General features: G+C 71.5%; 52 protein-coding genes (1 of these 52 cut by a window edge). 32 read left to right on the forward strand and 20 right to left on the reverse strand.

Annotated features, from left to right (window positions below; genetic code table 11):
• A partial coding sequence (locus ACFY8O_RS27105) for a type I polyketide synthase (RefSeq protein ID WP_387906707.1) occupies window positions 1-1,828 on the reverse strand: 1,828 nt, incomplete at its 3' end.
• Window positions 1,829-2,411: 583 nt separating this feature from the next.
• Here ACFY8O_RS27105 and ACFY8O_RS27110 point away from each other — a divergent pair.
• The 6 genes from ACFY8O_RS27110 to ACFY8O_RS27135 all read left to right on the forward strand — a co-directional run bounded on the left by ACFY8O_RS27110 (window position 2,412) and on the right by ACFY8O_RS27135 (window position 9,721).
• Window positions 2,412-3,917 (forward strand): NDP-hexose 2,3-dehydratase family protein, encoded by a 1,506-nt coding sequence (locus tag ACFY8O_RS27110; protein ID WP_387906710.1) that lies wholly within the window; start codon window positions 2,412-2,414, stop codon window positions 3,915-3,917.
• Window positions 3,914-4,939: a Gfo/Idh/MocA family protein gene (locus ACFY8O_RS27115; protein WP_387906713.1), complete on the forward strand. Its 1,026-nt coding sequence runs from the start codon at window positions 3,914-3,916 to the stop codon at window positions 4,937-4,939. Before ACFY8O_RS27110 ends, ACFY8O_RS27115 begins: the two co-directional genes overlap by 4 nt.
• Window positions 4,939-5,676, forward strand: a complete 738-nt coding sequence (locus ACFY8O_RS27120) for an NAD-dependent epimerase/dehydratase family protein (RefSeq protein WP_387906716.1) — start codon at window positions 4,939-4,941, stop codon at window positions 5,674-5,676. The genes ACFY8O_RS27115 and ACFY8O_RS27120 overlap by 1 nt, the downstream gene beginning before the upstream one ends.
• A gap of 58 nt (window positions 5,677-5,734) precedes the next feature.
• Window positions 5,735-6,988 (forward strand): glycosyltransferase, encoded by a 1,254-nt coding sequence (locus tag ACFY8O_RS27125; RefSeq protein WP_387906718.1) that lies wholly within the window; start codon window positions 5,735-5,737, stop codon window positions 6,986-6,988.
• Window positions 6,989-7,040: 52 nt separating this feature from the next.
• Entirely contained in the window at window positions 7,041-7,787 is a 747-nt protein-coding gene (locus tag ACFY8O_RS27130) for a thioesterase II family protein (RefSeq protein ID WP_387906721.1), read from the forward strand.
• 545 nt (window positions 7,788-8,332) lie between these two features.
• A complete protein-coding gene (locus ACFY8O_RS27135) occupies window positions 8,333-9,721 on the forward strand; it encodes an MFS transporter (RefSeq protein WP_387906723.1) in 1,389 nt (462 codons plus the stop codon).
• 109 nt (window positions 9,722-9,830) lie between these two features.
• Here ACFY8O_RS27135 and ACFY8O_RS27140 read toward each other — a convergent pair whose 3' ends face one another.
• Genes ACFY8O_RS27140 through ACFY8O_RS27150 form a run of 3 tightly spaced genes read right to left on the reverse strand, consistent with a single transcriptional unit; the run spans window position 9,831 to window position 12,317 of the window.
• A complete protein-coding gene (locus tag ACFY8O_RS27140) occupies window positions 9,831-10,310 on the reverse strand; it encodes an NUDIX hydrolase (protein ID WP_145810060.1) in 480 nt (159 codons plus the stop codon).
• A 9-nt stretch (window positions 10,311-10,319) separates the two neighbouring features.
• Window positions 10,320-11,243: an LLM class flavin-dependent oxidoreductase gene (locus ACFY8O_RS27145; RefSeq protein WP_387906726.1), complete on the reverse strand. Its 924-nt coding sequence runs from the start codon at window positions 11,241-11,243 to the stop codon at window positions 10,320-10,322.
• Between the two features lie 54 nt (window positions 11,244-11,297).
• A complete protein-coding gene (locus tag ACFY8O_RS27150; protein WP_387906729.1) occupies window positions 11,298-12,317 on the reverse strand; it encodes an aldo/keto reductase in 1,020 nt (339 codons plus the stop codon).
• Window positions 12,318-12,501: 184 nt separating this feature from the next.
• On the opposite strand from ACFY8O_RS27150, the gene ACFY8O_RS27155 reads away from it, so the two are divergent.
• Window positions 12,502-13,092, forward strand: a complete 591-nt coding sequence (locus ACFY8O_RS27155) for a TetR/AcrR family transcriptional regulator (protein WP_387906732.1) — start codon at window positions 12,502-12,504, stop codon at window positions 13,090-13,092.
• Between the two features lie 86 nt (window positions 13,093-13,178).
• On the opposite strand, the gene lnt is transcribed toward ACFY8O_RS27155, so the two are convergent.
• The 3 genes from lnt to ACFY8O_RS27170 form a co-directional block, all read right to left on the reverse strand.
• On the reverse strand, window positions 13,179-14,774 hold the full coding sequence (gene lnt / locus ACFY8O_RS27160) for an apolipoprotein N-acyltransferase (RefSeq protein ID WP_387906734.1): 1,596 nt from the start codon (window positions 14,772-14,774) through the stop codon (window positions 13,179-13,181).
• A 67-nt stretch (window positions 14,775-14,841) separates the two neighbouring features.
• On the reverse strand, window positions 14,842-15,414 hold the full coding sequence (locus ACFY8O_RS27165; RefSeq protein WP_145810067.1) for a hypothetical protein: 573 nt from the start codon (window positions 15,412-15,414) through the stop codon (window positions 14,842-14,844).
• Window positions 15,415-15,466: 52 nt separating this feature from the next.
• Window positions 15,467-16,279 (reverse strand): glutamate racemase, encoded by an 813-nt coding sequence (locus ACFY8O_RS27170; RefSeq protein ID WP_387906737.1) that lies wholly within the window; start codon window positions 16,277-16,279, stop codon window positions 15,467-15,469.
• A gap of 58 nt (window positions 16,280-16,337) precedes the next feature.
• Between ACFY8O_RS27170 and ACFY8O_RS27175 the strand changes: the two genes are divergently transcribed.
• Window positions 16,338-17,525, forward strand: a complete 1,188-nt coding sequence (locus ACFY8O_RS27175; protein ID WP_387906740.1) for a glycosyltransferase — start codon at window positions 16,338-16,340, stop codon at window positions 17,523-17,525.
• 36 nt (window positions 17,526-17,561) lie between these two features.
• Here the strand turns inward: ACFY8O_RS27175 and ACFY8O_RS27180 are convergent, their stop codons facing one another.
• Together ACFY8O_RS27180 and ACFY8O_RS27185 are read right to left on the reverse strand one after the other, a co-directional pair.
• Entirely contained in the window at window positions 17,562-18,854 is a 1,293-nt protein-coding gene (locus ACFY8O_RS27180) for a TerD family protein (protein WP_387906743.1), read from the reverse strand.
• Window positions 18,855-19,539: 685 nt separating this feature from the next.
• A complete protein-coding gene (locus tag ACFY8O_RS27185; protein WP_387906746.1) occupies window positions 19,540-20,406 on the reverse strand; it encodes a SigB/SigF/SigG family RNA polymerase sigma factor in 867 nt (288 codons plus the stop codon).
• A gap of 294 nt (window positions 20,407-20,700) precedes the next feature.
• Between ACFY8O_RS27185 and ACFY8O_RS27190 the strand changes: the two genes are divergently transcribed.
• The 6 genes from ACFY8O_RS27190 to ACFY8O_RS27215 all read left to right on the forward strand — a co-directional run bounded on the left by ACFY8O_RS27190 (window position 20,701) and on the right by ACFY8O_RS27215 (window position 26,324).
• Window positions 20,701-21,681: a TIGR03557 family F420-dependent LLM class oxidoreductase gene (locus tag ACFY8O_RS27190; RefSeq protein WP_387906749.1), complete on the forward strand. Its 981-nt coding sequence runs from the start codon at window positions 20,701-20,703 to the stop codon at window positions 21,679-21,681.
• 234 nt (window positions 21,682-21,915) lie between these two features.
• Window positions 21,916-22,962, forward strand: a complete 1,047-nt coding sequence (locus tag ACFY8O_RS27195) for an acyl-CoA dehydrogenase (RefSeq protein ID WP_387906751.1) — start codon at window positions 21,916-21,918, stop codon at window positions 22,960-22,962.
• Entirely contained in the window at window positions 22,959-23,729 is a 771-nt protein-coding gene (locus tag ACFY8O_RS27200) for a PIG-L deacetylase family protein (protein ID WP_387906754.1), read from the forward strand. Before ACFY8O_RS27195 ends, ACFY8O_RS27200 begins: the two co-directional genes overlap by 4 nt.
• Window positions 23,726-24,343, forward strand: a complete 618-nt coding sequence (locus ACFY8O_RS27205; protein WP_145810081.1) for an SAM-dependent methyltransferase — start codon at window positions 23,726-23,728, stop codon at window positions 24,341-24,343. Before ACFY8O_RS27200 ends, ACFY8O_RS27205 begins: the two co-directional genes overlap by 4 nt.
• Window positions 24,340-25,068 carry a glycosyltransferase gene (locus ACFY8O_RS27210; RefSeq protein ID WP_387906758.1) on the forward strand — a complete coding sequence of 243 codons (729 nt, stop codon included), beginning with the start codon at window positions 24,340-24,342 and terminating at the stop codon, window positions 25,066-25,068. The genes ACFY8O_RS27205 and ACFY8O_RS27210 overlap by 4 nt, the downstream gene beginning before the upstream one ends.
• 62 nt (window positions 25,069-25,130) lie before the next feature.
• Window positions 25,131-26,324: an FUSC family protein gene (locus ACFY8O_RS27215; protein WP_387906760.1), complete on the forward strand. Its 1,194-nt coding sequence runs from the start codon at window positions 25,131-25,133 to the stop codon at window positions 26,322-26,324.
• A 231-nt stretch (window positions 26,325-26,555) separates the two neighbouring features.
• Here ACFY8O_RS27215 and ACFY8O_RS27220 read toward each other — a convergent pair whose 3' ends face one another.
• From ACFY8O_RS27220 to ACFY8O_RS27230, 3 genes are read right to left on the reverse strand one after another with little or no spacing between them, the layout of a single operon-like run.
• Complete coding sequence (locus tag ACFY8O_RS27220) at window positions 26,556-27,671, reverse strand: NADAR family protein (RefSeq protein ID WP_387906763.1); 1,116 nt, start codon at window positions 27,669-27,671, stop codon at window positions 26,556-26,558.
• Window positions 27,672-27,695: 24 nt separating this feature from the next.
• Complete coding sequence (locus ACFY8O_RS27225; RefSeq protein WP_449341831.1) at window positions 27,696-28,970, reverse strand: PP2C family protein-serine/threonine phosphatase; 1,275 nt, start codon at window positions 28,968-28,970, stop codon at window positions 27,696-27,698.
• 2 nt (window positions 28,971-28,972) lie between these two features.
• Window positions 28,973-29,773, reverse strand: a complete 801-nt coding sequence (locus ACFY8O_RS27230; protein ID WP_387906768.1) for an alpha/beta fold hydrolase — start codon at window positions 29,771-29,773, stop codon at window positions 28,973-28,975.
• A 242-nt stretch (window positions 29,774-30,015) separates the two neighbouring features.
• On the opposite strand from ACFY8O_RS27230, the gene ACFY8O_RS27235 reads away from it, so the two are divergent.
• Window positions 30,016-31,128 carry an ABC transporter substrate-binding protein gene (locus ACFY8O_RS27235; protein WP_387906771.1) on the forward strand — a complete coding sequence of 371 codons (1,113 nt, stop codon included), beginning with the start codon at window positions 30,016-30,018 and terminating at the stop codon, window positions 31,126-31,128.
• 191 nt (window positions 31,129-31,319) lie between these two features.
• On the opposite strand, the gene ACFY8O_RS27240 is transcribed toward ACFY8O_RS27235, so the two are convergent.
• Window positions 31,320-32,060 (reverse strand): SDR family NAD(P)-dependent oxidoreductase, encoded by a 741-nt coding sequence (locus ACFY8O_RS27240; RefSeq protein ID WP_387906774.1) that lies wholly within the window; start codon window positions 32,058-32,060, stop codon window positions 31,320-31,322.
• A gap of 177 nt (window positions 32,061-32,237) precedes the next feature.
• A complete protein-coding gene (locus ACFY8O_RS27245) occupies window positions 32,238-32,831 on the reverse strand; it encodes a TetR/AcrR family transcriptional regulator (protein WP_387906777.1) in 594 nt (197 codons plus the stop codon).
• A gap of 217 nt (window positions 32,832-33,048) precedes the next feature.
• On the opposite strand from ACFY8O_RS27245, the gene ACFY8O_RS27250 reads away from it, so the two are divergent.
• The 6 genes from ACFY8O_RS27250 (at window position 33,049) to ACFY8O_RS27275 (ending at window position 39,729) form a co-directional block, all read left to right on the forward strand.
• Window positions 33,049-33,564 carry a DUF3592 domain-containing protein gene (locus ACFY8O_RS27250; RefSeq protein WP_387906779.1) on the forward strand — a complete coding sequence of 172 codons (516 nt, stop codon included), beginning with the start codon at window positions 33,049-33,051 and terminating at the stop codon, window positions 33,562-33,564.
• A 278-nt stretch (window positions 33,565-33,842) separates the two neighbouring features.
• On the forward strand, window positions 33,843-34,547 hold the full coding sequence (locus ACFY8O_RS27255; RefSeq protein ID WP_387906781.1) for a hypothetical protein: 705 nt from the start codon (window positions 33,843-33,845) through the stop codon (window positions 34,545-34,547).
• Between the two features lie 415 nt (window positions 34,548-34,962).
• Window positions 34,963-35,460, forward strand: a complete 498-nt coding sequence (locus ACFY8O_RS27260; protein WP_387906783.1) for a DUF6643 family protein — start codon at window positions 34,963-34,965, stop codon at window positions 35,458-35,460.
• Window positions 35,461-35,504: 44 nt separating this feature from the next.
• On the forward strand, window positions 35,505-36,329 hold the full coding sequence (locus tag ACFY8O_RS27265) for an MOSC domain-containing protein (RefSeq protein WP_387906786.1): 825 nt from the start codon (window positions 35,505-35,507) through the stop codon (window positions 36,327-36,329).
• A 133-nt stretch (window positions 36,330-36,462) separates the two neighbouring features.
• The gene (locus ACFY8O_RS27270; protein WP_387906788.1) at window positions 36,463-37,080 is read left to right on the forward strand and encodes an Rv1733c family protein; all 618 of its coding nucleotides are present in this window, start codon (window positions 36,463-36,465) and stop codon (window positions 37,078-37,080) included.
• Window positions 37,081-37,293: 213 nt separating this feature from the next.
• A complete protein-coding gene (locus ACFY8O_RS27275; RefSeq protein ID WP_387906791.1) occupies window positions 37,294-39,729 on the forward strand; it encodes a right-handed parallel beta-helix repeat-containing protein in 2,436 nt (811 codons plus the stop codon).
• Here ACFY8O_RS27275 and ACFY8O_RS27280 read toward each other — a convergent pair.
• Window positions 39,699-42,008, reverse strand: a complete 2,310-nt coding sequence (locus ACFY8O_RS27280) for a hypothetical protein (RefSeq protein ID WP_387907331.1) — start codon at window positions 42,006-42,008, stop codon at window positions 39,699-39,701. The two genes, ACFY8O_RS27275 and ACFY8O_RS27280, sit on opposite strands and share 31 nt — an antisense overlap.
• Window positions 42,009-42,320: 312 nt before the next feature.
• Here ACFY8O_RS27280 and ACFY8O_RS27285 point away from each other — a divergent pair, with 312 nt between their 5' ends.
• Window positions 42,321-43,151, forward strand: a complete 831-nt coding sequence (locus tag ACFY8O_RS27285; protein WP_387906794.1) for a DeoR/GlpR family DNA-binding transcription regulator — start codon at window positions 42,321-42,323, stop codon at window positions 43,149-43,151.
• A 126-nt stretch (window positions 43,152-43,277) separates the two neighbouring features.
• On the opposite strand, the gene ACFY8O_RS27290 is transcribed toward ACFY8O_RS27285, so the two are convergent.
• Window positions 43,278-43,712, reverse strand: a complete 435-nt coding sequence (locus ACFY8O_RS27290; RefSeq protein WP_387907334.1) for a VOC family protein — start codon at window positions 43,710-43,712, stop codon at window positions 43,278-43,280.
• Between the two features lie 209 nt (window positions 43,713-43,921).
• Here ACFY8O_RS27290 and ACFY8O_RS27295 point away from each other — a divergent pair, with 209 nt between their 5' ends.
• Window positions 43,922-44,350, forward strand: coding sequence for a hypothetical protein (locus tag ACFY8O_RS27295; protein WP_387906797.1), 429 nt, complete (start codon window positions 43,922-43,924; stop codon window positions 44,348-44,350).
• Between the two features lie 159 nt (window positions 44,351-44,509).
• Window positions 44,510-44,944, forward strand: a complete 435-nt coding sequence (locus ACFY8O_RS27300; protein WP_387906800.1) for an SRPBCC family protein — start codon at window positions 44,510-44,512, stop codon at window positions 44,942-44,944.
• 735 nt (window positions 44,945-45,679) lie between these two features.
• Here the strand turns inward: ACFY8O_RS27300 and ACFY8O_RS27305 are convergent.
• Complete coding sequence (locus ACFY8O_RS27305) at window positions 45,680-46,810, reverse strand: PLP-dependent cysteine synthase family protein (protein WP_387906802.1); 1,131 nt, start codon at window positions 46,808-46,810, stop codon at window positions 45,680-45,682.
• Between the two features lie 226 nt (window positions 46,811-47,036).
• On the opposite strand from ACFY8O_RS27305, the gene ACFY8O_RS27310 reads away from it, so the two are divergent.
• Window positions 47,037-47,384, forward strand: coding sequence for a hypothetical protein (locus ACFY8O_RS27310; protein ID WP_387906805.1), 348 nt, complete (start codon window positions 47,037-47,039; stop codon window positions 47,382-47,384).
• A 213-nt stretch (window positions 47,385-47,597) separates the two neighbouring features.
• Entirely contained in the window at window positions 47,598-48,122 is a 525-nt protein-coding gene (locus ACFY8O_RS27315) for an ATP-binding protein (protein WP_145810118.1), read from the forward strand.
• Window positions 48,123-48,270: 148 nt separating this feature from the next.
• Here ACFY8O_RS27315 and ACFY8O_RS27320 read toward each other — a convergent pair whose 3' ends face one another.
• Window positions 48,271-48,570, reverse strand: a complete 300-nt coding sequence (locus ACFY8O_RS27320) for an SHOCT domain-containing protein (protein WP_387906808.1) — start codon at window positions 48,568-48,570, stop codon at window positions 48,271-48,273.
• A 192-nt stretch (window positions 48,571-48,762) separates the two neighbouring features.
• On the opposite strand from ACFY8O_RS27320, the gene ACFY8O_RS27325 reads away from it, so the two are divergent.
• The 3 genes from ACFY8O_RS27325 (at window position 48,763) to ACFY8O_RS27335 (ending at window position 50,892) form a co-directional block, all read left to right on the forward strand.
• A complete protein-coding gene (locus ACFY8O_RS27325) occupies window positions 48,763-49,332 on the forward strand; it encodes a TetR/AcrR family transcriptional regulator (protein ID WP_387906810.1) in 570 nt (189 codons plus the stop codon).
• A 91-nt stretch (window positions 49,333-49,423) separates the two neighbouring features.
• The gene (locus ACFY8O_RS27330; protein ID WP_387906813.1) at window positions 49,424-50,005 is read left to right on the forward strand and encodes a DUF4865 family protein; all 582 of its coding nucleotides are present in this window, start codon (window positions 49,424-49,426) and stop codon (window positions 50,003-50,005) included.
• Window positions 49,999-50,892, forward strand: a complete 894-nt coding sequence (locus ACFY8O_RS27335) for a phosphotriesterase family protein (protein ID WP_387906816.1) — start codon at window positions 49,999-50,001, stop codon at window positions 50,890-50,892. Before ACFY8O_RS27330 ends, ACFY8O_RS27335 begins: the two co-directional genes overlap by 7 nt.
• Before the next feature lie 115 nt (window positions 50,893-51,007).
• Here the strand turns inward: ACFY8O_RS27335 and ACFY8O_RS27340 are convergent, their stop codons facing one another.
• The gene (locus ACFY8O_RS27340) at window positions 51,008-52,222 is read right to left on the reverse strand and encodes an ROK family protein (RefSeq protein ID WP_387906819.1); all 1,215 of its coding nucleotides are present in this window, start codon (window positions 52,220-52,222) and stop codon (window positions 51,008-51,010) included.
• Between the two features lie 121 nt (window positions 52,223-52,343).
• On the opposite strand from ACFY8O_RS27340, the gene ACFY8O_RS27345 reads away from it, so the two are divergent.
• Window positions 52,344-53,567, forward strand: coding sequence for an MFS transporter (locus tag ACFY8O_RS27345; protein WP_387906822.1), 1,224 nt, complete (start codon window positions 52,344-52,346; stop codon window positions 53,565-53,567).
• A 109-nt stretch (window positions 53,568-53,676) separates the two neighbouring features.
• Window positions 53,677-54,420 (forward strand): maleylpyruvate isomerase family mycothiol-dependent enzyme, encoded by a 744-nt coding sequence (locus ACFY8O_RS27350; RefSeq protein WP_387906826.1) that lies wholly within the window; start codon window positions 53,677-53,679, stop codon window positions 54,418-54,420.
• A gap of 273 nt (window positions 54,421-54,693) precedes the next feature.
• Here ACFY8O_RS27350 and ACFY8O_RS27355 read toward each other — a convergent pair whose 3' ends face one another.
• The gene (locus ACFY8O_RS27355; RefSeq protein WP_387906828.1) at window positions 54,694-55,236 is read right to left on the reverse strand and encodes a GNAT family N-acetyltransferase; all 543 of its coding nucleotides are present in this window, start codon (window positions 55,234-55,236) and stop codon (window positions 54,694-54,696) included.
• A gap of 382 nt (window positions 55,237-55,618) precedes the next feature.
• Here ACFY8O_RS27355 and ACFY8O_RS27360 point away from each other — a divergent pair, with 382 nt between their 5' ends.
• Window positions 55,619-56,197, forward strand: partial view of a dihydrofolate reductase family protein gene (locus tag ACFY8O_RS27360; protein WP_387906830.1) — the 5' portion only. The gene runs 27 nt beyond the window's last position; the window shows 579 of its 606 coding nt (coding positions 1-579); its start codon is at window positions 55,619-55,621; the stop codon falls past the right edge of the window.

Raw genomic sequence — 56,197 nt, forward strand, 5'->3', positions numbered from 1 at the left:
TCACACCCGACGCACGCCACACCTCAGCAAGCGACACCATCACCGCCCACAACAACGGCTGGACCACATCCACCCGATCCAACGACGGCGCACCCCCACACCCCCGCAACACATCCTCAGGCACCCAGTCGATGTGCGGAGCCAGAGCCGCCGCACACTCACCGAACCGCCCCGCGAACACCGGCGAAGAATCCAGCAACCCCACCGCCATACCGGCCCACTGCGAACCCTGACCCGGGAACACGAACACCACGTCCGAAGCGCCGTCCGACGCCACACCCGTGACCACACCAGCCGCCGGCTCACCGTCCTCCAAGGACCGCAGAGCAGTCAGCAGCTCCTCCCTGTCAGCGCCGAGCAGCACAGCCCGATGCCCGAGACCCGCACGCGAAGACGCCAGCGACCACCCGAGATCGGCAACCGAAGCCTCCGAGGAAGCCACGAACTCCCGCAACCGCCCCGCCTGCCCACGCAACCCCGCAGCAGACCGGCCCGAAACCACCCACGGCACCACACCAGAACCGGCCACCACACCGACCAGACCCGGCTCGCCATCCGCGACCGAAGCGGGCCCCGCCACGGGAGCCTGCTCCACAATGACGTGCGCGTTCGTCCCGCCCAGACCGAACGACGACACGCCGGCCACCAGCGATACGTCCGGACGCGGCCAGGGCGAGCGCTCGGACTGAACCTGGAGGTGCCAGTCAGCCAGGGGGATGGCCGGGTTGGGCATGTCGAAGTTGAGGCTGGCGGGGAGCTCCCCCGCTTCCAGGGAGAGCAGGACCTTGAGCAGTCCGACGATGCCCGCGGCGCCCTCCAGGTGGCCGACGTTCGTCTTGATCGAGCCGACCATCAAGGGTGCGTCCGCCGGGCGGGCGGAGCCGAGGACCGCAGCGAGCGCCGCGGCTTCGATGGGGTCGCCGACGGCTGTGCCGGTGCCGTGGAGTTCGACGTACTGGATGTCCTCGGGGCGTACGCCCGCCGCCGTGTACGCGCTGCGGAGTACGTCCTCCTGGGCTTGCCGGCTGGGGGTGGTGAGGCTGTCACCGCCGCCGTTGTTCACGGCGCTGCCGCGCAGCACCCCGTGGATGTGGTCGCCGTCCCGCAGCGCCTGCGCCAGGGGTTTGAGGAGGACGAAGCCGCCGCCCTCGCCGCGTACGTATCCGTTGGCGCGGGAGTCGAAGGTGTAGCAGCGGCCGTCAGGGGAGAGCCCGCCGAACCGGGAGACGCTCAGGGTGCCGTCAAAGCTGAGGTTGAGGTTCACTCCGCCGGCGAGGGCGACCTCGCACTCTCCGGCGCGGAGGCTCTGGCACGCCATGTGGACAGCGACCAGGGAGGACGACTGGCCCGAATCGACGGTGAGGCTCGGGCCGTTCGCGCCGAGGAGGTAGGAGAGCCGGTTGGCGATCATGCTTCGCTGCAGACCGGCGAGAGTGTGGTGCGAGACCGCTTGCGAACTGCGCTGTCGGGTGAGGGTCGCGTAGTCGTCGTTCATCGTGCCGACGAAGACCCCGGCGCGTAAGGCAGCCAGGCGTTGGGGGGTGATGCCGCCGTTCTCCAGCAGCTCCCAGCCGAGTTCGAGCGCGAGGCGCTGCTGGGGGTCCATGGCCGCTGCTTCGCGCGGCGAGATGCCGAAGAAGTCGGCGTCGAACTGATCCACCCGGTCGAGGAATCCACCTCGCTCGGAGACTAACTCCGCATCCTCCGTGGGGCGTTGCTTCCACCGCCCCGGGGGCAGTGGGGTGATGGCATCGACCCCGTCACGTAAGAGTTCCCATAATCGCACCGCCGAGTCGGCTTGCGGCAGGCGGCAGGAGAGCCCGATCACAGCAATCTGATCGCCATCGTCATCGTGCCGTACCGAACAAGCACTCCGTGACAAAGTGAACCCCCGTGAATCATCGAAGTTCGCCGAAGCGGCCGCGAGTAATCTCCGGGCCAGCTCCCGACCCCATCTGCGAATACACAATGACGACCGGTGCTGGTTCCCCGCTGCACAGCACTTATAAAACAGTTGGCAAACGCAAGATCGACCCTGCCATACCCCACAAGACCGAGGCAATGTGATCTAGCCCACGTTTAGCTGGCAACTGAACGTAGATGCATGTCACTTGTTGCCAGGGTCGTGCCCGGCGGACCCCGAAAACCCCGCAGAATCTGCGCCTATTTTCGGCCGCGGCGCACCATGGAAGTGTTGACAGCCGAACCCCGCGCGACGTAGGACTGTCAGGGTTCAGGAAGTCCTTGCACCAGACTCACTCCGGGTACAGCGGGAGTCGACAGCGCCTGACCGCTCCTGCGTGACAGTGCCTGAACGGGCGTTGCCGCAGCCGTCCCGAGTGGATGCATTCATTCACCCACCAGTAACACGCCGGCCACAATCCGCCCCAGGGAACAAGGAGCGACCACCGATGCCGCACGCCCTGCCGGGCAGCGCTGACGTCTTAACCAGGCCGGAGAACCGGTCAGCAGCCAGAATGGCCCGCTCCATGCACGACGCCGACCGGGCCGTCTCCAGCCTGGAAGCTTTTCGCAGATGGTTTGCCGCGTATGTCGAAACTGAAAGTTCAGAGATACACCGCATCCCGTTCACCGAACTGAAAGGCTGGCGTTTCGAGGAGCCACACGGAAACCTCGTGCACGAGAGCGGCAAGTTCTTCTCGGTCCGAGGTCTACGGGTTCGGAACGCCCCGGGTGCGGTGCCCGAATGGGACCAGCCGATCATCCATCAGCCGGAAGTCGGCATACTGGGCATCCTGGTCAAAGAATTCGACGGTGTACCGCATTGCCTGATGCAGGCAAAGATGGAGCCGGGCAACCACAACAGGGTACAGATATCGCCCACGGTACAGGCGACCCGGAGTAACTACACCCGAGTGCACGGCGGTCGGCCGGTGCCATATCTCGACTTCTTCCGGAACGTCTCCCGACACCAGATACTGGCCGATGTGCTCCAGTCGGAGCAGGGATCCTGGTTCTACCGGAAACGCAATCGAAACATCATCGTCGAGACACGTGACGACGTGGAATTGCTGGACGGCTTCTACTGGCTGTCCGTAGGGCAGCTGCACGCCCTGCTCTCCAGCCCCGACCTGGTGAACATGGACTCGCGCACGGTCATGGCCTGTCTCCCGTTCGCCTCCCCCTCTCCCTCCGGCCGGTGGGCCATCGACGGTGCACCGGCCGCGCGCCGGCCGGTGGAGGGCACGAGCATCGGCGCCGCGCTGGCCAGATCGCTCGATCCCGGATACGGCGCACTCCACTCCACCGGCTCCGTCCGCAACTGGTTCACCGGAGCGCGGGCCGGCTTCACGGGCGAAGCGCACCTGATGGATCTCGGCAGCGTCCGCGACTGGCAGCGCTCCGACGACCGCATCTCGCACGACTACGGTGTGTTCTTCGACGTGATGGCCGTGGACGTACAGACCGGCAGCCGCGAGGTCTCCAGCTGGACCCAGCCGATGATCGAGGCGCGCGGCCAGGGCGTCGCCGCCTTCCTGGTGCAGCGGATCGGCGGCGTACTGCACGTCCTGGTCCGGGTCGGCTCCGAACCTGGGTTCGTGGACGCGATCGAGCTGGCCCCCACCGTGCAGTGCACTCCGGAGAACTACGCCGTTCTTCCGGCCGAGGCCGCTCCCCCGTTCCTGGACGAGGTGCTGCACGCCCCGGCCGACGCCGTCCGATTCGACACCGTGCTGTCCGAGGAGGGCGGCCGGTTCTTCCACACACGCAGCCGCTATCTGATCGTCGAGCTCCCCTCGGAGCGCGAGCTGGCGGAGCCGGACGAGTTCCGTTGGCTGGCCGTTCACCAGCTGTCGAGCCTCGTGCAGCACAGCAACTACCTCAACATCCAGGCCAGGACACTGCTCACATGTCTGCACAGCCTGCTGGGGCCGGCCGGAGGAGATCGCACGTGAGTACTTCCCCCTCGCCCGGCCCCGTGCGGGTCGGCGTGCTCGGCGCGTCCTCGATCGCGGCGCGGCGCACCCTGCCCGCGCTGCGCGAGACACCGGACACCACCATCACCGCCATCGCCAGCCGGGAGCAGGCGAAGGCAGAGTCCTTCGCGTCCCGATTCGACTGCGAGGCCGTGCACGGCTACGAGCCACTGCTCGAACGGGACGACATCGAGGCGGTCTACGTGTCCGTCCCCAACGCCCTGCACTCCTCGTGGGTGCGATCCGCGCTCGAAGCGGGCAAGCACGTCCTAGCCGAGAAACCCTTGACCACCTCCGCGGCGGACACCGCCGCGCTGGCCCGGCTCGCACGGGAGCGCGGCCTGGTGCTGCGCGAGAACCTCGCCTTCGTCCACCACGGCTTCCACCGCAGCGTGGCCGACCTGGTCGCGAAAGGGCGGATCGGTCAACTACAGCACGTGGAGGCGGCGTTCTGCTTCCCTCCGCTGCCCCCGCACGACGTCCGCTACCGGCCGGAGCTCGGCGGCGGCGCCCTGCTGGACGCGGGCATCTACCCGGTGCGCCTCGCCCAGTACTTCCTCGGCGACGACCTCACCGTCGCCGGGGCCGTGCTGCGCCACGACCCGGTGTCGGACGTCGATGTCGCGGGAAGCGCGGTGCTCGCGTCGGCCACCGGGCAGATCGCCACGCTCAGCTTCGGCTTCGTCCACGCCTACGGCTCCCGCTACACCCTGTGGGGCAGCGACGCGCGGCTCAGCGTGGACCGTGCCTTCACTCCCCCACCGACCACGGCACCCCTGCTGCGCATCGAGGAGCAGAACCACACCGAGGAGTTCGTCCTGCCCGCCGAGCACCAGTTCGCCAACTCGGTGGCCGCGTTCGCCGCCGCCGTGCGGCAGACCCTCGCCACAGGAGCCGACCGGGACCACGACAACTGGGCCGCCACGACCTTGCGTACCGCCGAACTGCTGGACGACATGAAGAAGTCAGCAATCCGCGTCGTCGCCACGGAAGGCATCTGATGGAGATCGTCGGCAACGGCTTCATCGCCCGCAACCTGGCCACCGTCGGCGAACGCCATCCGCACGCCACGGTGCTCGCCGCCGGTGTCTCCAGCACCAGCGTCCTCGAGGGGGCCGAATTCGACCGCGAGGCAGCCGTGGTGGACGAAGTCACCCGCAGGTGTCGCGCCGACGGTCGCCTCGTGGTGTTCCTGTCCACCGCGTCCCACGCCCTCTACGGCACCGGGGACACGGCGATGGCCGAAGACGTCGAACTGCTGCCGATCTCGCCGTACGGCAGGCAGAAGCTCCGGCTGGAACGCATGGTCGCCGAATCCGGCGCACCCTGGCTCGTCCTGCGGGTGAGCCACGCGATGGGTCGCTGGCAGCGCCCGCACCAGCTGCTCCCCGCGTTCGTACAGCAGGTGCGCAGTGGCAGCGTGCGGCTCTTCCAGGGAGCGCACCGCGACGTGATCGACGCGGCCGACCTGACCCGGGCCGTCGACGGGCTGCTCGAACAGGGCGTGGAGAACGACGTCGTCAACGTCGCCTCCGGCAGGCCGCTGCCCATCCGGACGGTGATCCAAGGCATCGAGGACCGGCTGGGGCTCTCGGCACGGCACGAGATCGTCGACGGGCCCCTGACCATGACCCCCGTGTCGGTCGCGAAGCTCTGCGAACTGCTGCCCGAGATGCGGTCGGTGACCGACGCCGACTACCTCGACCGCGTGCTCGACCGCTACGTACCGTACTACTGAATCACCGCGGCCACCGGTCGGCTCCCCCTCTCACTCGCCCCTTTCGTACGGAGGACTCATGCAGGTCTCACTCCTTGTCACAGGGTCACGGGGTGATGTCCAGCCCTTCATCGCGCTGGGCGCCACCCTGATGTCCCGGGGGCACTCGGTTGTTCTCGCCACCCACGGAGACTTCGAGTCGCTGGTCAGGGAGTCCGGTCTGGACTTCGCCGAACTGCCGGGGAGCCCGCGGGACTTCCTGGCACATCCGGCGCTCACCGAGGCGTTGCAGCAGGGCGCCTCGCTCTTCAAGGCGGCCCGCAAGGTGCCACGCCCGACGCAGGAGCACATCCGGCTGCTGGCATCCCGCGTCGAGGACGTGTGCAAGGGCGCCGACCTGGTGGTCAACAGCGTCCTGAGCCGGATCATGTTCGAGGACAACGGCACGTCGCCCTGGGCGTCGCTCACCTGGTGGCCGCTCAACCCGACGAAGCAGTGGCCGGCCATGATAGCCCCGCAGTCCAGGCTCGGACCGGTCTACAACCGGCTGACGCACCGGATGGCGGGGCTGCTGGACTGGATCTCCATCCGGGGCTACCGCAAGCAGGCGGACATGCCGGCTCTGCCCTTCGGAGCGCCCTACCGCGAGCTGGGCCGCGACGTGCCGCTGCTGTGCCCGGTCACCCGCGAGATGTTCACCGAACCCTCCGACTGGCCGGCGCTGTCGCAGTTCACCGGGTACTGGTTCTGGGACCGCGAATGGACCCCGTCCGCGGAGCTGGTGGACTTCGTGGAGTCGGGGGACGCCCCGGTGTCGCTGTCGTTCGGCAGTATCTGGCCGGTGCACCAGCCGGAGAAGACACTGGAGAAGGTGCTCGGCGTTGTCCGCTCACACGGCCGGCGACTGGTTCTGGTGGGCGGGGGCCCGGACAACGTGCCGGACGACGTGTTTCGTGTCGATGACGTGCACTACCCCTGGCTGTTCCCCCGCTCCTCGGCCATCATCCATCACGGCGGCTGCAACACCACGGGCGAGGCGCTGCGTTCGGGCATTCCCCAAGTGGTCGTGCCGACGTTCGCCGACAGTCCGTTCTGGGCGGCTCAGGTCCACCGGATGGGTGTGTCGCCGGCGCCCGTCCCGTTCTCGAAGTTCACCGCCGAGCGCCTCGACGAGGCACTCGGCAAGGCACTCACCGACCGGGACATGGCAAAACGGGCAGCCGAGGTCGGGGAGGCCGTACGCGCCGAGAAGGGCACCGAAACGGCCGTCGACGTCCTGGAGGACTGGGTGGTGCGGTGGAACGACCGCAGGAAGGCATCCGACTCCGTATGACTGGGACTCAGGCGTGCACCGCGGATCCGATCACCAGGGAGTCGGCACAACCATGACCGAGACGACGGAACGCTCCGGCGGTTCCATCCGACGCTTCCACTCCTCCGAAGCGGACGTCCGTCTCGCATGCTTCCCGCATGCGGGCGGCGCCGCCAGCTACTTCTTCCAGGTCTCGCGGCAGCTGTCGGCGGTGGCCGACGTGCTCGCGGTCCAGTACCCGGGCCGGCAGGAGCGGCGCAAGGAGCCGTTCATCCCCGACGTCACCGAACTGGCCGACGTACTGACGGCGGAACTGCGCCAGTGGGCCGACCGGCCGCTGGCTCTGTTCGGCCACAGCATGGGTGCGCTGGTGGCTTACGAGGTCGCCCGCAGGCTGGAGCAGGAGGGGATCAAGCCTGTCGTCCTCTTCGCCTCCGGGCGCGCCGCGCCCTCGCTCTCCCGTGACGAGGGCGTGCACCTGCGCAGCGACGCGGGGCTGCTCGCCAAGGTACGGGAGCTGGGCGGCACCGCGGGTGCCCTGCTGGAGGACCCGGACGTGGTGGAGATGCTCATGCCCGCCATCCGCAACGACTACCGGGCGGTGGAGACCTACCGCCACACTCCGGGCCCGCCACTGGCCTGCCCGCTGGTGGTGTTCACCGGTGACGCGGACCCGCAGGTCACCGCGGCCGGGGCGCAGGCCTGGGACGCCTTCTCCACCGGCGGCTTCGAGCTGAACACGTACTCCGGCGGCCACTTCTTCCTCGATGCGCACGCCGCTGACGTGCTGGGGAAGATCCGCTCCCGGCTGGAGGGCTGAGCGCCTGCCGTTCGCTTCGTCCTTGCTACGGGAGGACCTCCGGGCACAGCTCCTGGCCCGGCGCCCTGTACCGAGATCCGGGGCCCCGCGGCCATCCGTGCGACCTGGGGTGGCGCCGGGAGTGTGGAGGAAGCCTCGGAGGCGTTCGGATTCTTACGGGCCGAGGACGACGCCCTGATTCGCCGGGGGAACGTTTCGGAAGCCATCTGACCCGTGCTTTTCGGGACTGTACTGGAGCAGTCCAACGCATCAGGACGGGCGGTCCTGCCTGTGCCAGGTGGGACCGCCGTTCGGGGCAGACCCCTACAGCCAACCAGTACGAGGGTCAGCACCGTGCCGGCACATCGTCCCGGACCGCGCGTCGCGGACGACGCGGATACCGACCACCGCCGCGCCCTCGCACCGTCCTTCCGTGGACCCGGATGGTGGCCACGCGCATAGCTGACCCCAGAACTATGTTGCCCCGCCACATGTGCGCTTGACCTGCGGATTCCTACGGTGTGGCGACACACAAACGTCCCCGTCACACCCAGGAAGTGGTGCCGATGTCGTCGCCCGCAACCACCCCACCCGCTCCGAACAACCTCAAGCGCATCGTCGCCGCGAGCCTCGTCGGGACCACGGTCGAGTGGTACGACTTCTTCCTCTACGGCTCCGCTGCCGCACTGGTCTTCAACAAGCTCTTCTTCCCCGAGTCCGACCCGCTCGTCGGCACCCTCCTCTCCTTCCTCACCTACGCGGTGGGCTTCGCCGCGCGCCCCCTGGGCGCTCTGGTGTTCGGCCATTACGGGGACCGGCTCGGGCGCAAGAAGCTGCTGGTGCTGAGCCTGCTGATGATGGGCGGTGCGACCTTCGCGATCGGGCTTCTGCCGACGCACGCCACCGTCGGTTCCGCGGCACCCGTCCTGCTCACCGTCCTGCGCCTGGTCCAGGGCTTCGCCCTCGGCGGCGAGTGGGGCGGCGCCGTGCTGCTCGTCTCGGAGCACGGCGACGCGAAGCGGCGCGGGTTCTGGGCATCATGGCCGCAGACGGGAGCGCCCGCCGGGCAGTTGCTGGCCACCGGGGTGCTGTCCGCGCTCACCGCGCTCATGTCGGAGTCGGCGTTCGAGAGCTGGGGCTGGCGCATACCCTTCCTGCTGTCCGGGGTGCTCGTGATCCTCGGACTGTGGATTCGTCTCTCTGTCGACGAATCGCCTGTTTTCAAGGCGGCCCTCGCCCAGGCCGAGCAGCGCAAGGCCGCCGCCGCGCCCGTCGAGAAGATGCCTCTCGTGGCCGTCCTGCGGGACCACTGGCGGGACGTGCTGGTGGCCATGGGTGCCCGTATGGCCGAGAACATCAGCTATTACGTGATCACCGCGTTCATCCTCGTGTACGCGACGACAGCGGTGGAGCTGAGCAAGCAGACGGCGCTGAACGCCGTACTCATCGCCTCCGCCGTGCACTTCGCCGTGATCCCCCTGTGGGGAGCTCTGTCCGACCGGATCGGGCGCAGGCCCGTCTATCTCATCGGTGCCATCGGCGTCGCCGTGTGGATGTTCCCCTTCTTCGCGCTGATCGACAGCCGTGGCTTCGGGAGCCTGCTGCTCGCCGTGACGGTCGGCCTGGTCTTTCACGGGGCCATGTACGCACCGCAGGCGGCGTTCTTCGCGGAGATGTTCGCGACGCGGATGCGTTACTCGGGCGCCTCGATCGGGGCCCAGTTCTCGTCCGTCGCCGCCGGCGCGCCGGCCCCGCTCATCGCCACCGCGCTGCTCGCCGACTTCGGCAGTTCGACGCCGATCTCCCTGTACGTCATCGCCGCCGCACTGCTCACCGTGCTGGCGATCGTGTGCGCCAAGGAGACCCGCAACCGGGATCTCGCCGAGATCGAGCCGGGAGCCGACAGGCAGGCCGCGGACTCCGCGCCCCTGCCCGCCGACGCCCGGTCCGTCTGAGCGGCCGGCTTCCACCCGGCGGCCCGATCCGGACACGCACGGCCGCCGGACACACGGCGATGACGCCTGGCGGCCCTGGCCCTCCCCCGCGCGGGGAGGGCCAGGGCCGTCAGTCCCTGGCGCTGGGCGCGAACCAGGTGGGGCCGTCCGTGAGGGACTGCTTGATCCGGAACAGCGCGAACTCGCTCAGCGGCGGCAGGGCGTCGACCTCGAACCACGCCACTTCCAGCGACTCGTCGTCGTTCACCCGCGCCTCCCCGCCGGTCGCCCGGCAGCGGAACGTGATGTCGAGGTACTGGCAACGGTCGCCGTTGGCGTACTGAACGGGCTGCAGCGCCTGCGTGAGCACCACCCGTTCCGCCACGCAGCGCACGGCGGTCTCCTCGAACACCTCCCGCTCCGCGGTCAGGGCAGGCTCCTCGCCGGGCTCGGAGATACCGCCGATGACGGACCACTTGCCCGTGTCGGACCGCCTGCCGAGCAGCACCCTTCCCTCGTCGTCGAAGACGACCGCGGTGACACCCGGCAGCAGGAGCAGCTGGTGACCGGCGGTGGCACGGATGGCACGGATGAAGTCGGGAGTCGCCATGGGCCGAGCCTACGTGGCAGCCGGCCCGCCCGGCCGACGGGCTGCCGGTACGTCCCGGAGTGACGGCGTGACGATCTCGTCGGCGATCCACCGTGCGACACCGTCGGGATGTGGCGCCGACAGCCCGAGGACGATGTGCGAGAAGCCGGCGCCGACGGCTTCGCCGACCGCCTTCCGCGTCTCGCCCGGTGCCTCGTAGGAGACGGGCAGATGGATCGATCGGGTGAGGGTTGCCGGATCGCGTCCCACCTCCGCGCAGTAACGGTCCAGCAGGGCGCTGCGCCTGACGACGTCCTCGATGTCGCCGCCGGGGATGTTCCACAGGTCGGCGTGCTCGGCCACCACCCGCAGCGTCGCGGCGGAACGGCCACCGATGAGGATCGGGGGGTGGGGGCGCTGCACGGGCTTGGGGTTCCCGAACGCTCCGGTGAGCCGGTGGTGGACACCGTGGAAGTCGAAGGGCCGCTCCTCGGTCCACAGGCGCCGGATCACGGTGCAGGCTTCGGCGAGGCTCTCCACGGCGTGGGCGGTGTCGTGGAAGGGCAGGCCGTGCGCCTCGTACTCCCGGCGGGCCATCGGATGGCCGGGCCGGGAGCCGACGCCGATGCCGAGGTCGAGCCGGCCGCCGGACACGATGTCGACGGTCGTCGCGATCTTGGCAAGCATCGCCGGGGGCCGGAAGCGGTTGCTGGTCACCATCACACCGAGCCGCATCCGCCGGGTCCGGGCGGCGAGGGCCGAGAGCAGTGTCCAGCCGTCGTAGGCCGATCCCTCCGGGTCGCCGAAGATCGGCATGAGGTGGTCGAACAGCCAGGCGTGCTCGATCTCGGGGACCGTGTCGGCCTCCTGCCAGACACGCAGGAGTTCGCCGTAGCCGACCTGCGACGGCGGGGTCATGATGCCGAAGCTGGGCCGGGGTGGGGTGTGGGGCACGTGTGCTGGTCCTTTCGGATCCGGAGGGGCTGACCGGCCTGCGTCACCCGGGGTTCAGCGCCGCCTCAGTGCCGGGTCGAGCAGCGACGGCGGGGTGTCGAACTTCTCGTGGGCCGCGAGATCGGTCCCGGGAGCGACGATGGCGTCGATCGCGTCCAGTACGTCCGCGCTCAGGACGGTGTCCGCGGCGGCGAGCTGGGAGTGCAGGTGCTCCGTGGTGCGCGGACCGATGATCGCGCTGGTCACGGCGGGGTGCGCGGTCACGAAACCGAGCGCGAGCTGAATCATCGTCAGACCGGACTCGTCGGCCAGCCGGGCCAGTTGCTCGACGGCGTCGAGCCTGGCCCGGTTGGAGGGCAGGGTGAGGTCGAAGCGCTCCGGCAGGATCTTCGAGCGGCTGGTGGTGATCGCGCGGCCCTCGCGAACGGCGCCGGACAGCCAGCCCGAGGCCAGAGGGCTCCAGGCGAGCACGCCGAGCCCGTACTCCTCGGTCACGGGCAGTACGTGGGACTCGATTCCGCGCTGCAGGATCGAGTAGCTGGGCTGCTCGGTGACGTACCGGCCCAGATGGTGTTCGCGTGCGGCCCACTGGGCCTGCACGACGCGGTAGGCGGGGAAGGTCGAGGAGCCGAAGTAGCGGATCTTCCCGGAGCGCTGGAGATCGGTCAGCGCCGAGAGCGTCTCCTCGTCGCTGACGCTCGGGTCCCACCGGTGGATCTGGTAGAGATCGACGTGGTCGACACCGAGACGGCGCAGACTGTTGTCGAGTTCGGTGACCAGCCAGCGGCGCGAGGCCCCCCGGTGGTTGCGCTCCTCCCCCATCGGCATGGTCGCCTTGGTGGCCAGCACGATGTCGTCGCGACGTCCGGCCAGGGCCTTGCCGACCATCTCCTCCGACTCGCCGTCGCCGTACATGTCCGCGGTGTCGATGACGTTGATCCCGGCTTCGAGAGCCGCATCGACGATCGCCGTGGCCTCGTCCTGGGTGGTGCGCCCGATCGCGCCGAAGTTCATCGCGCCGAGCACGAGCGTGCTGACCTGTACGCCGGTGCGGCCCAAGGTGCGGTACTGCATGTCTGTGTTCCTCCGTGACGGTGAAGCGGGAAGGCAGGTCCGACTTGGTCCCGGCCTCCCGCTCTGGCAGGATGAGCAAACGGAACCTCGTTCCGCTAACAATACGGAACAGCGTTCCGCTTCGCAAGACGGCAGGCATGCCCGGACCTCACGGACGGGCAGGACGGACGACGGAGGGCACGACGTGACGAACGACGACGGCGCGGGCACGGGGAGGACGGCTCCGCGCAAGCGGGCCGACGCCCTGCGCAACGAGAGGACGCTGCTCGACGCCGCGGCGGCGGTCTTCGTGACGTCGGGCGTCGAGGCGCCGGTGCGTGACATCGCGGCCAGGGCCGGGGTCGGGGTGGCCACGATCTACCGCCACTTCCCGACGCGCGCGGACCTGATCATCGGGGTGTTCCGGCACCAGGTCGAGGCCTGCGCGGAGGCCGGACCGGCCCTGCTGGAGACGAGTGCGACCCCGCACGCCGCGCTGCGCGGCTGGATCGACCTCTTCGTCGACTTCCTGGTCACCAAGCACGGGCTCGCGTCGGTACTGCAGTCCGACGACGCCGGTTTCGAGACGCTGCACGCCTACTTCATCGACCGGCTCGTCCCCGTGTGCGCGCGGCTGCTCGACGCCGCGGCCGAGGCGGGCGAGGTCCGCTCCGGCCTGACCGCGTACGAGCTCATGCGGGGCGTCGGGAATCTCTGCATCGGCGCGGAGCACGACCCGGACTACGACGCGCGCCGCCTGGCCGGTCTCCTCGTCGCGGGCCTTCGCCAACCCTGACGGCCGGCGGACGGGGGCGGCGGCCACGGCCCGGGGGCGGGGACGGCACAGAGGGCGTCCTCCGAGGCGCCCCGGAGGCGGTGACGCTACTTCCCGGCAGCCTTGCGCGCGCGCACGGAGCGGACCGCCACCCAGCCGAGGCCGGCCACGGCCAGCGCGGCCAGCACGCCTTCCGGCAGGGCCCCGAGCCGGGTGGCGGGCGTGAGCGAGGAACGCAGGGGGACGTCGTCGACGAGGGCGTCCGCGGTGAACATCTTCGTCTTCTCGACGATCGTGCCGTCCGGCCGGATGACCGCGCTGACCCCGCTCGTGACGGGCACGACGACGGCGCGCCCGTGCTCGACCGCCCGCACCTGGCTCATCGCCAGCTGCTGGTAGGTCATCTCGCTGCGGCCGAAGGTCGCGTTGTTGCTCGGTACGGCGATGAACTGGCCGCCGTGGCGGACGGTGTCGCGCACCGCGTCGTCGAACGCGGCCTCGTAGCAGGTGACGAGCCCGACCTTGGTGCCGTCCAGGTCGAAGACCCCGACCCGGCTGCCGGGGCCGAAGTCCCGCTGGACCCGGTCGACGTCCTTGCTGAAGATCCGCACGAAGGACCGCATCGGCATGTACTCGCCGAACGGCTGGATGTGCCGCTTGTCGTAGGTGTCGACGGGGCCGTTCTCCGGGTCCCACTCGATCAGGGTGTTGCGCAGCGGCCCGGTCTCGGGCGTGAGCACGGCGCCGATGACGGTGGGGGCGCCGATGGCCCGCACGGCCCGTTCGATGGCATCGGCCGCGTCGGCGTTGCGGAACGGGTCGAGGTCGGAGGAGTTCTCCGGCCACAGGACGAGATCGGGCCGGCGCTCCTTGCCCGCCGTGACGTCCCGGGCGAGCTGCTCCGTCCGCGCCACGTGGTTGTCCAGGACCGCCCGGCGCTGGGAGTTGAAGTCGAGCCCGAGCCTCGGCACGTTGCCCTGGACAGCGGCGACGGTCGCGGTGCCGTCCTCGGCCGAGTCGTCGACGAGCGGGAGGGCCGCCAGCGCCGCGACGACGGGGGCGGCGACGGTGACGGCCGCCGCGACCACTGCCGCGCGCGGGACGGGGCTTCCGGCGCGCCGACGACGTACCTGCCGGACGGCCTCCAGGAGCCCGAAGCCGCACAGCACGACCGCGAACGAGAGCAGCGGGGTGCCGCCGAGCGCGGCGAGCGGCAGGAAGGCGCTGTCGGCCTGGCCGAAGGCGATCTTGCCCCAGGGGAAGCCGCCGAACGGCACCCGGGCCCGCACCGCTTCGTCCAGCGTCCAGACCGCGGCGGCCCAGACCGGCCAGTACGGAAGCCTGGAGACGGCCGCGATGCCGGCACAGCCCACGGCGATGAAGAGCGCCTCGGCCGTCGCGAGCGCGAGCCACGGGACGGGCCCGACCTCTTCGCCCGTCCAGTGCAGCAGCGGCAGCATGAACCCGAGGCCGGCGAGCAGCCCGAGGCCCAGGGCCGCGCGCAGCCTGCGCGCGCTCAGGACCCAGCCCAGCAGGGCGAAGCCGGGCAGCACCAGCCACCACAGGGGCCGGGGAGGGAAGCTCGCGTAGAGCAGCGCACCGGACAGGACGGCTGCGGCCGGCCGGACGAGCCGCGGCCACAGCTTCGTACTGCGGGGCGCGGGGGCGGACGGCTGGTCGACGGTGGTGATGGTGGCGCTCACCTGGCGGAGTCTACGGTGAGCGGCTGTGCGAGCGGCAGGCACTCCGGCCGGGGGGCCGGAGCGGGGCTCAGGAACCGGAGGAGCCCTGTGCGTTCTCGGCGGGCACGAGGTGCAGCCGGTCACGGATGAAGCGCACAGCCGCCTCCGCGTTGTCCACGGTGACGGTGAAGGTCCTCCCGTCGCCCAGCCGCAGCACCAGCCCTTCGCCCCGGCGCACGACGACGGCGGTGCCCTTCTCGGGGCGCCAGCGGTATCCCCAGCCGCCCCACTGGCGCGGGGTGACCTTGGGGGCGAAGTCCGCGCCCACCACATGGGTGAGCAGGATCCGGCGCCTCGGGAGCCCCGCGTGACCGCAGCGGACCTCGAGGGCGTCACCGTCGACCTTCACGGCCACGTGCACGAAGGCGAGGGTGCCGAAGAGGATGAGGAGTCCGGCCGCGACACAGCCGATGACGGACATGAGGAGCGGGGCGATTCCCGCGCTCCAGGCAGAATCGACAGCCAGTTCGATGCCGAGCGCCAGACAGCCTGCTCCCACAGCGGCCAGCAGCCACTGGAAGCGATTGGTGGCCCGTCCCGTCCAGACCGTGCTCGGGGCCTGGCTCGAACCGTGCCGCGTGTTGCCGGGGTGGTCCGTCATGCCAAGCAGCGTACCCAGGTTCCGCGTGCCGGGGCGGCCGTGCGCGGGCCGTTCAGGACGCCTCGGCGGGTCGGAGCGCGGGGCCGACGGCCTTCAGCAGCAGCCCCTCGGCGTAGGCCAGAGCGGGTTCCGGCACGTCCCCGGCGTGTCCCGCGAGCAGGACGGTGAGGGTGCCGGCCGGTTCGGCCGACGGAGCGGGGGCCGCGCCGATCCGGCGAAGCGCCTGCGCGGCGACGGCTTCGGCGGAGCCGTGCAGCACGAGCGGTGCGAGGCCGGCGGACCGGCCGCCCTCGACGGCGGTACGAATGCGTTCGGCCACCAGTTCGTAGTGGGTGCAGCCCAGCACCACGTCCGTCACCCCGGCCGGGGTGAGCGCGGCGGCGGCGGCCACCGCACGGCCGATCGCCTCGTCGTCCGCGTGCTCGATCGCGTCGGCGAGCCCCGGGCAGGGCACCTCGGTCACGTCCACGTCCCGCGCGAAGTCGTGGATGAGCCCGCGCTGGTAGGGGCTCCCTGTGGTCGCCGGGGTGGCCCAGATGGCGAAGGGGCCGCCGCCCGCCGCGGCCGGCTTGATGGCGGGAACCGTGCCGACGACCGGCAGGGCGGGCTCGAGCTCGGCCCGCAGGGTGGGCAGGGCGTGGACGGACGCGGTGTTGCAGGCGACGATCAGGGCGTCCGGCCGGTGGGCCGCGGCAGCGCGGGCGACGGCGAGCGCGCGGCGGGTGACGTCCTCGGGCGTGCGGGGCCCCCACGGCATGGAGCCGGGGTCCGAGGACAGCACCAGATCGGCGTCGGGCCGCAGCCGGCGTACCGCGGCGGCTGCCGCGAGCAGGCCGATTCCCGAGTCCATGAGTGCGATCTTCACCCGGTCACCATAGTCGACCGCCCTTGCGGCGCCTCCGGAGTGGGGCACACTTCGACGGATGAGCGCCGTTGCCTGGATCGCCGTGGGTTCGCTGGTCGTGTGGGTCTGGCTGCTGCTGGGCCAGGGGTTCTTCTGGCGGACCGACCAGCGGCTGCCCGTGCGCGCCGAGGCCGAACCGAGGCGCTGGCCCTCCGTCGCCGTGATCGTTCCCGCGCGCGACGAGGCCGAGGTCCTGCCGAGGACCCTGCCGTCCCTGCTGGCCCAGGACTATCCGGGGGACGCGGAGATCTTCCTGGTGGACGACTGCAGCGGCGACGGCACAGGGGCCCTCGCCCGCACGCTGGCCGTGCGCTGCGGCGGGCTTCCGCTGACGGTGGTGTCACCCGGTGAGCCCGACCCGGGGTGGACCGGGAAGCTCTGGGCACTGCGGCACGGGATGGCGCTCGCCCGGCGCGGGAAGCCCGAGTTCCTGCTGCTGACCGACGCCGACATCGCCCATGAGCCGGACAGCCTGCGCGAACTCGTCGCCGCCGCGGGGAGCGAGGGCCCGTCCGGATTCGATCTGGTCTCGCAGATGGCCAGGCTCCGGGTGGCGAGCACTTGGGAGCGGCTGATCGTGCCGGCCTTCGTCTATTTCTTCGGCCAGCTCTACCCCTTCCGCCGGGTGAACCGGAAGCACGCGCGCACAGCCGCGGCGGCGGGCGGCTGCGTCCTGCTGCGGGCCGCCGCGGCCGAGCGGGCGCGGATCCCGGAGTCCATCCGGCAGGCGGTCATCGACGACGTGTCGCTGGCCCGTGCGGTGCGCCGTTCCGGGGGCCGGATCTGGCTGGGGCTCGCGGAGCGGGTGGACAGCGTACGGCCGTATCCACGGCTGGCGGACCTGTGGCGCATGGTCTCCCGGAGCGCGTACGCCCAGCTGCGGCACAGCCCTCTGCTGCTGACCGGTACGGTCCTCGGGCTCGGCCTGGTCTACGTCGCGCCGCCCGCCACGCTGGCCGCCGGGCTGCTGACGGGCGACCCGGTGGCGGCCTGGGCCGGCGGAGCGGCCTGGGCGGTGATGGCGGGCACGTACATGCCGATGCTCGGGTACTACCGGCAGTCGCTGTGGCTGGCGCCGTTGCTGCCGTTCACCGCGGTCCTCTACCTCCTGATGACGGTGGACTCCGCCGTGCAGCACTACCGGGGCCTCGGTGCGGCCTGGAAGGGGCGTACGTACGCCCGCCCCGAGGCCGCGCCCGAGCCCTGAGCCCGGCCGCCCGTGAGGGCCGGGCCCAGGAGGAGGTCACTTGCGTCCCGGGGTCCAGTTCATGCCCCACCCGTAGGCGGCGTCGATGGTCCGCTGGGGACTCACCCCGCGCTGCGGCACGAGATAGCGGGCCTCACGCTGCACCGTGAGGTCTCCCCCGTGGCTCGTGATCAGCGCGAGCGCGCACACGGTGGAGGGCACGGTGCACTCGTCGAGGGAGAAGTCGATCGCGGCGCCGTTCTGCGGCTGCAGCGTGACCGTGGCGTGCAGGTCGGCGAAGCTCCGGGCACCCTCGTAGATGGTCACGAAGATCAGTACGCGGCGCAGCCGGTCCTTGTGGTCGAGATTGACCGTGAGGTTCTCCCCCGTGGACAGCGCCCCGGTGCGGTCGTCGCCGTCGAGGTGGATGTACGGCGGCTGCAGCAGCGATCCGAAGGCGTTGCCCAGGGCCTGGACGACCCCCTTGCTGCCGTCGGTGAGTTCGTACAGCGCGCAGAGGTCGAGGTCGAGGTCGCCGTGCACGGCGACGGCCCGGCCGAGCTTCGCCCCCCAGCCCTTGAACTGCTTGCGCACCTCCCAGTTGAGATTGACGCGGAGCGCTCCGGAGGTGCCGCCCTGCTTCGAGAGCGAGACCGACGGGGCCTCCTTCGTGAGCGTGACCTTGGTCAGCCTCACGGCCTGCACGACGGGGGGCTCCGGGGGCGGCACGGGGGCGGCCCGGTGCGCGGCGGCGGGCACTGGAGGCTGCTGGGGTGCGCGTGCGGTCGGGCGCGCCGGCTGCTGAGCCTGTTGCGGCTCGTCGACGGAGATGCCGAAGTCCGTGGCGAGGCCCGCGAGTCCGGTGTCGTAGCCCTGCCCCACCGCCCTGAACTTCCACGCCCCCTGGCGGAGGTAGAGCTCGCCGAGGATGAAGGCGGTCTCGACCGTCGCGTCCGTGCTGTCGAAGCGTGCGATCTCCGTCCCGTTCGCCGCGTCCACGACCCTCACGTGGAGGCCCGTCACCCGTCCGAACGTGCCACCGTCCGCCGAGGCCGCGACGACGACGCGGTCGATCGCCGGCTCCATCCGCGCGAAGTCGACGGCGAGGCTGTCCGTGACGACTCCCCCGGCGGTGCGCTTGCCCTCATGACGCACCGCGCCGGAGCCGTGGACCGGCTGGTTGTAGAAGACGAAGTCCGAGTCGCCGCGGACCTTCCCCGACACGAGGAGGAGCGCCGAGCCGTCCACGTCGGGTGTCCCCGGAGAGGCGCGCCAGCCCAGTTCGACCCGCACGGCCGGAGCCGGCACCGCGACATTGGTTCCCTTTTGCATGGTCATGCTCGCCCCCATCACGAGTCCGGCAGCCCGGAGCGTTTCCCGACAACCTAATCCCCGGCCCACCCGGGAGCCCACAGTCGCGACCCGGCCGTCGCCGGCGATCCGCCGCCGGCCCTGGGTGCGCCCGCTTCTCCGGGGGTCACGACGGCGCTCGGCGCCCCATTTCGCCAAGTTCGCCCGCCACGGGGAACGACTCCGGCGCACGTCGGGCACCGGGAAGCACGACCGTCCGGGCCGCCTCTGCACCGTTCCACCGTCCTGGGGCGGCGGGGGCGGTGAGGTCCTCGTCGGTGAGGGCGCGGATCACTGGGCAGGGTGCTCCCCTCGCGACGGACAACGGGGACTGCTGCGGCTGACGACACCGCCGGATCCGGTCCGTACGGCGCTGTTCAGCGCGGCGGCGGCGAGGACAGCCACCGTCGCACGCGATAGACGGTGGCCGGCACGGGCGTACGTCATTGACCTGCCTCGTCTGGAGTGCGGTGGAAGACATGCCGTCTCCGGCACAACACACCCGCCCGCCCACCTCGCCGAACGACGGGGGCTGCCGAACGCACATCGGCCACGTCCGGCCGGTGTGCCGGCCGGACGTGGCTCCACGATCTCCGGTTCAGGCCTGTCAGGGGCCTCCCCTGTTTCTCATCGTCCCGGGCCACCCCGCCCGGGCGCCGATGAAGCGTCAGGGGTGTTCCGCTGACTACTCCTCGGTGAGCATTCCGGCCCGGAGCTTGGTCAGGATGCGGGCGAGGAGACGTGACACATGCATCTGGGAGAGGCCGAGGTGCTCGCCTATCTGGGACTGGGTCAGTTCCTGGCCGAAGCGCATCTGGACGATGACACGTTCGCGTTCGTCCAGGGTCTCCATCAGCGGGGCCAGGGCATGGAGGTTCTCGACCAGCTCCATGTTGGGATCGACGTCACCCGCGAGCTCGGCGAAGGTCCGGTCCTCCTTCCCCGAAGCGCTCTGCTCGGTGCTGTTCACGGGCAGATCGAGGGAGCCGGCGGTGTATCCGTTCGCCGCGATGAGGCCTTCGATGACCTCATCCTCGTCGATGCGGAGATGGGCGGCCATCTCGGCGACCGTGGGATCCCGGTTCAGATTGGTAGCCAGCTCTTCCTTGGCCTTGGCGAGAGTGACCCGGAGTTCCTGAAGGCGCCGCGGGACGTGGACCGACCAGGTGGTGTCCCGGAAGAAGCGCTTGATCTCGCCGACGATGTAAGGGATCGCGAAGGAGGTGAACTCGACTTCGCGGGAGAGCTCGAAACGGTCGATCGCCTTGATCAGCCCGATGGTGCCGACCTGGATGATGTCTTCCATCTGTCCGTCACCGCGGTTGCGGTAGCGCTTCGCCGCGAACTGGACGAGCGACAGATTCATCTCGATCAGCGTGTTACGCGCGTACTGGTATTCAGCGGTGCCCTCTTCGAGAACCTGGAGCCGGTCGAAGAACACCTTGCCCAGAGCCCGGGCGTCTTTCGGTGCGATCTTCAGCGGATCGTCGATCTGCGGCAGCTCTGTCTCTTCCGCCGGGGGAGCGACCGAAGCGCGTGCGAGTGTCGACATTCAAACTTCCCCTCCACGTGTCTGCTGCCCTGTGTGTCCCCCGTTGGCGATGGGCGCGTACCCCGGTGGAAACGACTCACACGTCCTGCCGCGGAAAATTCGTCGGAAACCGCAGGATCCACAGGTCGAGAGCGGCGCGGCCGGCCTGACGGGCCGACAGATCTCGATCCGGACTTAAGCATTCCGGATTATGGAATCCGGGCACCCACGCGCAGGAGAAATGGTTATGCCGCGGGCCCCTGGTGGTATCTGTTCGCGGCACGGCCCGGAGCGATACGCGAGGAGTCGAAGAAGATGCAGATCGGGTACAAACTGGCCGCCGAGGCTTTCGGACCGGCGGAACTGGTACGCCAGTCGGTGCTGGCGGAAAGGGCTGGTTTCGACTTCGTCGAGATCAGTGACCACTACCACCCGTGGCTGGACAACCAGGGGCATTCGCCTTTCGCCTGGACCGTCCTCGGAGCCATCGCCGCCCGAACCGAGCGGATCGGACTCGCCACCGGCGTGACCTGCCCGACGGTGCGCTACCACCCGGCGATCATCGCGCAGGCCGCCGCCACCCTGTCGCTGCTGTCGGACGGGCGCTTCACGCTCGGTCTGGGTTCGGGCGAACGGCTCAACGAGCACGTCGTGGGCAAGGGGTTCCCGGACACCGTCGACACCCGGCAGGACATGCTCAGGGAGGCCGTCGAGATCATCAGGCTGCTCTGGCAAGGGGGGTACCGGTCCTACGAAGGCAAGCACCTGCGGCTCTCCGACGCGCGTGTCTTCGATCTGCCCGGCACCCCGCCGCCGATCGCCGTGGCCGCCGGGGGCCGTCGGGCAGCGGTACTGGCCGCCGAGCTCGCGGACGGCCTCTTCGCCACGGAGGACCGTCCCGAACTGGTGCGGCACTACCGTGACGCGGGCGGGTCCGGACCTCTCTACGCCGAGGTCCCGATGGCCTGGGCGCCGGACGAGGAGACAGCGGCCCGAGCGGCCCTGGAGACGTCCCGATGGGCACTCACCGGCTGGAAGGTGATGAGCGAGCTGCCGAACCCGGTGAACTTCGAGGCGGCCACCACCACGGTCCGGCTCGAGGACATCACGGCGAAGTTCGCCTGCGGGCCCGACCCCGCCCGCTACGAGCAAGCGGTGCAGCCTTATCTCGACGCGGGCTTCGACCGGCTCGTCATGCAGAACGCGGGACCCGACCCCGACGGATTCATCGACTTCTACAGCCGTGAACTCGACACCCGGCTGCGCGGGCTCGGGCCCCGTCGGCAGAGCTCCTGAACGGGCCGCTCCGGCCCGTGCGTCGTCCCGCGCCCGGACCGCTCCCCCGGGCGGGGCGGTTCCGGTCACCGGGCGGCGCGGCGATCCGGCAGCGCCCCCACCTGCGCCAGGAGGGTCGGTGCGCAGAGGGCCGGTGGCGGCTTGGTCAGCTTTGACCGGCCGATCGGGGGCACTGGTGCGAAAGCCGCCCAGCGGGCTGCGGATCGTTGTGAACGCGAAAGCGAAGGACACCGAATGACCGAGAACGCCGCACGGCGCCTTGTCGTGCCGGAAGCCCCTCCCCTGCCTGGTGAAGCCGATGCATTCTCCGCCCGCGCCCTGCGGGCGGAGACCTCGGCACGCTTCCGCGCGGTGGTCGCGGACCTCGACGCGGGCAGACTGGACATCCCCCTGCCCGGCAAGGGCAGAACCCCCGAGCGATTCGCCGCCCTCCAGTCCGTCGCCGAGGACGATCTGTGCCTCGCGCGGCTGGTGGAGGGGCATGCCGACGCTCTGGCCGTCCTCGCCGAGCTGGGCGGTCCCGAGCCGTCGCCCGGACAGCGCTGGGGCGTGTGGGCGGCCGAACCCCCCGGCGAGGGCCTCTCGGCCACCCGGGACGCTGACGGGCAGTGGCGCGTGAGCGGCCTCAAGCAGTACTGCTCCGGGGCGCACAGCTGCACCCACGCGCTGGTCACCGCACGTGCCGAGGACGGCCGTCGTCTCTTCGCCGTCCGCCTGACGCAGGGCACGGCGGAGCCGGTCGAGGGGACCTGGCAGGCCCTCGGTATGGCCGGCTCGGACACGCCTGACGTGCGTTTCGTCTCCGCGGCGGCCGAACCGGTCGGGGCCGTCGAAGGGTACGTGAACCGGCCCGGCTTCCAGCACGGTGGCATCGGAGTGGCCGCGTGCTGGCTGGGCGGGGCACACGCGGTGGCCCGCCCCCTGCGGGGGGCGGCCGTGCGTGGCGGCGATCCCCATGCCGACGCCCATCTCGGCGCCGTCGACATCGACCTGCACGCCGCCGGTCTCCTCCTGTCTGCCGCCGCCGCCGCCATCGACGCCGACCCGCTGGATCGCAAGGGCGAGGCGCGCCTGCGCAGCCTGCGCGTGAGAGGGCTGGTGGAGGCCGTCTGCGACCGCACCCTCCGGCATGTGGGCCGGGCGACCGGAGCAGGGCCGCTCTGTCACGACCAGCGGCACGCCCGTGACGTCGCCGACCTCACCGTCTACATCCGCCAGCACCACGCCGAGCGCAACCTCGCCGAACTCGGCGCTCTCGTCAGCGGCAGGGACGGCCGATGAGCACGCGCACCGACGGCACCTCGCCGTACGCCGACGCCATCCAGGCCCCGGGCACCGACGAGAGTCTCTGGGAGAGGTGGCAGGGCTGGGAGGACCTGGCCGAATTCGCGCTCCCGCCCCGGGGCCGGGTCGTCGTGGTGGCAGCCCACCCCGACGACGAGGTGCTCGGTCTCGGCGGCACGCTCGCCCGCCTCGCGGCCTCGGGACACGACCTCACCGTGGTCTCGGTGACCGACGGAGAGGGGTCCCACCCCCGCAGCAAGGTGCTGCGCCCGCACGAACTGGCCACGATCCGCGCCGAGGAGACCCGCGCGGCCCTCGATCGGCTGGGCGCGGGGGCCGCGGAGATCGTGCGGCTGCGCGTCCCCGACGCAGCGGTGGACCGTCATGAGGAGGAGGTGCGGCGGGCGCTCGTCCCGCTGTGCTCGGGTGCGGTACTCGTCGCCGCACCGTGGACCGGCGACGTGCACAGCGACCACGAGGCGGCCGGACGGGCCGCACGCGCAGCGGCCGTCGAAGCCGACGCACCCTTCGCCGAGTACCCGGTGTGGCTGTGGCACTGGGCCCGGCCCGGCGATCCTCGCGTGCCCTGGGACCGGGCGGCCCGGCTCACCCTGTCCCCGCACGACCAGGCCCGCAAGCGGCACGCGGTCGACGCCTTCGCCTCACAGATCCGGCCGCTGGGGCCGGCGGCCGAGGATGCGGCGATCCTGCCGCCCGAGGAGCTCGCCCACCATCTGCGGCCCCGGGAGGTGGTGTTCCTGTGAGCACCCCGTCCCACTACTTCGAGGACATGTACCGCGGCCAGGAAGACCCCTGGCGCCTGCGGGAGCGCTGGTACGAACAGCGCAAGTACGCCCTGACCCTGGCTTCGCTGCCCAGGCCCCGGTTCCGCCGCGCCTTCGAGCCGGCGTGCTCCGTGGGGCAGCTCACGCGCCTCCTCGCCCCGCGGTGCGACCGGCTGATCGCCGCCGACCGGGTCGCCTCCGTGGTGGAGACCGCCGCCCGGCGCACCGAGGACCTCGACCACGTGGAGGTCGTCCGGCTCACCGTGCCGGAGGAGTGGCCTGAGGGACGCTTCGACCTCGTCGTGCTGTCCGAACTCCTCTACTACTTCGACGGGGCACGACTGGACGAGTTGCTGTCACGCACCGCCGGCTCCCTCGAACCGGGCGGGACGCTGGTCACCGTGCACTGGAACCACCCGGTGCCCGAGCACCTGTCCACCGGCACCCTGCTGGCCGAACGGCTCGCCCACGAACCGGGGCTGCTGCTGCGGGCCGACCACCGGGAGGAGGACTTCGTCCTCCAGACCTTCAGCCGTGCCCTGCCCGACGGGACGGCGCCCCTGTCCCCCGCCGGCTTCGAGGGGCTCGTGTGACGGAGATTTCTGCCATGGCCGTGGTGATACCGGCGCACAACGAGCAGGTCCTGCTTCCCGCCGCCCTCGCCGCGGTGGACCGGGCAGCCCGGCACCCCGCCCTCGCCTCCACCCGGCTGGTCGTGGTGGTCACCGCGGACGCCTGTACCGACGGGACACAGGAGGTCGCGCGCCGGGCGGGAGCGCTGATCGCACCGCTGGACGCCCGGAGCCCCGGGCCCGCCCGGGCCGCCGGAGTCGCGCTGGCCCTGCACACCCTCGGCCTGGACCCGGCCCGCGTCTGGATCGCCTCGACCGACGCGGACAGCGAGGTCCCGCCCCGCTGGCTCGCCCATCAGCGAGCCTGTGCCCGGGAGGGCTGGGAGGCGGTGGTCGGCACCGTCCGGCCCCACCGATGGCCTCCGGCGCTCGGCGGGGTCATCCGCGACCACATACGGAGCTACGAGGCCGCCGGCGGCCACGGGGACGGGCCGGACCTCCACCCGCACGTCCACGGCGCGAACCTGGGGGTGCGTGCCGACGCGTACGAACACGTCGGGGGGTTCCCGGCCCTGGCGACGGGCGAGGACCACGCGCTGGTGGCCGCCCTGCAGGCCGGCGGTCACCGCGTCCTGCGCACCAGGCGCTTCCCGGTCCTCACGTCCGCGCGCCTGACGGCACGGGCGCGGGGCGGTTACGGCGCTCACCTCGAACGTCTCGCACAGGACGTGCGACTGCCCGGCTGAAGGCGCGGCAACGAGACGGATCATGCGGAGCAGGGGCCGGTAGAGGGAGGACGTCGACGTTCATGACCGGTGTCACAACGACCGACCGAGAGGGGACGGGACGACGCGCCGCCATGACCCGGTGGTGGCGGCGCGTCTTCTCGTACGCGGGGGACGAGCGGGCGACCGTCCTGGTGATCGGGAAGAGCACCCTCGCCGCCACCCTCGCCTGGGTGGTCGCGTACGACCTGCTCGAAGCCCGCTCACCGGCCTTCGCGCCGTTCTCCGCCGTGCTGATCATGCAGGTGACCGTCTACCGCTCGGTCACACAGTCCCTCCGGTACGTGGGCGCGGTCGTCGCGGGGGTCCTGGTGCAGGCGGCCCTCGGTCTCCTCGTGGGCCCGGAGGTGCTGACCTTCGCGCTCGTCGCCCTGGTGGCCCTCACGATCGGGCGCTGGCACGTCCTGGGCGTCCAGGGGCCCCAGGTCGCCACCGCCGCCTTCTTCGCGTTCGCGACCTACACCTCGGCGTCCGGGGGCCTGGAGCGGTTCCTCCGGCTGGGGGAGATCGTGGTGCTCGTGCTCATCGGCTGTGCGATCGGTACGGCCGTCAACGTCCTCGTGGCCCCGCCCCTGCGCTACCGCAGCGCCGAGTACAGCATCCACAGTCTCGCCCACACCCTCCACGACCTGCTCGCCGAGATACATCCGGTACTCGCCGAGGGCGTGCCGGACCAGGAGACCACCGGACGGTGGCGGGCCCGCGCGGCGCACACCGGGGAGATGATCGGGCAGGCCAGGTCGGGTTTCCGCACGGCCAAGGAGAGCACGCTGCTCAACCCACGGCGGCTGATACGCCGTTACCGCGGTCACCCGGGTTTCCACGACTACGAGGCCGTGCTCGGAGCTCTGGAACGCACGCTCTACCAGGTGGCCGCCCTCACCCGGGGGCTCGACCGCTACGGCCAGGAGGACGAGGCGCGCAAGCCGTTCCTCCGGCGGTACGCGGCCTTCCTGGAGTCCGCCGGCGCCATCGCCGAGGTGCTCACGACGCTGGACGAGACGACCCTGCGTCAGCAGGCGAAACGCCTGGAACGCCTCACCGGCGAGGCGGAGAAACGTCGCGCCGAGGTGGCCGAGGAGACCGATCGGCTGTCCCTGTCCCTCGCCGATCCCTCAGCCCCCTACGGCATCCTCGTCATCGAGGCGACGCGGCTCATGGAGGAGTTCCGCCACACCTCCGAGGTGCTCCTCGACGCCGCGCGGGTCACCGACTGAGTGTCGCCGGAATCGTGGTCACGAGCACGACCGGCACGGGCCGTGTCACGACCGACCGGACGGTCATGGCCGTGTCGCCGATGCCCAGCATGGTGCCGACCTGGCGGGCGAGCCGGCGGTCCGCGCCGTGGGCGGACCCACTCGCACCGCTGGTTCCGTGCGGACACGAGGGTGATCGGCCTCCCGCCCCACGCCGGGCGGGTGACGGACCGGCGCCGTCAGCGGTGGCCTCTAGCCGATGCCCGCCCGCCGGGCGTGCAGTTCGGAGCGTACGAGTTCGAGCAGACGTCCTGTCCAGTTGCGGCCCCCGCCGCCGTTGTCACCCCAGAAGCCGGAGTCCGCGTCGTCGTAGACGAGGGTCGCGTCCCCGGTCGCCAGAAGTATCTCCGCCAGGTCGGGGTGCTGCGCGTACTTGGCGCGCAGGAGGGTCGTCATGACGGCGGTGCGGGCGTGTTCCCAGCCCTCGCGCCGGACGGCGTCGGCGGCCAGCCGCCTCGCCGCGTACGACGTGTCCGCGGACGCGACGGCGGTTCGCACCGTGGCGTCGGCGACCGACAGGGCCCAGTAGGCGTGGGCGGCGGACGGGTAGGTGACGCCGTCGATGCCCACGGGCGCGGGGTAGTCGTTGCGCAGACCGCCCTTGCCGGGGTCGCCGGTCCTCGTGCGCGGGTAGGAGTGGGGCACATGGATCGCCGGAGCGTGTGGTGTCACCGGGCCGTCGGCGGGAACCCGCGAGGGCCGTTCGGCGATCAGCCGGGCGCGCTCCTCGAAGTAGGCGAGAGCGCTCTCGTACGTCCTCTGGGAGACCGGCTCGTCGTCCCAGCCCTCCGTCGTGCCGCCCGGCCCGGCGACCAGCACCCGCAGCGGCCCGTCCTTCCGGTCCATGTCGCCGAGCGCGTAGTGGCGCCGGGTCTCGGGAATGGCCAGGTAAGCGGCCCGGGCGGTGGCGCGGTTCTCCTCGGTCCGGTCGGCGAGGAAGACGTCGACGGCGGCCAGGCACCGCGCGGTCGAGTCCGGCCTGCCGTTCAGCTGGTCGATGGTGTCCCGCACCTCGGCGAGCAGCAGTTCGGGGGTGAGCCAGGTGTGTGGCTCGTCGAACTTCCAGTCGGCCAGGCCGTGGGCCGACACCCTGCCGCCTTCCGGCAGGTCGGTGGCCACCCAGCCGGAGCGGAGTTTGCCCTCGAACTCGTCGAGGGTGACCAGGCCCCAGCAGTCGATGAGCCCGTCGGCGTAGACGAAGAGGTCGGTGAGGAAGTAGTTTCCGCCGTTGCGGATGAAGGTGTGACGCCACGTGCCGGGTATGCGGACGCCGTCCGCCGTTCGGTAGGTGATCCGGTTGCCGATCATCCGGTCATTCTGCCGCGTCGGGCGTCAGGGACCACCGGTCTTTTCGGCGGCCCCGCCGAGCGGCGGGGGCACGCCCATCGCCAGGAGTGCGGTGTCGTCGTCGAGGCCCTCGCCGAAGGAGTCCAGGAGCACGGCGAGTGCCTCGACGGTACGGGCGGCCGACGCGGGCGCGAGGTCACGTGTGAACGCCAGGAGGGCTTCGTCTCCGTAGCGTTCGCCGTCGGCCGTGGTGCGCGCCTCGGTCAGGCCGTCGGTGTAGAGCAGCAGTGTGTCCCCCGGCCTCAGATCCACGGTGACGGTGGTGAACTGCGCGTCCTCCACGACCCCGACCAGTTGGCCGCCCGGCGTGGGCAGCGGCTCGGCACTGCCGTCGGCACGCAGCAGCAGGGCAGGGGGGTGACCGCCCCCTGCCAGGACGACATGGAATCCCGCGCACTCCCGGGCGGGTGTGAGCAGACCGAAGAGGACGGTGCAGAAGCGTGGTTCGTCCTCCTGGAACTCACGGTTCAGCGCGGTGTTGAGGTTGGCCAGGACGGTGGCCGGTACCGGATTCGAGACCGCTGCGGCCCGCAGGGTGTACCGCGCCAACGAGGTCACCACGGCGGCGCTCGCACCCTTGCCCCGCACGTCCCCCATGAAGAACCCCCAGCGTCCGGCGGCCAGCGGGAACAGGTCGTAGAAGTCCCCGCCCAACTCGTCGGACGACGCGAAGTGGTAGCGGGCGGCGACGTCCAGGCCCGGGACCGATTCGAGGACCGGCGGGATCAGGGTGCGCTGGAGGGTGGTGGCGAGGCGGTGCAGGCGGGCGCGTTCGTGCTCCGCCTCCTGCCGGGCTCGCAGGAGTTCCCGTTCGTAGGTGCGCCGGTCCCGCGCGTCCAGCAGGGTGGTGCGGATCAGCAACGCCTCTCCGTCGGGGCCGAGCTTGACGGTGGAGGTCACCAGGACGGGCAACCGGCTGCCGTCCGCGGCCTTGAGTTCCAGGGCGATGCCGCTGACCTCACCCTGCATCCGCAGCAACGGCGAGAAGTGCGTCTCGTGGTAGAGCCTGCCGCCGATGGTCAGCAGGTCGGAGAAATGCCGTCGGCCGACCAGTTCCTCGCGGCGGTGACCGAGCCATTTCAGCAGGGTGCCGTTCACCTTGACGATCCGGCCGTCCATCAGGGTGGAGAGGTAGCCGCACGGCGCGTTCTCGTACAGGTCCTCGGCGCTGTCCTGCGGCAGGGCGGAGAACAAGGGCTCCTCCTGCTCCTGGTCCCCCTCCGTGCTCGCCCCGCCGGCCCCCTCGTCGTCCGGGTGCACCGTCACGGCCTCTCCGCGAAGGCGATGATCGCCCTGGCCGTCTCCTCGGGGGCGCTCAGCTGAGGGCAGTGCCCCGTCGAGTCGAGAGTCACCAGCTCGCTCCCGGGGATCCGGTCGTGGACGAAGGCGCCCACCTCGCGCGGGGCGATCGTGTCGTGCGCACTCTCGGCGACGAGCGTGGGGACGGTCACCCCGGCGAGGTCCGCGCGGTTGTCGGACAGGAAGGTCACTCGGGCGAACACGCGGGCGATCTCCGGATCCGTCCGGCAGAAGCTGTTGGTCAGCTCCTCGGCGAGGTCGGGGCGCTCGGGGGTTCCCATGATCACCGGTGCCATCGTGGCGGACCAGCCCAGGTAGTTGCTGTCCAGCGACTCGAGCAGTTCGTCGATGTCCTCCGCGCTGAACCCGCCCCGGTAGTCACCCTCGTCGATGTACGACGGCGACGGGGTGAGGAGGATCAGCTTGTGGAAGAGTTCGGGCTCCCTGACGGCGACGAGCACACCGATCATGGAGCTGACCGAGTGACCGACGAAGGTCACGGGGCCGAGGCCGAGGTCCCGGCAGATCTCGATGACGTCCTGCACGTAGCCGTCCAGGGTGGAGTACTTCTCCCGGCTCCACGCGGACGCGTCGGAGCGCCCCGCGCCCACGTGGTCGAAGCGGACCACCCGGAAGCGCTCCTCCAGGACGGGCGCGACAAGACGCCACAGGTTCTGGTCGCAGCCGAAGCCGTGGGCGAGCATCACCACCGGACCGCCCTCGCGGCCGGTCACCGATACCCGGTTCCTCTTGCGCACGTCCATGAGAACATCCTGACACCGTCGGCACGAGACGGCCCGGCGCGCCGGTGGCCCGCTCCGAGCAGCGCACATCACCCGCAGTGACGATGCCGGGCAGCGGGACGTCAGGCCCCGCACCGCACACGGGCCACCCGGGTGCGCCCGCCACGACGGGATGGGGTGGGATGCATCCCTGTCACCGGTCCCGCCACGCCGCGGTCCGGGCACACGCCGACCGAGCCGTCACACAGGGGAGACGCCGACGCATGAGCACACCACCTTCACCGCCGGAAACGGCACAGGCCGACGGGTCCCCCGTCCGGATAGGCGCCCTGGTTCCGCTGACCCGGCCCGGCTGGGTCGAAGCGGGCCGGCACCTGCTCGCCGGACTCGAGCTGGCCGTGGACGAGGTCAACGACGCCGGCGGGATCGGCGGAAGGCCCCTGGACCTGGTGGTCCGGGACACGGCGGCCGATCCACTCCGGGCCGCGGCGGCCGTGGACGAGCTGGCCCGCCTGGGGGTAGCCGCCCTGGCGGGCGAGTACCACAGCGTCGTCGCCCGGGCCGCCGCCGCACGGGCCGACGCCCTCGGCCTGCCCTTCCTCTGCTCCTCGGCGGTCCTCGACACGCTCACCGACCGCCCCACGGACCAGGTCGCACGGCTCGCCCCGGCGCAGTCCCACGGCTGGCGGATCTACGCGGACCACCTCCTGGGCGCGGGCCACCACCGCATCGCCGTGGCCGCCGAGCCGAGCGTGTACTGGGCGTCCGGGACCCGCATCCTGCGGGACCACCTCACTCCACGCGGCGGCACCGTCGTCGAACTCGACATGCGCACGCTCACCGCCGCAGACGTGTGCGACGCACTCGCGGGCAGCGGTGCGACGGCCCTCCTCCTGCTGGTCGGCGCCCCGGAGCCGGCGGTACCCCTCGTGAGGGCCGTCCGTCGCGACCAGCGGCTCACGGACGTCCTGATCGGTGCACCGGCCGGGCAGCCGGAGTTCCCCGGCTGGGTGGACGCGCTGGGCGAGGACGGCGCCGCGATCCCCTTCCTGCGCTACCTGCCCGAGCGCCTGGGCCCGCTGGGCACCCGGGTCGGCTCGGCCCTGCGTGAGCGGCTGGCCACCGCGCCGTCCTTCGTCGCGTTCGAGGGCTACGACACCGTCACCGTGCTCGCCGACGTGCTGCGTGCGCACGGCACGGACCGGGTGCGCACCGCCGCGTCCTGGCCGCGCGTCGCGGTCGAGGGCACCCGCGGGCGGATCCGGTTCTCCCGCGTACCGGGCATCGGAGTCCTCCAATGGGCCTGGGCACCGGTCCAGGTCGTCGACCGGGATCCGGCACGCCCCGATCGCTTCCGCGTCCTGCACTCCGGCTGAGGGGTCTTCGCAGGTCCGGTCGCCGCGGTCCGCCGGCGGGCGGTGGATGCCCCGCTGGCGCCCTGGGGTCCAGGTGCCGGACCGGCCCGTCGCTCCCGGTCCGGTCCGGCACCGTGCGACCGTCTCCGATGATCACGCGGTGGCCGTCACCCCCGCGGGCCTGCCGCTCGGCGTGGCTGCCGAGCGTCCGGTCAGGCGCAGAAGCCTCCGTCGACGGAGATCGAGGCTCCGGTGATGTACGCGCCGTCGGCACTCGCCAGGTGGGCCACGGTGGCCGCGATCTCGGCCGGCTCCGCATAGCGGCCCACAGCCGTGAAACCGGAGATCACCTCGGCGTTCGGGCCGTCGGCGGGGTTGGTCTCCGTGTCGGTGGGACCAGGATGCACCAGATTGACGGTGACTCCGCGCGGGCCGAGCTCTCGGGCCAGGCCCTTCGTCATCCCTGCCAGAGCCGTCTTGCTCATCGAGTACAGCGCAAGCCCGGGGAAGACCGCGCGCTCGGCGACGTTGCTGCCGATGCTGATGATGCGGCCACCCCGCTTCATGTGACGCGCCGCCGCCTGGGAGGCCGCGAACGGCGCCCGGACGTTCACCGCCAGGGTCCGATCGATCTCGGCCGGCCCCAGGTCTTCGAGTGGGCCGACGAGGAAGACCCCGGCGTTGTTGACCAGGATGTCGAGTCCGCCGAACATCGCGGCGGCCTCGTCCACCGCGGCGACGAGTGCCTCAGGGTCGGCACTGTCGGCCCGGACCGCCGATGCCCGGCGCCCGCTCTCCTTGATCCGCTCCACCACCTGCTCGGCGCGTTCCGCGTTGTTCTCGTACGTCAGGACCACATCGGCCCCTTCTTCGGCCAGGCGTACCGCCACGGCGGCGCCGATACCCCGGCTGCCGCCCGTGATCAAGGCCACGTTTCCTTCAAGTCGCTTCATGTCGTCGAGCATTGCCGTAACCACGGCCGGACGCTGGCGTCATTCGGACCTGGCGTTCGGCCTCCGGGCGGGAGGCTCGGCGGAGGACGGGCACCGCACGGCTCGGCCGCGACGGGTTCCTGTCACCTCGCCCGCTCGTACCCGAGTGGTCCATCCGCGTACGAGCGGGCGAGCAGGTCACGGAGCGTCCGGGGCCGCGCCGTGCAGGAAGAGATCCACGACGTCCTGTGCGAGGCGATCCGCCGACGACGGGGCGGAGGAGTCCTGAGGTGACGCCGGCTGGACCGTGGCCGCGAGCTCCATGAAGGCGGTGGCGAGGAACCCCGGGTCGCCGGTGCGCAGTTCACCAGCGCTGACCGCCGCCGCCATGAGGTCCGTGACGGGCTGGATGAGACCGCGCACATAGGCCGTGGAGACCTCGTCACGCCGGGCGTCGTCGAGGTGCCCGATCGCGTAGTAGATCTGGTTGCTGAGCGCGGAGTTGTAGGTCCCGTGGGCGTAGGAAGCGGCGAGGGCGAGAAGCTTGTCGCGCAGGCCGCCGGGGGTGGCGAGTGCGCTCTGGAGCAGCGCCGCCGCCTCCTGCGTGTAGTGGTCGGCGACCTCCATGAAGAGGGCGGGCTTTCCGCCGGGGAAGTGGTGGTAGAGGCTGGCCTTCCTCACATCCACGGCCTTGGCGATGTCGTCGAGGGAGACGCCTGCGTAGCCGCAGTCGGCGAGCCGACGGGCGAACTCGTCACGGGCGCGTGTACGGGTGTCGGTCTGGCGGGGCATGGCGTGCTGACTCCTGTGCCGGTACGGCGGAAGGGGCGGATGGGGGTGGTGTGCGTCGACCCACTCCCCAAACCTACCTACTGGTAGGTAGGTTTGCAACCCGTGCCTCACCGGGGCCCCACGATCGGGCCGCACGGCACCCGCATCGGGCCCTCACCCCCCTTTGTGGCGCGTGTGGATGCGATTCCACGGATGCGCTGTCGGGTATCGCTCCCCCGTGGCCGTGTTCGAGGTACTCACCGCGGTGTTCCTGGTACTCGTGGGGCTCGTCGTGGCCCTGGGGTGCTACCTGATCGGGTACGCCCTCGTGGACGGCGCCCGGCGGCGACGCGTCGTGCGCGTCGGTGTGCACACCTCGGCCCGCTGCATCCATGCCTACTACGGATCGTCCCACCCTTCCCTGGAACCACCGGAACACCCACGCAGGTTCAAGAGACGTTTCGTCCTCGGATTCACCGGACCCGACGGTGAGCTCATACGTTTCGAGGACATGTTCGTCCCCGGGACGACACGCGAGGGTGATGAACTGACCGTCGCCTACCTGCCGGGGCGACCGGCGAGCGCCGTGGTCGTGACCGGAGAGGAAAAGCCGGGCCTCGACGAGACGTTACGGATACTCGCCGCATTGTGCGGCTTCCTCGTGGTGATGGCCGCGGTCGCCTACGTGGGAGTGCTGATTCTGGAGGGTTATGCGTCGGCAGCGGCCGATCCCGACACGTGGATCGAACCGTGACGCGGAGGTTCCGGCCGGAGGGGGAATGAGGCGTTTCCCCACACGAAGATCCGCGTAGCCTCATCCCGCGTCTGCGGGCGGGCGAGGGGAAGGACAGGGGAATGAGCGGAAACGGGGGCGGGGCCGGGGCTCCGTGGAATCCGTACGGGGGCGGACAGCCGCCGGGGCCGTGGCAGCCGCCGGCTCACCGGTTGACCGTCGGGCGCCTCTTCAACCCCATCGCCGTGGGGCGTGCGGTCTTCACGCCGTCACGTCCGGATCGCGTGCAGGACCCCGCCGTGAAGAGAGTGCAGGTCCTGCGTACGGTCATCGGCCTGGTGGCCGTCACGTGGATGCTGCTCTCCTACGGGCTCGCCCCGGACGCGGACGCCGTCGTCGACGACCGCTTCGGCCAGATCCGGACCACCCTCATCGCGCTCGGGGTGACCTTCCCCGTCGCCGTCGCCGCCTTCGTCGCCGCGGCCCGACCACCCCACCGGCGGCTGTTCCTGCGCCGCGTGGGCAAGCCCGCCGGCGCATTGCTCGCGCTGGTCGCCACGCTCGCCGTGCCGAGACTGATCACAGGGCTGGGCTACGTCGACGAGGACACGGACTGGACGGCGTCCGCGGGGCGGGTGGCGCTCCTCCTCGCCCTGGGCGCCTTCCTGTTGTGGCTGGCCCCCTTCGCCCTCTACGGCATCGCACAGTCGCTCGTGCACGTCTTCCGGACGGCCGACCTCCACGAGACGGTTCCGCCGCTGCTCGCCACGTTGCTCGTGTGGGAGGTCGCCCTCTTCGACGTGTTCCGGGGCACGTACGACGGTGTGCCGTTCGGGGTGTGGGTGGTCTTCACCGCCGGGCCCCCCTCTCCGTCACCGCCGTGGCGATGTGGGAGCTGCGGCGGCTGCGCACGCGCCACGGAATCACGCTGCGGGGAGCGCTGCTCCGCTGATCTCCGGGGAGCCGATTGCCCTTCGGGCTCTCGGCTCCCATTCGGCTCCTGATCCATAACGCCGGGCAATCCCCCTTTCCTGGCAGGGGGGTTCGGCTTCGGGATCGGAGGGGATCCGACGGGCCGCCCACGCCCGAAGAGGAGGCGCACGGACGGCAAATGCCGGCGCGCGCCGCGGCGCCGGTGGCGTGCCTCCTGCGGTTGCCGTTCGATGATCCACCGATAGGCGGCACGCTGCGGGCACGCGAGGCCGGGAAGCCGTTCGGACTGGGCAGCGACGCACGGATGTCGCCCTTTGTAGCGCGTCCGACACTTCTTGTTAGCCACCCCCGTCGACGGAAATCCCTCCCTGTTAACGGAGGCTTTGACGCGGTCTTGGCAGGTGAGGCCGACAAAAGCAGCGTAAAACGGATAACCCCAAGATTGGGGCTCCCCAACCAGCACATCGTGGGCTTAACTTATGTGTCATGACCTCCCCCCGCTCCACCTACGGCAGCGGCTACTACGCCACGCCGTCGTTCCCCGACACCCCGATCTACGACTCCCTGGTCGCCGAGCGGGGGACCCCTCAGATCGCTCCGATCCGGGTCCCCGCTGCCTACGACACCGGGAACAGCTATCTGCCGGCCCTGCCGTCGGCGCTGCCCGCCCTGCCCGCGGCCCCGTCGCAGCACACCGGGTCCTACGGCTACCCGCAGCAGACGGCACAGCCGCAGTACCAGAACTCCGGGATGCAGCCCGCGCCGATGATGCAGCCCGCACAGCTGCAGCACGCACCGGCCCCGTACATCCCGCAGCAGCCCTCGGCGCCCCGCGGTTACCAGCAGCAGCCGCAACAGCAGCCGCAGCGGCCCGGCACGGGATACGAGGCGATGCGCCCCGCTACGCCGCGCCCCGCGCCCGCACCCGCCCAGTCCCCGTACGAGGACCCGTACAACCGTCCGTACCAGGGCCGGGGGTACTGAGCGGCGGGACAACCCCGCGGCAGGAGTGCTGGCAGGATGGGCGCATGCATTCCGCAGCCCTCGGCGCCGTGCGCATCCATCCCGTCAAGTCGCTGGCCGCCTGCGCGGTCGACGAGGCCGCCGTCGAGCCATGGGGACTCGGCGGCGACCGCCGCTGGATGCTGATCGACGGCGCGGGCAGAGTCGTCACCCAGCGTCAGCAGCCCCGCATGACAGTGCTGTCCGCGCAACCGCTGGCCGGTGGCGGGGTCGCCCTGTCCGGGCCCGGAGGTGAGCCGCTGCGCGTGGAGGTGCCGGAGCCGGGGCGCCTGCTCGTCGCGGAGCTCCATCGGAGCAAGGTCGATGTGGTGGAGGCGGCCGGGGCCGCTCACGCCTGGTTCAGCGCGCGCCTCGGTGCGGAGGTCCGGCTCGTCCATCTCGACGCGCCGTCGCACCGCAGGCCCGTCGATCCCGCGTTCGGCCTTCAGGGCGAGACCGTCTCGCTCGCCGACGGCTTCCCGCTGCTCCTCACCACGAGCGCGTCGCTGGACGCCCTCAACGTGCTGGTGGCGATGGGCGATCATCCGGACGAGGGACCGCTGCCGATGGACAGGTTCCGGCCGAACGTGGTCGTGGACGGCACGGCTGCCTGGGCCGAGGACGACTGGGAGCGGATCGCGATCGGGGAGGTCGTGTTCCGCGTGGTGAAGCCGTGCGGCCGGTGCGTCGTCACCACCACGGACCAGCACACGGCGGAGCGAGGCAGGGAGCCGTTGCGTACGCTCGCCCGCCATCGCCGGGCCGGCAAGGAGCTCCTCTTCGGCCAGAACCTGATCCCGGAGGGCACCGGGGTGATCCGGGTCGGAGATCCGCTGCGGGTCCTCGGCTGACGGCGCGACATCGTGGCGTACGGGGAACTGGCGCGGGTAGACGGAGTGTTGACGGCGTGAGGTTGCTCTCTCTTCGCCGACCGGGGACGTATTCGCCCTCCTGCCGGGTTATCACGGACAGGGAAGGGGGTGCATGACTGTGCGAGCGGTTCTGGGAATCCGGCGGTGGCGCCACAATCCGGTGTGCCGCCCCACCGACCGTCACGAGGCGTGGGTGGCGCTGGTCGCGCTGCTGATGATGGTGCTGGCGGCGCCGGTGCTCGGCTGGGTGTCCGGCTCCCTCACCGATGAGGCGCTCCAGCGGGTGGTGCGCTCCCAGCACGCCCAGCGCCATCTCACATCGGCCGTGGTGGTCAGAGGGGCCTCCGGCGGCTCCCTGTTCGCCCAGGACCCCGAGACCGCCGTCACGGAGGACACCACCCGCAGGTCGGTGGTGGCCGGGTGGCGTGCCCCGGACGGCACGGCGCGTACAGGCACCGTGTCGACCGCGTCCGAAGTCACCACCCCCGGCACCCGGATCCAGATCTGGACCGACCGCGAGGGCCGGCCGGCGATGCGCCCGATGGACGCCCCCACGGCGCGCACGCACGCGGTGCTGGCCGGCGTCGGTGTGGCGGTGCTCGTGGGCGGGCTGACGGAAGGCGTCCGCCGACTCGTCGTCTGGCGCATGACGCTCCGGCGCTACGAGCGGCTCGACCGCGCCTGGGCGGAAGTCGGCCCGGACTGGGGCAGAACGGGTACGGGGAGCTGACCCGAGGGGGGCGCCCGCGCCATGCGCGCACGCCCCAGCAGGCTCTTCGACGGCCTACCCGTCAACTCGCGCCCGCCGCGCGCGCTACGGTGGACCGGCCCGCCCGACCTCCTCGGCAGGCGGAGCAGCGGGCTGCCGGAGTACGCGGCGGCCCCGGCACATGCGGTCAGGCACGAGGCAGCGCACGGCACGAGGTGGGGGCACAGCAGCACCATGGCACAGGGCACGGTCCAGGTGACGCACACCGGCACATCGCGATGGCGGCGCCGTACGGGCGAATACGCTTCCCTCACCGCCGCCCTGGAGGCCGCAGCGGAGGGTGACATCCTCACCGTCGCCCCCGGTACGTATCGGGAGAACCTCGTCATCAGCCGTGCCGTGACACTGCGCGGTCCCGAGGGCTCCGCCGGCTCCGTGCGCATCGCACCGGCCGACGGGGTGCCCCTGACCGTCCGCGCCTCCGCCGTCGTCCAGGACCTCCATGTGGAGGGCCAGGACTCGGCCGCCCCCGCGGTGCTCGTGGAGGAGGGGGCGCCCGAGCTCACGGATGTGCGCATCGTGACCCGGTCGGCGGCCGGCATGGAGGTCCGGGGCGCGGCCAGGCCGACGGTGCGCCGCTGCACCGTCGACAATCCGGCCGGTGTGGGCATCGCCGTACTCGACGGCGCCGGTGGCGTGTTCGAGGAGTGCGAGGTCGTCTCGGCCGGGCAGTCCGCGGTCTCGGTGCGCGACGGCGCGCACCCCCGCTTCGAACGCTCCCGGGTGCACCACGCCTCGGGCGCGGGCCTCAGCGTGACCGGGGAGGGGAGCAGCCTGGAGGCGGTGGGCTGCGAGGTGTACGAGATCAAGGGCAGCGGTGTGCAGGTCACCTCGCGCGGCACCGCCCATCTCACCGACTGCACGGTGCACCGCACGTCCGCCGACGGCGTCACGCTGGACACCGACGCGGTGCTGACGCTCGCCGACTGCGACATCCACGACATCCCGGAGAACGCGGTCGATCTGCGGTCCCGTTCGGTGCTCACCCTGACCCGCTCCACCGTGCGCAGGTTCGGCCGTAACGGCCTCTCGGTCTGGGACCCGGGGACCCGGGTCGACGCCAACCAGTGCGAGATCCACGACAGCACGGGCGACTACCCTGCGGTCTGGGTCAGCGACGGGGCCACCGTGATACTCGACTCGTGCCGCGTCCACGACGTGCCCGACGCGCTGTTCGTCCTCGACCGCGGATCACGCGCCGACGTCGTGGACAGCGATCTTTCCCAGATCCGCAACACGGCGGTCTCGGTGAGCGACGGAGCGACCGCCCAGCTCGACGACTGCCGTATCCGTGAGGCGTCGACCGGGGCATGGTTCCGTGACCACGGCAGTGGCGGCACGCTGAACAACTGCACCATCGACGCGGCGCAGACCGGTGTGATCGTCACCAAGGGCGCCGACCCGACCATCGAGCGCTGCACGGTCACCTCACCTGCGGAGGCCGGTTTCTACGTCTCCGCCGAGGGGCGCGGCACCTTCGACAGCTGCCGGGTGACGGGGAGCGAGGGCTACGGCTTCCATGTGATGGACGGCTGCCGCTCCACCCTGACGCGCTGCCGTACCGAGCGGTGCGCGCGCGGGGGGTACGAGTTCCCCGAGGGCTCCGCCCATGGCGACGGGCAGACGGGCGGCCCGGTGGCCACGGACTGCACCAGCGACGAGAGCGGTCTGCGCGGTGCCACTCCCCCGGCCCCGGCGGTCCTGACGGCGACCCAGAGCACACCCGGCCTGCTCGGGTCGATGCCCGGGCAGCGGACGGCCGAACCGGCTGCCGTGGTGCCGGCTCCCGCCGAGCCGGTGCGGGACTCCGGCGCCGTCCTCGGTGAGCTCGACGCCCTGGTGGGCCTGGACAGCGTCAAGCGTGAGGTCCGGGCGCTGACCGACATGATCGAGGTGGGCCGCCGCCGCAAGCTGGCCGGCCTGAAGGCGGCATCGGTCCGCCGCCACCTGGTCTTCACCGGCTCCCCCGGTACGGGCAAGACGACGGTGGCCCGGCTGTACGGAGAGATCCTGGCCTCTCTGGGCGTGCTGGAGCACGGCCATCTCGTGGAGGTGTCCCGGGTCGACCTGGTCGGCGAGCACATCGGGTCGACGGCCATCCGTACGCAGGAGGCCTTCGACCGGGCGCGTGGCGGGGTGCTGTTCGTCGACGAGGCGTACGCCCTGTCGCCCGAGGACTCCGGACGCGACTTCGGCCGGGAGGCCATCGACACCCTCGTGAAGCTGATGGAGGACCACCGGGACGCCGTGGTGGTGATCGTCGCCGGATACACCCACGAGATGGAGCGCTTCCTCACCGTCAACCCCGGGGTCGCTTCGCGTTTCTCCCGGACCATCACCTTCAGCGACTACGTGCCCGAGGAGCTGCTCAGGATCGTGGAGCAGCAGAGCGAGGAGCACGAGTACAGCTTGGCGGAGGGGACCGGGGAGGCGCTGCTCACGTACTTCACCGCGCTGCCCAAGGGCCCCGCCTTCGGTAACGGCCGGACGGCCCGCCAGACCTTCGAGTCGATGGTCGAACGCCACGCGGGCCGCGTCGCCCAGCTCACGGAGCCGAGCACGGACGACCTGACCATGCTCTACCCCGAGGACCTCCCCGCGCTGCCCTGAGTCCCGCCTGCGGCCCTCCGGGTGCTCCTCTCCGTCTGCTGCGGCACGACGGGCCCGAGCCGTTCCAGGAGCGCGGCACGCTCCACGGCGAAGACCGGGTCGGCCTGGTAGTCCGAGTGGCCCAGGACGGGTTCGGGGAGAGGGAGTTCGGGGGTCCGGCCGTAGACCAGGGGATCCTTCAGCGGCCCTCGGTCGACTTCGGGGCCGTCGCCTTCGTCGATCCGCACGGGCCCGCCGATCGGGTCCGTCGCACGCCAGAGGTTGCGCCAGCAGTGCACCGACCGGTGCAGCCCGTACAGCGCGGCGGGCCCGAAGTACGCGGGGAACCACCGCCCGTACAGCCGCTCGATGGGAGAGCCGTAGGTGAGCAGCGCGACCCTGCGCCGGGCCGCGTCGGGCAGCTGCCAGACGGCGGCGGCGGCGAGCACACTGCCCTGGGAATGGCCCGAGATGACGAGCCGGCCGCGGGTGCGTCCCGTCCAGGCGCACATGCGTGACGAGAGGTCCGGAACGGCCCGTTCGGCGTAGCAGGGCGGCGCGAAGGGGTGGGCGGCGCGCGGCCAGAAGGTGCCCACGTCCCAGAGGATGCCGATGGTGCGCCGCGTGGAGGCGTCGCGGTAGGCGCGGCGGCCACAGGTGACCAGGACGATCACACCGACCCCTATGAGCCAGGATCCAGTCGCCTGGGCCGCCTCGGCGAACGCCTCGACGAAGGGGGCCGCGTCGTCCATCGCGAGGCCGGGGACATCGCCGGTGAGCCAGGAACCCGTCACCGCCGCGGCGCCGAGGAACAGGGTGGCGCCGGAGAGCAGTCCGAGGATCCCCGGAGCCGAGTCGGTGAGGGCGGCGGCGGCCCTGATGCGTGCGATCTGCCCGGTGCGGCCGGGCTCCGGGTGCTCCTCCTCGTACTCCGCCTCGACGACGGGGCCCAGGCGCCGGGCGCGCCGCGCGGTGCGTGCTCCCAGCCAGACCAGGGGCACGATGAGGAGCAGCAGCAGGACGGGGATGACGGACGCCTGCCAGCTGAGGAGGACGGGCGGGCCCGGTATGGCGGAACCGGCGCCCATACCGGGCGTCCCGGGCCCGTCGAGCCAGTCGGCGACCCGCTGGGAGATTCCGCCGGACATCACACCGCCGAGGGCGCAGGCCAGCATGGCGACGGCAGGGCCCCCGAGCCCGTGCAGGGTGGTGCGGGACTCGGGTGCGCTCCGGTACAGACGCAGGGCCACGACGGCCAGGACGACGACGAGCAGCCCCTGGCCGAGCGTGAGGACGCGGAAGGCCGTCTCACCGGGCAGGGCGCCCGAGGACTCCCAGCCGGGACGGGCCCAGCCCGCGTACACCACGGCGACGGCCAGCAGAACCAGTGCGGCGCCGGGCAGGTAGGTGGTCACGGCGCGGTCGAGGAGGGTGTCGACGCGGCGCTCGCTGCGCCCCCGGTGGCAGACCACCGCGACGACCACGAGTGCGCACAGGACGAGCGTTGCCTCGAAGAGGACGCCGATCGCCTCCGGTACGGGCCCGCCCGTGGTCCTGTCGTGCCGCGCCGCGGCCATGCCCACGGTGGCGGCGACCGTGAGGAATCCCGCCGCGGTGTGCGCGGCGCGCAGCCGGGCCACCAGCCTGCGGCCGTACCAGAAGCCGGGCCTGCCGAGGGCCGGGCGGGCCCTCGGCGCTCCGGGCGGGGCCGGCTCGTCCTCCTCGTCGTCCGGCTGCGGGCCGTCCGGCTCGTCCCAGGTCAGGGGGCGCTGAGCTTCGTAGGCGCTCCAGGTGCGGTGGGAGAGGTACCAGAGCAGTCCCACCAGGGCGACGGGCACGAGCGCGGCGACGGACAGCCTGCGGCCCGGCTGGGAGAACCATCCGTCCTGTCCCGCGGACAGGAAGCCGAGCCAGGACCGCTGGTCCGCGCATCCGGCGGTGCCCGCGCACTGCCAGGCCACGAGGTCGAGTGCCACCTCACAGACGGCGGCCGTCAGCAGCACGGTGAGACTGAGGGCGACCAGCCTGACGACCACCCCGTACAACCGGACCGTGCCGGAAAGCCCTCGTGCGGTGGGCCGCATCCAGTGGGCGAGGTTGACCACCATGAAGGGGAGCAGGAGCAGCCACAGGGCGCGGGAACCGTTGCCCGAGGTGAGGTTGGACCAGCAGTAGGCCTCGGCGACGGGGCCTTCCCGGTGCCGTTCGGGGTCCTGCTCGGCCTCCACGTCCTCGGTACGCCGGTAGATCGCGGCCGTGGCGTCACCGGTGATCCTGGTCGTACGCGGGTCGCCGAGCATCTCCTGCGGAGTGGCGCCGCCGACGCCGTGGACGAGGAGTTCCAGCGCGGTGCCGCCGCCGTGTGCGGACTGAGGGGCAGGGGGCAATTCGGTGACTCGCTCTCTGGTCCCTCCGGTTCGCGGCCGGCGGGAGGGGGACGGCTGGTTCCGATCTGATGCGCAGTCACCACCATCCCGGAAGGGAGGCACCCACCGCACCGACTTGCACCGAATCTCCCCAGTGGGATGACCGGCGGGCGTGCGTGGGAGGATGAGGCCGTCCCGCAGGGCAGCTGCGGGACCGTGCGGACAGAGCGAAGGGCCGGGCCGGCGTTGAGCGAGAATCAGAACCTGCTCGCCGAACAGCGGCGCGCGCTCATCCTCGACGACGTGCGCAAGCGCGGTGGTGTCCGGGTCAACGAGCTGACGCGCAAGCTGAGCGTCTCCGACATGACCATCCGCCGTGACCTGGACGCGCTGGCGCGCCAGGGAGTCATCGAGAAGGTGCACGGCGGGGCCGTCCCGGTCGTCGAGGCGAGCACGCACGAGCCCGGCTTCGAGGCCAAGTCGACCCTGGAGCTCAGCGCCAAGGAGGACATCGCCCGTGCCGCCGCCGTGATGGCGGTGCCCGGCAGCGCCATCGCCCTCTCGGGCGGTACGACCACGTTCGCGCTGGCCCGGCACCTCGTCGACGTGCCGGGGCTGACAGTGGTGACGAACTCGGTGCGGGTCGCGGACGTGTTCCACTCCTCGCAGCGTCCGACGGCGCCGGGCGGGGGAAGGTCGGCGGCGGCCACGGTGGTGCTCACCGGCGGGGTCCGCACGCCGTCGGACTCGCTCGTCGGGCCGGTGGCGGACCGCGCGATCAGCTCGCTCCACTTCGACGTCCTGTTCATCGGGGTGCACGGGATCTCGGTGGAGGCCGGTCTCTCCACCCCCAATCTCGCCGAGGCCGAGACGAACCGCCGTTTCGTGCGGGCCGCCCGCCGGGTCGTGGTCGTCGCCGACCACACCAAGTGGGGGACGGTGGGGCTCAGTTCCTTCGCGACGCTCGACGAGGTGGACGCCTTCGTCACGGACGCCGGCCTGCCGGACGAGGCCCGCGAGGAGATGGAGGAGCATCTGCCGGGCCTGGTGGTGGCGGGCGGTTCCCCGGACGCCTGAGGGCCCTCCCGCCCTCCTGGGAGCACCCGTCGCAGCTCGGCCACGCGCGGTCCCGTGCGTCATCGCACGACGACCTCCTGCGTCCGCGTACCGGCGCCGGCCCCGGCCCCGGCCCCGGCCCCGGCCTCAGGAGACCTGACCGATCCGTTCCGCCAGAGCGACGATGATCCCCGAGGGGCCCCGGAGGTTGCAGAGTCGGTAGGCATCCTCGTAGCGCGCCACCTCGCCGAGGAGTTCGGCGCCGTGGCGGCGCAGACGGGCGATCGTGTCGTCGAGGTCGTCGACGGCGAACATGACACGGTGCAGGCCCAGGGTGTGCGGCGGCGGGTCGAGCGGTGCGGCGGTGGCCGCCGCGGGGGCGTGGAACTTCGTCAGCTCCAGCTTGCCGTGGCCGTCCGGGGTGCGCATCATCGCGATGGCGCTGCGGACCCCGTCGAGGCCGAGCATCCGGTCCGCCACGGCCCCCTCGATCCGCGCTTCGCCTTCCAGCTCCATCCCGAGCGCGGTGAAGAACGCGACGGCGGCCTCCAGGTCGTCGACGACGACGGCTACGTTGTCCATCCGCTGAATCGTCACGGGGTGCTCCTGTTCGTCACGCGGACCGTTCTGGCCACTCGTACCCCTGGGACGGAGCCGGTGCCGCATTCTCGACACCCGCGAGGGACGGAATCCAGCATGTTCCCTCCGGCGCGGCGCGGGTGACCGCCCGGACGGCGAAAACCGAGGCCTCCTGGAGAGCCGCTCCGATACGGTCGCCCCGGAGGTGCACCGTGTCCTGGCCGTCCGTCGTCGTGCTCGCCCCCGCGGAGCTGGGTTCCTCGTTCGAGGAGCCGATACGCGCTCTCGGCGTCTTCCCGGATCCCGCGACGGGCGCCGAGCGCCTGCACTGGCGGGAGTACTCGTACTACCTGGACCTCACGGGCGGGATCCTGTCGGACTTCGAGCAGGAGGAACTGGACCAGATCACGGCCCTGATCGGTGAACCCCGCGGGTTCTACGTGTCGGGGCAGTCCATGGAGGCGATCCGTGCCCTCCTCGGGCACCTGTTGCCCGGCTTCCGCGGGCTGGTCGACACCGACCACGGCGACCTGCTGCCCGCCGAGGAGTTCCTCGCCCTCCTCGGCCGGTTTCCGCGATGGGACTGGCGCCGCGTACCGAGGAAGGACATCGAGCGGGAAGGCACGAGCGACCCTGGGTGACGAGGGCGGTCCGGGGGAAGCCTGCGCGGGCCGGGGGCGTGGGTGGACGCGCCCGGCGCAGTCGGGGAGCCGGTCGCCCGCTCCCCGCTCTCGGTCCGCACAGCTGTCCGTCCGTTCCGCTCCGCGGCCCGCGGGCGCCGGACGTCCTAGGATCGGTGCGTGGCCGTATTCCGCATCGAGCGCTTCACGCCCCTGCCCGCCGCCGAGGCGTGGCGACGGGTGACCGACTGGGAGCGGCACGGCGCCTCCGTTCCGTTCACCTCGGTCACCGTCCCCACGGGCCTGCCCACCCGGGCCGGGACGGTCTTCGTGGCGCGGACAGGCCTCGGGCCTCTGGGCTTCGACGACCCGATGGAGGTCGTACGATGGACGCCGCCCGCCGCGGGGCGCGCGGGGCTCTGCCGCCTGGAGAAGCGGGGTTCGGTGGTGCGGGGCCGCGCCTCGATCGAGGTCTGCCCGACCGGTTCGGGCTCGCACGTGATCTGGGTGGAGGAGATCCGGGTCGCGCTGCTGCCCCGCTGGGGCGATCCGGTGGTGGCGAGCGCCGGGCGCCGGGTCTTCGGCAGGGTACTGAGCGCCCTGCTGGAGGGGTAGGTTCGGTACGGGCCGTCCCGGACCGTGGGGCGGCCGTCCATGACATGCGTCCGAAGGTGCCGTGCCGCGTAGAACACCGGATTCACTTCGGTCGCGCGAACGCGGCCGGGGAAGCCCCTGGGTGCGGTATCGCGATGTCCCGGGTCTGTCGGGAGCGGCGAACGCCGCCGTCCGCGCGCTCGAACGGGAGCGCTTGTCCCCGGGCCTCGTGGCAGTGGCGCTGAGCGTGTGGTCCGTACGCGCCCACGGCGGCAAACGCCCGTGGAGGCGATGGGAAGCTGAGTTCACCTGTTCGTGCTGCGGTGCTGGATGGGCCCGGGACACGCTGCACGACGCCCTGTTCATGCTGCCGCCGAGGGCCGCGCACGAACTACGGGTGCAGGTGGAGCGCCTGGACACGGTGCTCCTGGAAAGAACGCATCACGAACCGGCGGCAGACCCCGAGTTGCCGTGGTGGCACCGCAGATGCTGACTGCACCCGCGTGGCCCGTCGCTTCGTCGGCCAGGGGACCGCGATCACCGGTGCGCGACCCGGTGGGCCGGGCATCCGCAAGCCGGACCGGCCGCCTCGGGATCACCTGCGCATCCCGCCCCTTCGCCCGTGAGCCGGACAGTGGGGCACTCGGCCGCCCCGGCCGGGCGACCGCCCGGACATCGCCTGGGCCCCGCAGGACCCAGGCCAGGAAGGCCTGGACCCTCCCGGCCAGGGCTCGGATCACCCGGCGGCCACAGTGGTCACGGCCACGTCCCGGTGGCCAGGAATCGGTCGATCGTGTCGTTGTACGGCCGGATGTCCAGGCCCTGTGCGCTCAGCCACTCGTCGGAGTAGTACTTGTCGAGATAGCGGTCGCCCGGGTCGCAGAAGAGCGCCACCACGCTGCCGGTGGTGCCCCGCTCCACCATCTCGGCGACGAGCCTGAACGCACTCCAGAGGCCGGTGCCGGTCGAGCCCCCCGCCTTGCGGCCGATGGCGCGCTCCAGCACCCGTACGGCGGCGACACTGGCCGCGTCGGGCACCTTCATCATCCGGTCGATGGCCCCGGGCACGAAGCTCGGCTCCATCCGCGGCCTGCCGATGCCTTCGATGCGCGAGCCGCAGTCGCTGGTCGCCTGCGGGTCGTTCCGGACCCAGCCGTCGAAGAAGCAGGAGTTCTCGGGGTCGGGCACGCAGATGCGGGTGTCGTGCTGCATGTAGCGGACGTAGCGGCCGATGGTCGCGGAGGTGCCCCCGGTGCCGGCGGTCGCGACGATCCAGGTGGGTTCCGGGTACCGTTCCAGCCTCAGCTGCTGGTAGATGGACTCGGCGATGTTGTTGTTGCCCCGCCAGTCGGTGGCGCGCTCGGCATAGGTGAACTGGTCCATGTAGTGGCCGCCGGTCTCGGCCGCCAGGGCCGCCGACTCCTCGTACAGACGGCGCGAGTCGTCGACGAAATGACATCGGCCGCCGTGGAATTCGATCAGTCGGCACTTCTCGCGACTGGTGGTCCGGGGCATCACGGCGATGAACGGCACGCCGATCAGCTTCGCGAAGTACGCCTCGGAGACCGCCGTGGAGCCGCTGGACGCCTCGATGACCGGCTTGCCCGGACGGATCCAGCCGTTGCAGAGCCCGTACAGGAAGAGCGAACGGGCCAGCCGGTGCTTGAGACTGCCGGTGAGGTGCGTCGACTCGTCCTTCAGATAGAGGTCGATGCCCCAGCGGTCGGGCAGCGGGAAGCGCAGGAGATGCGTGTCCGCCGAACGGTTCGCGTCCGCCTGGACCTTGCGTACGGCTTCCTTGAGCCACGCGCGGTAGTCGGGATCGCTGCGGTCGATGTCCAGGGTTTCCGTGACGCCGCCCGTAGATCTGTTCTCACTGGTGTCCATCGGCGGTCTCCTTCGGGTGACGGCGTGCTCCTGGGACTCCACGATATTCCCCTCACCTGCGCAAACGTTTCCTTTGGCCTGTCATAGCCTTCCCTTGGCCCACTCCTCCCGGCCCTCCGGACGCCCGGTGCGGGAAGCCGGACAGAAACGGTCCCCAGGCGGCCTGGTGCGCGCGCCCCGTCCGGGGCAGACTTGCAGAAGCCGGCACAAGGGGGGCGAAGTCGTCATGGCCGAGACGGAATTCAGCGCGACCGAATACGGGACGGCGGATTTCAGCGCGAGCGACGTCAGGATCCGGCGGTGGGCGCGCTCGCTCACCAGAGCCGGGCAAGTGATCGTCAAGGACGGCCGGATCGTGCTGCTGACGAGCAACGGCCGTGAGATCGCCAGCGCCCCGGTGTCGGCGGTGAGCGCGGGCAAGCCGTGGTTCCTGGCCTCCGACTCGGCGATCGCGCGCATCAACGGGGTGCGGTACCGGCTGACCATGGGCCAGCGCAACCGCAGACCGGGTGGCGCCGTGCCGGTCCGGCGGTTCCTGGCCGCGCTGCGGGGTGCGGCAGGGCGGCGCGGCTGACGCTGTGGTCCGGCGCGGACACCGCGAGTTGCGGACGTCAACCCCCTGGGTCACTCTGGTCACACGTCACTGATGGTGCACCGGCGGTGACAGCGAGAGCCGCCTCGCCGGGACCCACACAGGGCGGACCACGCATGACCAGAAACAGCAGCGAGCCATCTGCTGGATCCGTTCCTTCGTCTTCTTCCGGACCTATTTCGGGGAGTCGCAGCCGTGATCAGCGAGCCAAGCAGGCACTGCGCGGTGGAGCTCCAGGCCCTGCCGTCGCGGATCGGTCAGGTCCGCAGAATCATCTCGGCGCAACTGCGCTACTGGCATCTCGATCCTCTGATCGATCCGGCAGCACTGGGTGTCACCGAACTGCTGACCAACGTCCACCGGCATGCAGAGCCGGACAAATCGTGCACCGTCGAGATCGAGCTGCTGCTCGACCGGCTGACGGTCTCCGTCCACGACCATGACCCCCGGCTGCCGACCGTGTGCGATGCCGATGCGTCCGCCACTTCGGGGCGCGGACTGGCGATGATCGCCGCGGTCAGCGAGAGCTGGGGCGTACGACCGAGTAACGGCACGGGTAAGGCCGTCTGGTTCACCTTGTCCGCGCCGTCCTTCACCAGCGCCCTCCCTCCTCTCCCGGTGTACGGGTCCACGACCGACGGGCCGTTCGACTCCGGGCCCAGCATCCTCATGGAACCGGTCGCGGTGCGGACCCGGGCCAGATCGGCCGTGGTCGGCTGACGCCCACGGAGCGGTACCGGCGCCCGGATGCGTCCGGAGCGCCGGCCCGGGCCACCGGATGCACGGGAGCGCGTCGATCGCCGAGATCGACGCGCTCCCGCCGTGGTGCGTCCGACGCCGATTCGCCGGGCCCTCGGCCCGGCCGGCGTCACGCCGGGCCGTCCTTGTCGTAGCGGCCGTAGGGCTCGTCCAGGACGGAGAGCCTGCGCCAGTACTCGTCCTCGTCGATCTCCCCCGCGGCGAACCGCCGCCCCAGGAGGTCGATCGGCGACCGCTCGCCGGCCGGAGCACCTCCGCGCATGCCCTGCGGCTGCCGCCAGGGGGCACGGCGCTGGCGCGGGGCGGTGTGCCGCAGCAGCGTCACGACGCCGATGGCGACGGCCGCCCAGGCAAGTGGGAAGAAGAGGATCCAGGGCCCGGGCCCTCCGGTCTGTGCCAGGGTGTGCATCTCGGTCAGCTCCTCGGTCAGGGTTCGTGTGTTCGCCTCATCTACGAGCCTGTCTCGGCGCGTCGGCAGAAACGTCGTACGGGCGGCGGCAGCGCGCGTACACCGGCAGGAGTAGGTGACGCGCCGAGGCTGCTCCGCCGCAACGCGGCCACGGCCCTGGATTCTGTACCTACTGGTATGTACAGTCGCGGCATGAGTACTCCGGACCGGCTGATCGAGGCCACCCAGGAGCTCCTGTGGGAGCGCGGCTATGTCGGCACCAGTCCCAAGGCGATCCAGCAGCGGGCAGGGGCGGGCCAGGGCAGCATGTATCACCACTTCGCCGGCAAACCCGACCTGGCGCTCGCGGCGGTGGTCCGCACGTCCGCCGGTATGCGGGAGACCGCCGGGCAGCTGCTGGACGGTCCCGGCACGGCGTTCGACCGGATCTCGGCGTACTTGCTGCGCGAACGCGACGTGCTGAAGGGCTGCCCGGTGGGACGACTGACGATGGATCCCGACGTGGTGGCGAGCGAGGCGCTGCGCGCACCGGTCGAGGAGACGCTCGGCTGGCTGCGCGGACGGCTCGCCGAGATCGTCCAGGAGGGTCTGGACGAAGGGGAGTTCACTCCGGGCATCGTTCCCGACGAGATCGCCGCGGCCGTCGTGGCGACCGTCCAGGGCGGCTACGTCCTGGCGCGTGCCTCCGGCTCGACCGCCGCCTTCGACGCCGGGGTGCGAGGTCTGCTCTCCCTGCTGGTCCGGCACACGGATCCGGCCTGAATCGCGCCCGCGCCAGGGACCCGAGCAGTCACCCGAGCCACGCGGCGGTCCGGGGCCGCCGCGCACCGCAACCACCTCCGAGGAGCATGCGATGCACGCCATGCAGTACGAGATCACCCTGCCCGCCGACTACGACATGAAGATCATTCGTGAGCGCGTGGCGACCCGGGGACATCTCCTCGACGACTTCGCCGGGCTGGGCATGAAGGCGTACCTGATCCGCGAACGCGGTGACGCCTCGCCGGTCAACCAGTACGCCCCGCTGTATCTGTGGTCCGCCCCCGAGGGCATGAACTCCTTCCTCTGGGGCCCCGGATTCCAGGGCGTCGTCGACGACTTCGGCCGTCCCTCGGTGCGGCACTGGACCGGTCTGTCCTTCCAGGAGGGCCCCGCCTCGGGCGCACTCCCCCGCACGGCGGTCCGCCGCCGGGAGCGGATCCCCGACACGGTCCGTCCGGCGGAGGCGGTGGATGCGGCGCTGGAGGAGAACCGCCGCGCGGCCCTTCGTCCCGGCACGGTCGCCGAGGCGCTGGCCGTCGATCCACGTCACTGGGAGTTGCTCCACTTCACGCTCTGGGAGCAGGAGCCTCCCGCAGGGCCGGGCGACCGCTACGAGGTGCTGCACCTCTCGGCCCCGGAGCGCGGCCTGCTGGGCTCGGGCAGGCAGTGGTGAGCCTGGTCCGGACGGTCCTCGGGGACGTGCCTGCCGGGGAGTTGGGCCTCTGCGACGCCCACGACCACCTCTTCATCCGCACCCCCGCGCTCCCGGGCCAGGAACTGGACGACCGTGAGCTGGCCGGGCAGCGGCTGCGGGGCTTCCACGAGCTCGGCGGGCGGGCCGTCGTCCAGTGGACCCCGTACGGGATGGGCAGGCGGCCCGAGGACCTCGCTGCCCTCTCGCGCGAGACCGGAGTCCGGGTGGTCGCCGCCACCGGGCTGCACCACGCCGTGCACTACCCGGCCGACGTGCTCGACCGGATCATGCCGGCTCTGGAGGAGCTGTTCGTCACCGAGATCACTCGGGGGATCGGGACGACGGGTGTCCGGGCCGGGCTGATCAAGGTGGCCGGCGCCTTCCACGGCATCGACGAGCACGCCGGGCGGACCATGTCGGCCGCTGCCGGGGCCCATCACCGCACGGGAGCGCCGATCGCCGTCCATCTGGAGCTGGGCACGGCAGCCGCGGACGTACTGGATTTGCTGTGCGGGACGTTGGGCGTGGAGCCGAGACGGGTGATCCTCGGCCATCTCGGCCGCTTCCCCGACGGCGAGGCGCAGCTCGACGCCGCGCGGGCGGGGGCGTTCCTGGCCTTCGACGGCCCTTCGCGCGCTCACCACGCCACCGACTGGCGGTTGCCGCAACAGCTCGCCGCGCTCGCGGAGGCCGGGTTCGGCGACCGGCTGCTGCTCGGCGGGGACACGACGGTCCCGGAGACTCCGGGCATGCCCTACCTGCTGCGGCGACTGCGCCCCCGCCTGGAGCGCGCGCTCGGCGGGGAGTTGCTGCGTACGATCCTCGTCGCGAATCCGGCTCGGGCCTTCGCGCGGGCAGCGGCCTGAGCGGGCGGGGCCTGCGCAGCGGCAGCGGTCCGGCCGGCAGGCGCGGGCCCGGCGCGGCCAGGGCCCCGCCGTCCCCGGCCCGAGCGGAGGTCGCGGCCCCCGCGCTCCGCGCCGCTCAGGCCAGCGCCGCCAGCGGGTCGTCGAGCACGGGCTGCCAGGCGAGTTCGGCGGCGCCGACGAGGCTGTTGTGGTCCAGCGTGCAGGCCAGGATGGGCACGCTCCCGCTCCGACCCCACAAGCTGCGGTCCGCCACCACCGCGCGCAGCCGTTCCGGGTCCGCCTCCAGGAGGTCGCGGTGCAGCCCGCCGAGGATGATCCGGTCGGGGTTGAGGATGTTGACGAGCCCGGCGAGCCCGAGGCCGAGCCGGTCGATCAGTTCCTCGGCGGCTGCGCGGACCTGCGGGTCGTCGTACTCCGCGCGCAGCAGGTCTCCGGACTGCTTGAGCAGGGACTCCTCGGGGCCCGGCTCGCGGCGCGCGGCGGTGAGGAAGGCGAGAGGGTCCGTCTCGACGTCGAGGCATCCGCGTCCGCCACAGTGGCAGGGGCGTCCCTCAGGGTTGACCGTGAGGTGCCCCACTTCCAGGGCGAGACCCGAACTCCCGCTGTGCAGACGGCCGTCCAGGACGAGCGCGCCGCCCACTCCCCTGTGCCCCGTGGCCACGCAGAGCAGGTGCTGGGCGCCGCGCCCTGCGCCGTGCCGGTGCTCGGCGAGTGCGGCGAGGTTGACGTCGTTCCCGGTGAACGCCGGTCCGGCGATGCCCGCGGCGCGTACGCAGGCGGAGAAGATCTCCCGTACGGGGGCGCCGGCCGGCCAGGCGAGGTGCAGCGGGTTGAGCGCCGTGCCCTCGGGTTCGGCGACGGCCGAGGGGACGGCCAGTCCGGCGCCGACACAGCGCAGTCCGCTCTCGCTCAGGAGCCTGGCACCTGCGTCGACGACCTCGCCGAGGACCTGTGCGGGATCGGCCATGACGGCGACGCACTTCGGTGCCGTGGCCACGATCCGGCCGCCGAGCCCCACGAGCGCCGCGCGGAAGCCGTCGGAATGCACCTGCGCCGCGAGGGCCACCGGACCGCTGTCGTGGACGGACAGCCGGTGCGAGGGGCGGCCTTGCGAACCGGCCGCGGAACCAGGGCTGGAGTCGACCGTGATGAGCCCGAGCGCTTCGAGCTCGGCGGCCACCGCGCCTGCCGTGGCGCGGGTGACACCCAGCTCCGAGGTCAGCACGGCGCGGGTGGGAGCACGCCCGGTGTGCACGAGCTCCAGGGCGGGCCCGAGCGCGCTGCGGCCCCTCTCCAGCTTCGTCCGCGTGGTGGTCGACTTGCCGTTCATGGGGGCGAGTCTCCCATGATCCGGAGCCGTTGCCGACGCTCCGGCATCCCGCACGGTTCACCGGGCGGCCACCGGCGCAGCCGTCTTGCGTGGGTCGCCGGAACACCTCTATGCTCACTTTGTGCCGCAAGTAAACAAACTGCGGACGGCCCTGTCGGGGGGACTGGGCGGAGACACCGCCCCACCCTCGCTCGTACGCCTCCGTACCGCGCTGACCCTGTTCTTCGCCCTCGACGGTTTCCTGTTCGCAGGCTGGGTGGTCCGTATCCCGGCCATCAAGCACCAGACCGGAGCCACCGCCTCCACCCTTGGGCTCGCGCTGCTCGGGGTCTCCGCCGGTGCGGTGATCACGATGATGCTCACCGGCAGGCTCTGCCGTCGTTACGGGAGCCACGCCGTCACCGTGGTCTGCGGGGTGCTGCTGTCCCTGAGCATCGCCCTTCCGGCACAGACGGGTTCGGCTCTCACCCTCGGCCTGGTCCTCCTGCTCTTCGGCGCCGCGTACGGCGGGATGAACGTCGCGATGAACAGCGCGGCCGTGGACCTGGTCACCGCGATGCGGCGCCCGGTGATGCCCAGCTTCCACGCCGCGTTCAGCCTCGGCGGCATGGCCGGCGCGGGGCTCGGCGGACTGGTCGCGGGCAGCCTCTCTCCCGCGACGCACCTCCTCGCACTCACGGGGACCGGGCTCCTCGTCACCGCCGCCACCGGGCCGGTACTGATGAGCAGCCGTGCCGCCGCGCCACCTCCCCCGGAACCGGCGGCCGGCACCGCGGAACAGCCCAGGAAGATGGGCACACGCGCACGGCGGATCGTGGTCCTCTTCGGTGTCATCGCGCTCTGCACGGCCTACGGCGAGGGCGCCTTGGCCGAGTGGGGCGCCCTGCACCTCAGCCAGGACCTGGACGCGGCGCCCGGGCTCGCCGCCGCCGGATACTCCCTGTTCGCCCTGACCATGGCCATCGGCAGACTCAGCGGCACCTCGCTGCTCGAACGCTTCGGGCAGACCCGCACACTCGTGACGGGCGGGGTCACGGCCGCGGCGGGCATGCTGCTCGGCGCACTCGCCCCGACCGTCTGGCTCGCGCTGCTGGGCTTCGCCGTGGCCGGTCTGGGACTCGCCAACATATTCCCCGTCGCGGTGGGACGGGCGGGAGCTCTGGCCGGCCCGAGCGGGGTGGCCGCCGCGTCCACACTCGGCTACGGCGGAATGCTCCTGGGGCCGCCGGTCATCGGCTTCCTCGCCGACTGGTTCTCGCTGCCGGTGGCCCTCACCACGGTGACTCTGCTCGCCGCGACGGCGGCGGTACTGGGCTACGCGGCCAGCAACGCGGGGAACACCTGACCGGTTGAGCAGCCGCACTACGGACGTCTTGCCCGGCGCCCGGGGGAGCCCCCGCACCGGTCGCTCGGCGCACCCTCAGGGCGTCCGAGGTTCTGGCACAATCGCGGGCGTGGAGATATCGGAGCACCTCACAGCCCTTGAAGCGGAGGGGCTTTCACTCGCCTCCGCCGCCCGTGAAGCAGGATGCGACGCACCGGTCCCGACCTGTCCGGACTGGCGGGTACGCGATCTTCTCAGGCACACCGGAGTCGTGCACCGCTGGGCGACCGCGTTCATCGTGGAGGGGCACCGGGCGTACCACCCCGAGGGCAAGGAACCCGATCTGGACGGCGACGCGCTGCTGGACTGGTTCGCTGAGGGCCACGGCCTGCTGGTCGACGCACTCCGGGCCGCGCCCGCGGACCTGGAGTGCTGGACGTTTTTCGGGGCCCCGTCACCCCTCGCGTTCTGGGCACGGCGCCAGGCCCATGAGACCAGGATCCACCGGGTGGACGCCGAGTCGGCGCGCGGTGGAGCCCCGGCACCCGTGGCACCGCTTCACGCGGTGGACGGCATCGACGAACTGCTCGCCGGCTTCCACGCCCGCCCCAAGAGCCGGGTGCGCACGGACGCGCCGCGCACCCTGCGGGTGAGGACCACGGACACGGACGCGGTGTGGACCGTGCGCCTGTCCGCCGAGCCTCCCGTGACGGTACGAGGCCAGGAGGCGGACACCACGGCGGACTGCACCCTGAGCGGGTCCGCCGACCAGCTCCTCCTCACCCTGTGGAACCGCCTGCCCCCTTCGTCCGTCGAGCAGACGGGCGACCGCGAACTGGCGCGGCTGTGGGCTGAGAACTCCGCCGTCGTATAGGTCATGTCTCTGGAGTGGATCATGAACTCTGCATGATCTCGGTTCATGCGCAGGGGAGATCTCAGGGACGAACAGTGGGCGATGCCGGAGCCGTTGTCGCCCCATGGCAGGGGGCCGGGCACCCGCCCGTCCGGCCGCGGAGGCAGTTGCGTTCCATGGCCGGACCGGCACTCCCTGGCAGGACACGCCTGCGGAGTACGGGCGGCGGGCGGGGGCTACGACCGCGCCGCCTTCGCACGCGCGGCTACGAAACCCCTGTCCTCGTGGCGGCCGTCATCGAATGGCCGTGACGTACTGCTCCGACGAAAGTTCGAAGACCCGTACGCGACGACCGCAGCTTGGATCGACACTCTCCCGGACCGGTCGCATCCCCAGTTTCGTCATGATTCGTCCGGAGGCGTCGTTGCCCAGCTGGGCGACACCGACAATCCGGTCCACCCCGCAGTGCTCGAACCCGAACCGCACGGCAGCAGCGGCAGCCTCCGTGGCCAGGCCCTGCCCCCAGTGGGCACGACCCAGTCGCCAGCCGACCTCGGTCGCAGGCAGAAGCTCCGGCATGTACTGGGGGACCGACAGACCGGTGAACCCTGCCAGCTCGCCGGTGGAGCGAATCTCCACAGCGAACAGGCCGAAGCCCCGAGTCTCCCACTCGCGTTCCATTGCCTCGATGCCGAGGCGAGTCTGTTCCTCGTCACGGACACCTCCGTCGCCGATCCACCGCATGACCTCGGGATCTGCATGGAAAGCAGCCATGGGCACGACGTCATCCACACGCCAGCGACGCAGAATCACACGAGGAGTCTCAAGCCTGGCCATCTGAGCATTCTGGATCAGAGACGCACTCCGCACACTCCTTACCTGGTACTCCCGATACACGGCCGGGGTGAGCTGCACCAAAGATTCGCCACTGGTCGGGTGCGCGCCGCCCGGTTCAGCGGGCCGCCGCCGTTGTGGATCAGTCACTCCCTGCGGCGCTGCCCTCGGAGCCCCACGTTGCCGGGATCGCTCCGGACATGGTCCGTACCTCCTGAGGGTGACTTCGTCGCAGGTCGGTGCTCCGAAGCCCTCGACGCGGCGGGGTCACCCCGGGGTGCCGAGGGTGATCCATGGGGGTGACGGGGTGAGCGCCGGGCCGGCTCCACCGATGAGTTTGCGGCGCCCGGGCAGTCCACCCATCGACACGAAGGGAGCGCACACCATGCGTAAGATCATCGTTTGCACGTTCCTGTCGCTGGACGGCGTGATGCAGGCGCCGGGCGGGCCGGACGAGGACGCCGAGAGCGGCTTCGAGCACGGCGGCTGGCAGAAGCCGGTGTCCGACGACGAGGTCGGCGCGGCCATCGCCGGCTGGTACGAGCCCGCCGACGCGATGCTGCTCGGCCGCAAGACGTACGACATCTTCGCCGCGTACTGGCCGACCGCCGATCCCGGCAACCCGTTCACCGAGCGGATGAACGGCATGCGCAAGTACGTGGCGTCTCGGACCCTCACGTCCCTGGAGTGGGAGAACTCCACCCTGCTGGAGGGCGATGCCGCCGACGCCGTACGCGAGCTGAAGGCATCCGACGGCGGTGACATCAACGTCGTCGGGAGCGGCGATCTGGCCCAGACACTCATGCGGAACGATCTGGTCGACGAGTACCGGCTGACCATTCATCCGGTGATCATCGGCACCGGCAAGCGGCTGTTCGCCGACGGAGCGGTCCCCACCGGGCTGGAGCCGGTCAGTGTCTCGACGACGAAGAGCGGCACCGTCGTCGGCGTCTACCGGCCGACC

Source organism: Streptomyces argenteolus, assembly GCF_042902585.1.
Taxonomy (GTDB): Bacteria; Actinomycetota; Actinomycetes; order Streptomycetales; family Streptomycetaceae; genus Streptomyces; species Streptomyces argenteolus.

What these genes read in the sequence shown, in the direction of transcription:
- ACFY8O_RS27110 (WP_387906710.1), top strand. Translation starts at nt 2,412, where the DNA reads ATGCCGCACGCCCTGCCGGGCAGCGCTGACGTCTTAACCAGGCCGGAG.
- ACFY8O_RS27120 (WP_387906716.1), top strand. Translation starts at nt 4,939, where the DNA reads ATGGAGATCGTCGGCAACGGCTTCATCGCCCGCAACCTGGCCACCGTC.
- ACFY8O_RS27125 (WP_387906718.1), top strand. Translation starts at nt 5,735, where the DNA reads ATGCAGGTCTCACTCCTTGTCACAGGGTCACGGGGTGATGTCCAGCCC.
- ACFY8O_RS27130 (WP_387906721.1), top strand. Translation starts at nt 7,041, where the DNA reads ATGACCGAGACGACGGAACGCTCCGGCGGTTCCATCCGACGCTTCCAC.
- ACFY8O_RS27135 (WP_387906723.1), top strand. Translation starts at nt 8,333, where the DNA reads ATGTCGTCGCCCGCAACCACCCCACCCGCTCCGAACAACCTCAAGCGC.
- ACFY8O_RS27140 (WP_145810060.1), bottom strand. Translation starts at nt 10,310, where the DNA reads ATGGCGACTCCCGACTTCATCCGTGCCATCCGTGCCACCGCCGGTCAC.
- ACFY8O_RS27150 (WP_387906729.1), bottom strand. Translation starts at nt 12,317, where the DNA reads ATGCAGTACCGCACCTTGGGCCGCACCGGCGTACAGGTCAGCACGCTC.
- ACFY8O_RS27165 (WP_145810067.1), bottom strand. Translation starts at nt 15,414, where the DNA reads ATGACGGACCACCCCGGCAACACGCGGCACGGTTCGAGCCAGGCCCCG.
- ACFY8O_RS27175 (WP_387906740.1), top strand. Translation starts at nt 16,338, where the DNA reads ATGAGCGCCGTTGCCTGGATCGCCGTGGGTTCGCTGGTCGTGTGGGTC.
- ACFY8O_RS27180 (WP_387906743.1), bottom strand. Translation starts at nt 18,854, where the DNA reads ATGGGGGCGAGCATGACCATGCAAAAGGGAACCAATGTCGCGGTGCCG.
- ACFY8O_RS27185 (WP_387906746.1), bottom strand. Translation starts at nt 20,406, where the DNA reads ATGTCGACACTCGCACGCGCTTCGGTCGCTCCCCCGGCGGAAGAGACA.
- ACFY8O_RS27190 (WP_387906749.1), top strand. Translation starts at nt 20,701, where the DNA reads ATGCAGATCGGGTACAAACTGGCCGCCGAGGCTTTCGGACCGGCGGAA.
- ACFY8O_RS27195 (WP_387906751.1), top strand. Translation starts at nt 21,916, where the DNA reads ATGACCGAGAACGCCGCACGGCGCCTTGTCGTGCCGGAAGCCCCTCCC.
- ACFY8O_RS27200 (WP_387906754.1), top strand. Translation starts at nt 22,959, where the DNA reads ATGAGCACGCGCACCGACGGCACCTCGCCGTACGCCGACGCCATCCAG.
- ACFY8O_RS27215 (WP_387906760.1), top strand. Translation starts at nt 25,131, where the DNA reads ATGACCGGTGTCACAACGACCGACCGAGAGGGGACGGGACGACGCGCC.
- ACFY8O_RS27220 (WP_387906763.1), bottom strand. Translation starts at nt 27,671, where the DNA reads ATGATCGGCAACCGGATCACCTACCGAACGGCGGACGGCGTCCGCATA.
- ACFY8O_RS27230 (WP_387906768.1), bottom strand. Translation starts at nt 29,773, where the DNA reads ATGGACGTGCGCAAGAGGAACCGGGTATCGGTGACCGGCCGCGAGGGC.
- ACFY8O_RS27235 (WP_387906771.1), top strand. Translation starts at nt 30,016, where the DNA reads ATGAGCACACCACCTTCACCGCCGGAAACGGCACAGGCCGACGGGTCC.
- ACFY8O_RS27240 (WP_387906774.1), bottom strand. Translation starts at nt 32,060, where the DNA reads ATGAAGCGACTTGAAGGAAACGTGGCCTTGATCACGGGCGGCAGCCGG.
- ACFY8O_RS27245 (WP_387906777.1), bottom strand. Translation starts at nt 32,831, where the DNA reads ATGCCCCGCCAGACCGACACCCGTACACGCGCCCGTGACGAGTTCGCC.
- ACFY8O_RS27260 (WP_387906783.1), top strand. Translation starts at nt 34,963, where the DNA reads ATGACCTCCCCCCGCTCCACCTACGGCAGCGGCTACTACGCCACGCCG.
- ACFY8O_RS27265 (WP_387906786.1), top strand. Translation starts at nt 35,505, where the DNA reads ATGCATTCCGCAGCCCTCGGCGCCGTGCGCATCCATCCCGTCAAGTCG.
- ACFY8O_RS27270 (WP_387906788.1), top strand. Translation starts at nt 36,463, where the DNA reads ATGACTGTGCGAGCGGTTCTGGGAATCCGGCGGTGGCGCCACAATCCG.
- ACFY8O_RS27275 (WP_387906791.1), top strand. Translation starts at nt 37,294, where the DNA reads ATGGCACAGGGCACGGTCCAGGTGACGCACACCGGCACATCGCGATGG.
- ACFY8O_RS27280 (WP_387907331.1), bottom strand. Translation starts at nt 42,008, where the DNA reads ATGCTCGGCGACCCGCGTACGACCAGGATCACCGGTGACGCCACGGCC.
- ACFY8O_RS27290 (WP_387907334.1), bottom strand. Translation starts at nt 43,712, where the DNA reads ATGGACAACGTAGCCGTCGTCGTCGACGACCTGGAGGCCGCCGTCGCG.
- ACFY8O_RS27305 (WP_387906802.1), bottom strand. Translation starts at nt 46,810, where the DNA reads ATGGACACCAGTGAGAACAGATCTACGGGCGGCGTCACGGAAACCCTG.
- ACFY8O_RS27310 (WP_387906805.1), top strand. Translation starts at nt 47,037, where the DNA reads ATGGCCGAGACGGAATTCAGCGCGACCGAATACGGGACGGCGGATTTC.
- ACFY8O_RS27320 (WP_387906808.1), bottom strand. Translation starts at nt 48,570, where the DNA reads ATGCACACCCTGGCACAGACCGGAGGGCCCGGGCCCTGGATCCTCTTC.
- ACFY8O_RS27325 (WP_387906810.1), top strand. Translation starts at nt 48,763, where the DNA reads ATGAGTACTCCGGACCGGCTGATCGAGGCCACCCAGGAGCTCCTGTGG.
- ACFY8O_RS27330 (WP_387906813.1), top strand. Translation starts at nt 49,424, where the DNA reads ATGCACGCCATGCAGTACGAGATCACCCTGCCCGCCGACTACGACATG.
- ACFY8O_RS27340 (WP_387906819.1), bottom strand. Translation starts at nt 52,222, where the DNA reads ATGAACGGCAAGTCGACCACCACGCGGACGAAGCTGGAGAGGGGCCGC.
- ACFY8O_RS27355 (WP_387906828.1), bottom strand. Translation starts at nt 55,236, where the DNA reads ATGGCCAGGCTTGAGACTCCTCGTGTGATTCTGCGTCGCTGGCGTGTG.